The 57671-nt window shown below is 53.8% G+C and carries 49 protein-coding genes (2 of these 49 cut by a window edge); 32 read left to right on the top strand and 17 right to left on the bottom strand.

Annotation, left to right across the window (positions count from 1 at the left end; translation table 11 throughout):
- The 7 genes from iolC to AMM48_RS09955 all read left to right on the top strand — a co-directional run.
- On the top strand, positions 1–252 hold the end of the coding sequence (iolC, locus tag AMM48_RS09985) for a 5-dehydro-2-deoxygluconokinase (RefSeq protein ID WP_102783900.1). Its footprint begins 1662 nt before the window's first position; the window shows 252 of its 1914 coding nt (coding positions 1663–1914); its start codon lies beyond the left edge, outside the window; its stop codon occupies positions 250–252.
- A complete protein-coding gene (gene iolD, locus AMM48_RS09980) occupies positions 249–2078 on the top strand; it encodes a 3D-(3,5/4)-trihydroxycyclohexane-1,2-dione acylhydrolase (decyclizing) (protein ID WP_102783899.1) in 1830 nt (609 codons plus the stop codon). Before iolC ends, iolD begins: the two co-directional genes overlap by 4 nt.
- A 4-nt stretch (positions 2079–2082) precedes the next feature.
- Positions 2083–3000 carry a myo-inosose-2 dehydratase gene (gene iolE, locus AMM48_RS09975; protein WP_102783898.1) on the top strand — a complete coding sequence of 306 codons (918 nt, stop codon included), beginning with the start codon at positions 2083–2085 and terminating at the stop codon, positions 2998–3000.
- Entirely contained in the window at positions 3000–3803 is an 804-nt protein-coding gene (iolB, locus tag AMM48_RS09970) for a 5-deoxy-glucuronate isomerase (RefSeq protein WP_102783897.1), read from the top strand. The genes iolE and iolB overlap by 1 nt, the downstream gene beginning before the upstream one ends.
- A 342-nt stretch (positions 3804–4145) precedes the next feature.
- Positions 4146–4925: a protein ImuA gene (locus AMM48_RS09965; protein ID WP_102784031.1), complete on the top strand. Its 780-nt coding sequence runs from the start codon at positions 4146–4148 to the stop codon at positions 4923–4925.
- Complete coding sequence (locus AMM48_RS09960; protein ID WP_244271182.1) at positions 4912–6438, top strand: DNA polymerase Y family protein; 1527 nt, start codon at positions 4912–4914, stop codon at positions 6436–6438. Before AMM48_RS09965 ends, AMM48_RS09960 begins: the two co-directional genes overlap by 14 nt.
- Positions 6439–6441: 3 nt before the next feature.
- Positions 6442–9750, top strand: coding sequence for an error-prone DNA polymerase (locus AMM48_RS09955; protein ID WP_102783896.1), 3309 nt, complete (start codon positions 6442–6444; stop codon positions 9748–9750).
- A gap of 322 nt (positions 9751–10072) precedes the next feature.
- Here AMM48_RS09955 and AMM48_RS09950 read toward each other — a convergent pair whose 3' ends face one another.
- Entirely contained in the window at positions 10073–10903 is an 831-nt protein-coding gene (locus tag AMM48_RS09950) for an amidohydrolase (RefSeq protein WP_102783895.1), read from the bottom strand.
- A 237-nt stretch (positions 10904–11140) separates the two neighbouring features.
- Between AMM48_RS09950 and AMM48_RS09945 the strand changes: the two genes are divergently transcribed.
- The 12 genes from AMM48_RS09945 to AMM48_RS09890 all read left to right on the top strand — a co-directional run bounded on the left by AMM48_RS09945 (position 11141) and on the right by AMM48_RS09890 (position 21497).
- Entirely contained in the window at positions 11141–12469 is a 1329-nt protein-coding gene (locus AMM48_RS09945) for a sugar ABC transporter substrate-binding protein (RefSeq protein ID WP_198413517.1), read from the top strand.
- A gap of 102 nt (positions 12470–12571) precedes the next feature.
- On the top strand, positions 12572–13468 hold the full coding sequence (locus AMM48_RS09940; RefSeq protein WP_022734284.1) for a sugar ABC transporter permease: 897 nt from the start codon (positions 12572–12574) through the stop codon (positions 13466–13468).
- A gap of 3 nt (positions 13469–13471) precedes the next feature.
- The gene (locus AMM48_RS09935) at positions 13472–14338 is read left to right on the top strand and encodes a carbohydrate ABC transporter permease (protein ID WP_022734285.1); all 867 of its coding nucleotides are present in this window, start codon (positions 13472–13474) and stop codon (positions 14336–14338) included.
- A gap of 4 nt (positions 14339–14342) precedes the next feature.
- Complete coding sequence (gene ugpC / locus AMM48_RS09930) at positions 14343–15428, top strand: sn-glycerol-3-phosphate ABC transporter ATP-binding protein UgpC (RefSeq protein WP_102783894.1); 1086 nt, start codon at positions 14343–14345, stop codon at positions 15426–15428.
- 9 nt (positions 15429–15437) lie between these two features.
- Positions 15438–16556 carry a mandelate racemase/muconate lactonizing enzyme family protein gene (locus tag AMM48_RS09925; RefSeq protein WP_102783893.1) on the top strand — a complete coding sequence of 373 codons (1119 nt, stop codon included), beginning with the start codon at positions 15438–15440 and terminating at the stop codon, positions 16554–16556.
- Positions 16553–16882, top strand: a complete 330-nt coding sequence (locus AMM48_RS09920) for an L-rhamnose mutarotase (RefSeq protein ID WP_102783892.1) — start codon at positions 16553–16555, stop codon at positions 16880–16882. Before AMM48_RS09925 ends, AMM48_RS09920 begins: the two co-directional genes overlap by 4 nt.
- Positions 16875–17930 carry a Gfo/Idh/MocA family oxidoreductase gene (locus tag AMM48_RS09915; RefSeq protein ID WP_102783891.1) on the top strand — a complete coding sequence of 352 codons (1056 nt, stop codon included), beginning with the start codon at positions 16875–16877 and terminating at the stop codon, positions 17928–17930. Before AMM48_RS09920 ends, AMM48_RS09915 begins: the two co-directional genes overlap by 8 nt.
- Complete coding sequence (locus AMM48_RS09910; protein ID WP_102783890.1) at positions 17923–18369, top strand: MaoC/PaaZ C-terminal domain-containing protein; 447 nt, start codon at positions 17923–17925, stop codon at positions 18367–18369. Before AMM48_RS09915 ends, AMM48_RS09910 begins: the two co-directional genes overlap by 8 nt.
- Entirely contained in the window at positions 18366–18680 is a 315-nt protein-coding gene (locus AMM48_RS09905) for a UxaA family hydrolase (RefSeq protein WP_102783889.1), read from the top strand. The genes AMM48_RS09910 and AMM48_RS09905 overlap by 4 nt, the downstream gene beginning before the upstream one ends.
- Positions 18677–19879 (top strand): UxaA family hydrolase, encoded by a 1203-nt coding sequence (locus tag AMM48_RS09900; protein ID WP_102783888.1) that lies wholly within the window; start codon positions 18677–18679, stop codon positions 19877–19879. Before AMM48_RS09905 ends, AMM48_RS09900 begins: the two co-directional genes overlap by 4 nt.
- 9 nt (positions 19880–19888) lie before the next feature.
- A complete protein-coding gene (locus tag AMM48_RS09895) occupies positions 19889–20626 on the top strand; it encodes an SDR family oxidoreductase (RefSeq protein ID WP_102783887.1) in 738 nt (245 codons plus the stop codon).
- 31 nt (positions 20627–20657) lie between these two features.
- Complete coding sequence (locus tag AMM48_RS09890) at positions 20658–21497, top strand: fumarylacetoacetate hydrolase family protein (protein ID WP_102783886.1); 840 nt, start codon at positions 20658–20660, stop codon at positions 21495–21497.
- Between the two features lie 83 nt (positions 21498–21580).
- Here the strand turns inward: AMM48_RS09890 and AMM48_RS09885 are convergent, their stop codons facing one another.
- Both AMM48_RS09885 and AMM48_RS09880 read right to left on the bottom strand, forming a co-directional pair.
- Entirely contained in the window at positions 21581–22714 is a 1134-nt protein-coding gene (locus AMM48_RS09885; RefSeq protein ID WP_102783885.1) for a CaiB/BaiF CoA-transferase family protein, read from the bottom strand.
- The gene (locus AMM48_RS09880) at positions 22711–23850 is read right to left on the bottom strand and encodes an extracellular solute-binding protein (RefSeq protein ID WP_198413516.1); all 1140 of its coding nucleotides are present in this window, start codon (positions 23848–23850) and stop codon (positions 22711–22713) included. Before AMM48_RS09880 ends, AMM48_RS09885 begins: the two co-directional genes overlap by 4 nt.
- Positions 23851–24019: 169 nt before the next feature.
- Here AMM48_RS09880 and AMM48_RS09875 point away from each other — a divergent pair, with 169 nt between their 5' ends.
- Positions 24020–24814, top strand: coding sequence for an IclR family transcriptional regulator (locus AMM48_RS09875; RefSeq protein ID WP_102783883.1), 795 nt, complete (start codon positions 24020–24022; stop codon positions 24812–24814).
- A gap of 92 nt (positions 24815–24906) precedes the next feature.
- Positions 24907–25845, top strand: coding sequence for a 2-hydroxyacid dehydrogenase (locus tag AMM48_RS09870; protein ID WP_102783882.1), 939 nt, complete (start codon positions 24907–24909; stop codon positions 25843–25845).
- 19 nt (positions 25846–25864) lie between these two features.
- On the opposite strand, the gene modC is transcribed toward AMM48_RS09870, so the two are convergent.
- The 8 genes from modC to AMM48_RS09830 all read right to left on the bottom strand — a co-directional run bounded on the left by modC (position 25865) and on the right by AMM48_RS09830 (position 33889).
- A complete protein-coding gene (gene modC / locus AMM48_RS09865) occupies positions 25865–26995 on the bottom strand; it encodes a molybdenum ABC transporter ATP-binding protein (protein ID WP_102783881.1) in 1131 nt (376 codons plus the stop codon).
- Positions 26992–27684, bottom strand: coding sequence for a molybdate ABC transporter permease subunit (modB, locus tag AMM48_RS09860; protein ID WP_022734300.1), 693 nt, complete (start codon positions 27682–27684; stop codon positions 26992–26994). The genes modC and modB overlap by 4 nt, the downstream gene beginning before the upstream one ends.
- The gene (gene modA, locus AMM48_RS09855; protein ID WP_102783880.1) at positions 27681–28502 is read right to left on the bottom strand and encodes a molybdate ABC transporter substrate-binding protein; all 822 of its coding nucleotides are present in this window, start codon (positions 28500–28502) and stop codon (positions 27681–27683) included. Before modA ends, modB begins: the two co-directional genes overlap by 4 nt.
- 48 nt (positions 28503–28550) lie before the next feature.
- On the bottom strand, positions 28551–29069 hold the full coding sequence (locus AMM48_RS09850) for a hypothetical protein (protein ID WP_102783879.1): 519 nt from the start codon (positions 29067–29069) through the stop codon (positions 28551–28553).
- 62 nt (positions 29070–29131) lie between these two features.
- A complete protein-coding gene (locus AMM48_RS09845; RefSeq protein WP_022734303.1) occupies positions 29132–29821 on the bottom strand; it encodes an exonuclease domain-containing protein in 690 nt (229 codons plus the stop codon).
- A 5-nt stretch (positions 29822–29826) separates the two neighbouring features.
- Positions 29827–31695, bottom strand: coding sequence for a DUF294 nucleotidyltransferase-like domain-containing protein (locus tag AMM48_RS09840; RefSeq protein ID WP_102783878.1), 1869 nt, complete (start codon positions 31693–31695; stop codon positions 29827–29829).
- A 141-nt stretch (positions 31696–31836) separates the two neighbouring features.
- Positions 31837–33603: a sodium:solute symporter family protein gene (locus tag AMM48_RS09835; protein WP_102783877.1), complete on the bottom strand. Its 1767-nt coding sequence runs from the start codon at positions 33601–33603 to the stop codon at positions 31837–31839.
- Positions 33604–33628: 25 nt separating this feature from the next.
- Positions 33629–33889 carry a DUF4212 domain-containing protein gene (locus AMM48_RS09830; protein ID WP_102783876.1) on the bottom strand — a complete coding sequence of 87 codons (261 nt, stop codon included), beginning with the start codon at positions 33887–33889 and terminating at the stop codon, positions 33629–33631.
- Positions 33890–34500: 611 nt separating this feature from the next.
- Between AMM48_RS09830 and ettA the strand changes: the two genes are divergently transcribed.
- A complete protein-coding gene (ettA, locus tag AMM48_RS09825) occupies positions 34501–36180 on the top strand; it encodes an energy-dependent translational throttle protein EttA (protein WP_101299551.1) in 1680 nt (559 codons plus the stop codon).
- A 150-nt stretch (positions 36181–36330) separates the two neighbouring features.
- On the opposite strand, the gene AMM48_RS09820 is transcribed toward ettA, so the two are convergent.
- Complete coding sequence (locus AMM48_RS09820) at positions 36331–36972, bottom strand: ABC transporter substrate-binding protein (protein ID WP_102783875.1); 642 nt, start codon at positions 36970–36972, stop codon at positions 36331–36333.
- A gap of 9 nt (positions 36973–36981) precedes the next feature.
- Positions 36982–37791 (bottom strand): VacJ family lipoprotein, encoded by an 810-nt coding sequence (locus AMM48_RS09815; protein WP_244271181.1) that lies wholly within the window; start codon positions 37789–37791, stop codon positions 36982–36984.
- Between the two features lie 284 nt (positions 37792–38075).
- Here AMM48_RS09815 and AMM48_RS09810 point away from each other — a divergent pair, with 284 nt between their 5' ends.
- The 4 genes from AMM48_RS09810 (at position 38076) to metH (ending at position 43813) form a co-directional block, all read left to right on the top strand.
- On the top strand, positions 38076–39041 hold the full coding sequence (locus AMM48_RS09810; protein WP_102783873.1) for a metalloregulator ArsR/SmtB family transcription factor: 966 nt from the start codon (positions 38076–38078) through the stop codon (positions 39039–39041).
- Positions 39042–39124: 83 nt separating this feature from the next.
- A complete protein-coding gene (gene metF, locus AMM48_RS09805) occupies positions 39125–40015 on the top strand; it encodes a methylenetetrahydrofolate reductase (RefSeq protein ID WP_028791863.1) in 891 nt (296 codons plus the stop codon).
- A gap of 49 nt (positions 40016–40064) precedes the next feature.
- Entirely contained in the window at positions 40065–41129 is a 1065-nt protein-coding gene (locus AMM48_RS09800; protein WP_102783872.1) for a homocysteine S-methyltransferase family protein, read from the top strand.
- Between the two features lie 38 nt (positions 41130–41167).
- Positions 41168–43813, top strand: a complete 2646-nt coding sequence (gene metH, locus AMM48_RS09795; RefSeq protein WP_102783871.1) for a methionine synthase — start codon at positions 41168–41170, stop codon at positions 43811–43813.
- 109 nt (positions 43814–43922) lie between these two features.
- Here the strand turns inward: metH and AMM48_RS09790 are convergent, their stop codons facing one another.
- A complete protein-coding gene (locus AMM48_RS09790) occupies positions 43923–45167 on the bottom strand; it encodes a multidrug effflux MFS transporter (RefSeq protein WP_102783870.1) in 1245 nt (414 codons plus the stop codon).
- 293 nt (positions 45168–45460) lie between these two features.
- Here AMM48_RS09790 and AMM48_RS09785 point away from each other — a divergent pair, with 293 nt between their 5' ends.
- The 4 genes from AMM48_RS09785 (at position 45461) to AMM48_RS09770 (ending at position 51880) form a co-directional block, all read left to right on the top strand.
- Entirely contained in the window at positions 45461–47254 is a 1794-nt protein-coding gene (locus tag AMM48_RS09785; protein WP_102783869.1) for a chloride channel protein, read from the top strand.
- A gap of 13 nt (positions 47255–47267) precedes the next feature.
- On the top strand, positions 47268–48407 hold the full coding sequence (gene wecB, locus AMM48_RS09780) for a UDP-N-acetylglucosamine 2-epimerase (non-hydrolyzing) (RefSeq protein WP_102784028.1): 1140 nt from the start codon (positions 47268–47270) through the stop codon (positions 48405–48407).
- 165 nt (positions 48408–48572) lie between these two features.
- Entirely contained in the window at positions 48573–50924 is a 2352-nt protein-coding gene (locus AMM48_RS09775) for a UvrD-helicase domain-containing protein (RefSeq protein WP_181951567.1), read from the top strand.
- 74 nt (positions 50925–50998) lie between these two features.
- On the top strand, positions 50999–51880 hold the full coding sequence (locus AMM48_RS09770; RefSeq protein ID WP_102783867.1) for a 50S ribosomal protein L11 methyltransferase: 882 nt from the start codon (positions 50999–51001) through the stop codon (positions 51878–51880).
- Positions 51881–51918: 38 nt separating this feature from the next.
- Here AMM48_RS09770 and AMM48_RS09765 read toward each other — a convergent pair whose 3' ends face one another.
- From AMM48_RS09765 to AMM48_RS09755, 3 genes are all read right to left on the bottom strand, one after another.
- Entirely contained in the window at positions 51919–53274 is a 1356-nt protein-coding gene (locus AMM48_RS09765) for a DUF2252 family protein (RefSeq protein WP_158246450.1), read from the bottom strand.
- Positions 53275–53459: 185 nt separating this feature from the next.
- A complete protein-coding gene (locus AMM48_RS09760) occupies positions 53460–54197 on the bottom strand; it encodes an SDR family oxidoreductase (protein ID WP_102783865.1) in 738 nt (245 codons plus the stop codon).
- Between the two features lie 193 nt (positions 54198–54390).
- Positions 54391–54582: a hypothetical protein gene (locus AMM48_RS09755; protein ID WP_022734321.1), complete on the bottom strand. Its 192-nt coding sequence runs from the start codon at positions 54580–54582 to the stop codon at positions 54391–54393.
- A 242-nt stretch (positions 54583–54824) separates the two neighbouring features.
- Here AMM48_RS09755 and AMM48_RS09750 point away from each other — a divergent pair, with 242 nt between their 5' ends.
- The gene (locus tag AMM48_RS09750) at positions 54825–56849 is read left to right on the top strand and encodes an aminopeptidase P family protein (protein WP_102783864.1); all 2025 of its coding nucleotides are present in this window, start codon (positions 54825–54827) and stop codon (positions 56847–56849) included.
- A gap of 166 nt (positions 56850–57015) precedes the next feature.
- On the top strand, positions 57016–57671 hold the 5' portion of the coding sequence (gene mgrA / locus AMM48_RS09745; protein WP_102783863.1) for an L-glyceraldehyde 3-phosphate reductase. It continues 400 nt past the right edge of the window; only the first 656 of its 1056 coding nucleotides appear in the window; the start codon lies at positions 57016–57018; its stop codon lies beyond the right edge, outside the window.

Below are 57671 nucleotides of genomic sequence, written 5' to 3'. Positions count from 1 at the left end.
TATTGTCGGGGTATTGTGGTACTGGGCCTTGAAGCACCAGAGGCAGAGCTTGTCGAAAGCTTCGAAGTTGCGGCACGGTATGACATGGTCAAGGGCTTTGCCGTTGGGCGGACCATCTTTGCCGGTGTTGCACGCGAATGGTTAAGCGGTACGATCACGGACGAAGATGCCGTTGTCTCAATGGCAAATAAATATCGCGCCCTGTGTGATACCTGGGACGCAGCGCGCAAAAAATCGGGAGGAGCGGCATGAAAACCGTTCGATTAACCGCCGCCCAAGCAATGGTGCGGTACCTTAGTTGTCAGATGAACTGTGATGGCGATCCCTTCTTTGGTGGGTGCTGGGCCATTTTCGGGCATGGCAATGTCGCCGGGCTTGGCGAGGCCTTGCACGGTATTGGCGATGAGTTTCCGACATGGCGCGGTCATAACGAGCAGGGCATGGCGCATGCCGCCATTGCCTATGCCAAGGCATCCAATCGCAAACGTGCGATGACGGTGACGACCTCTATCGGGCCGGGGGCGACCAATATGGTGACCGCTGCGGCACTGGCGCATGTGAACCGTTTGCCGGTTCTTCTTGTGCCCGGTGATGTGTTTGCCAATCGCGCACCTGACCCGGTTTTGCAGCAGATAGAAGATTTTGGCGATGGTACGATTTCGGCCAATGACTGCTTTAAACCTGTCAGTCGTTACTTTGACCGGATCACCCGCCCGGAACAGCTTTTGACCGCATTGCCACGTGCGATGGCTGTACTGACTGATCCGGTGGAGTGTGGTCCGGTCACATTGGCGTTCTGTCAGGATGTTCAGGCAGAAGCCTATGATTGGCCAGAAAACTTCTTTGTGCAAAAAACATGGAAACAGGTGCGCCCGCGTGCAGATCTTGACCAGATTGACGCCGCGATTGCGGCGATCAAGGCGGCAAAAAAGCCACTGATCATTGCCGGTGGTGGCGTGCATTATGCCGATGCATGTGATGATCTGCGCGACTTTGCCCATCGTCATAATATCCCCGTGGCTGAAACTCAGGCGGGAAAATCCGCCTTGGCGTGGGATGACGCACTCAACCTTGGGTCCATCGGTGTCACCGGGGCAAGTAGTGCCAATGCCGTTGCCGAAGAGGCGGACCTGATCATTGCGTTGGGCACGCGCCTTCAGGATTTTACGACGGGAAGCTGGGCGCTGTTTAAAGGACCGAACCATCGCATTCTGTCGATTAATGTTGCGGCCTATGACGCCCGAAAACATGATGCAATTTCGGTTGTTGGCGATGCCAAGGTAACACTGGCTGAACTCAGCAACGCGCTGGGCGAGCATCAAGCACGTAGCGTTGATCCGGCGCTTAAGAAAAGCTGGATTGAGGCAGTTGATGATGTCACAGCCCTGCCAACCGGCAATGCGTTGCCAACCGATGCGCAGGTGATCGGTGCGGTTCAGCGCAGTACCGATGAAGATGCGATTGTGGTCTGTGCCGCCGGCGGGCTTCCCGGCGAGTTGCACAAGCTTTGGAAATCGGCCAAGCCGAATGGCTATCACGTTGAATATGGCTTTTCTTGCATGGGCTATGAGATTGCCGGTGGCCTTGGCGTGAAGATGGCGCGTCCGGATCGTGAAGTTGTCGTCATGGTGGGAGATGGGTCCTACATGATGATGAATTCCGAACTGGCGACCAGTGTGATGCTGGGCCACAAGATCATTACGGTAATCCTTGATAACCGCGGTTTTGGTTGTATCAACCGGTTGCAAATGGCGACCGGCGGGGAAAGCTTTAATAACCTTCTTGATACCGCGCGCCATGTTGAACCGTCCGCCATTGATTTCACCGCTCATGCCGGTGCGATGGGGGCGATTGCCGAAAAGGTTTCATCCGTTACAGAGCTTGAAGAAGCCATGGGACGTGCGCGTAAGGCCGATCGATCCTATGCGATTGTAATTGATACCGATCCATTGCCCAGCACCGAGGCCGGTGGCCATTGGTGGGATGTTGCCGTGCCAGAAGTTTCGGTGCGCCCGACGGTGAACGAAGTCCGCAAAAATTACGAAGCTGCGCTGAAAAACCAGCGCCCCGGAGACTAGAATTATGATCCTTTACGGTACCAATCCGATTGCCTGGTCCAATGATGATGACCAGACCCTTGGCGCAGAAATCAGCCTTGAGACCTGTTTGTCCGAAGCTGGAAAAATCGGCTTTGACGGCATTGAAAAAGGCCACAAAATGCCGACAGAGCCGTCTGCCTTAAAAGCGGCCCTTGAGCCCCACGGTCTTAAATTCGTGTCTGGCTGGCATTCGCTTAACCTTCTGACCCATTCGGTCGAGGATGAGAAAAAAGCCATCCAGCCGCATCTCGATTTGCTAAAAGCCATGGAGTGCGAGGTTTGCATCGTATGTGAAACGTCAAATGCTATTCATGGAAATGATAACGTTGCTCTGAACAACAGTCCGGTTCTGCACAATGATCATTGGGTAAAGTTCGGCGCGGATGTTGAGGCAATTGCGGCCTATTGTGCCGATCAGGGCATTGATCTGGTCTATCATCATCACATGGGAACCATTGTTGAAACTGCCGATGAAATTCATGCCTTTATGGCCAACACCGGCCCGAAAACCAAGTTGTTGCTAGATACCGGACACGCATGGTTTGGCGGTGCCGACCCCAAAGAATTGGCGACCCGTTATATGGATCGTGTTGGTCACATCCATTGTAAAAACGTGCGCCCGGCGATCAGCAAACAGGTCCGTGAAGAGGGCTTGAGCTTCCTTGAAGGTGTGCGCCGTGGTGTCTTTACCGTCCCAGGGGACGCCGAAGGTGCCGTTGCGTTTGAGCCGGTCCTGAAAATAGCGGGTGAACACGGTTATTCCGGCTGGCTGGTGATTGAGGCCGAACAGGACCCCAATGTGCGCAACCCGTTTGAATACCAGTCACTGGGGTTGAAATCGCTCCGCGATATGGCCGAGAAAACCGGACTGGATACCAGACTGGATAAAGGAGACATCTGATGGCAGACCTGCTTAGAAAACCAAGTGGAACACAGGGCAAGGTGCATGACATTACCGCCAAAGATGCCAGTTGGGGATATGTCGGGTTTGGTCTGTATCACCTGAAAGCGGGCGAAAGTGCTGCCGAAGCAACAGGGGATCGTGAAGTCATTCTGGTTCTGGTCGAAGGCAAGGCAAGCATCTCTGTCGATGATCAGGATTTCGGTGAACTTGGCAAACGTATGAGCGTTTTTGAGCGGATCCCGCCTGCTTGCGTCTATGCACCCAATGAGGCGAACTGGAAAGCGGTGGCCACGACCGATTGTACGCTTGCGGTTTGTACCGCACCGGGTAAGGGAAATTACCCGGCAGGGGTGATCAGTGATATCGAACTGGTTGAGCGTGGCAAAGGGGCCAATACCCGCTATATTCATCCGATTGCGATGGAAGATAAAGACATTGCCGATAGCCTGCTGGTGACCGAGGTCTTTACCCCGCAAGGCAACTGGTCAAGTTATCCGCCCCATCGTCATGATGAGGATAACTATCCTGACATGACCTATCTTGAAGAGACCTATTATCATCGCCTTAACCCTGCTCAGGGGTTTGGGTTCCAGCGGGTCTTCACCGAGGATGGTGAGTTGGATGAAACCATGGCGGTTGCAGATGGCGATGTCGTTCTGGTGCCCAAGGGACACCATCCGTGCGGCAGCCCATATGGCTATGAGATGTATTATCTTAACGTCATGGCCGGACCGATGCGCAAATGGCGTTTCCAAAACCATCCGGATCATGACTGGATATTCCAGCGCGATAGCAAGTGATTGCAGACTAATCGAGAGTTTTCCGCGAATACGGCTGAGCCATTTGAAGGCTTTTCTCGTTGGTGTGCATGCAATTAAATGTCGTCTTTTCTGGCACTAAGTAAATGCTACATGCTTCCAGTCGGTCATAATTTGGAATTATGGCCTGACAACACTTAGCTGTTTGTTCTGTATGATGTTCTCCTGAATCTTCCTATCATACGCTTCTGGCAGGAGAAGATAAATCGATAGAAGCTATTAGTGTGCAATAACTTGGAAGAAAGGAGACTCAGGAGTTTCAATTTGACTCTGGGGTATGTTCGCGCCTAGAAAAGAACAAATAGTGAACATATGTTGTGTGTGATGTTAACTGAACGGCTTGATGAGGCGCGTGCCGCTTTGGCACAGCTCGACAAACAGTGGAAAGGGCAGGCTGCTTGTCCGATCAGTGAGACGGATGGTGTGATGTCGCATGCCTTTGGGAATGTGTCGCTATCTCGGCATATTGGTCCTGTCGGTATTCGATCTGTTGGCTTGCATGAAGTGGTTTGCGGCCATGACGATGGGGCCGCATCGGTTCTGGCGTGGCATCTTGCGCAGATTGGCGAAAATAAATGTGAAACAGGACCGTGTGGCAAATCTGTCTTTTGGATCAGGCAGCGGCGGGCCATTGATCAGGGTCGGTTTTATCACTTGTCCCTGCCTGACTTGGCATCGGGTCCGCCGCCCTTGATGATGACGACGGGGCAGCAGGTTACGGCTCTTTGGGCATGTGAAGAAGTTGCCAAATCCGGGCAGGTCGCATCGGTTATTCTGGAGACAACCGACTATGGTTTGACGGCGGCCCGACGTCTGCAACTGGCGTGTGAGAAGGCCGGGACCCGTTTGATCGTGCTGAGAAGGGCGCAACAGACCAAACGTCTTGCACCATCCAGTGCGCTAACGCGCTGGAAAATCGAACCTTCCGATGACCGGAAGACAAATAGTACAGGAAATATTCATCATCTCAGCCTGATCGGGGGACGTGGGGTTCGACCGGGCGGCTGGAGAGTTGAGATCAATGCAGCAACGTTTTCTATATCTGTGGTTGACGCAATGGAAGATCGACTGCCATCGGATCACGTCGCCTGTGTGCGGAAATGAAACACGGCAAAGCCCCCAGGCCGATGTGCCACTGATCATCACGCGTGTTGATCCCAAAGGCGTTCTGGTGTGCGGATTGAATGGTGCTGCGTATCAGGCGGGGCTGCATGGTGCCATGCGCCTGTCCGATGCGCGCAGCATCCTGCCTGATCTGACGAATATTTCCGAAGAGCCCGACCGTTATCAATCGGAACTAACCCGTCTGATCCAGTTTATGGATCGCTACAGCCCATGGATAGCACCAGACCGTATGCTGCATACCCAAAGCTTGCAGGGGGACGCGGGCTTATGGCTCGACATTACGGGCGGGAGCCATTTATTTGGCGGCGAAGCTGCAATGCTGGGGCAGGTTTTGCGTGATGTGCAGGCACGTGGCATGCATGCGCGTGCTGCGATTGCCGATACCGCCGGGGCGGCTTGGGCGGCGGCGCGCTGTCATCCTGATGCGCCCGATCAGCGCATCCTGCATCTGCCGCGCGATCATACGGTTTCTGCGCGATTTCCTGTGTCCTGTCTCAGGCTAACGGATGATATTTTGACCTTGCTTTCCCGACTTGGGCTCAAACGTCTTGGCGATATTACGCCATTACCGCGTGCGAACATCACCACCCGGCTGGGGCCGGATGTTTTGCAACGCCTTGATCAGTTTTATGGCCGTCTGCCGGAACATCTGAGTTTTGAATTGCCCGAACATCGCTGGCTGATCGGACGCAATTTTGGCGAACCATTGGGGGATGCTGTCACTCTTGTGCAGGCGGTTGAAGCCATGATGGCGGAGTTGTGCGAAAGACTTCGGCGCGAAAATCTGGGTCTGCGCCGTGTCGTTTTGCGCTGTATACAGGTCGATGGGCATACCCATACGATTGCTGTGACAACCGGCAGTCCGTGCCAGATCGAGCTTCACATCCTGCGGCTTCTTGCGGAAAAAATGCCTGGTGTGGATGCCGGGTTTGGCATTGAGCAGATCGTCCTTTATGCGCCCTGGGTTGAACATGTCACCTTTCGTCAGGTCCGGCTGGATCAAAAGCAGGATGACAGTGGCGGAACCATCGCCCTTGCGCAATTGGTTGACCGGATCACGCATCATCTGGGGGCGGACGATAGCCTGTTTTACCCGGGGCATCATGCCAGCTACCTGCCTGAACGGGCGGCCGTCCGTCAGGCCGTTACGGGACCGGTCAAGCCGATGCGGCTTGATAACGTGAGCCTGCCCCGTCGGCCCGTGCGCCTGATTGATCCGCCCGAGCCTGTCGATATTCTTGCGCGCAGTGATACGGGGACCCCGATCAGACTGCGCTGGCGCAAGGTGGTTGTTGAAATTCTGCGTGCCGAGGGACCCGAACGCATTTGCCCTGAATGGTGGGAGCATCTGGACCGGCATGACTTTTCCCTAAGCCAGCAGACCCGCGATTATTTCCGGGTGTGCGATCAGAAAGGCCGGATGCTGTGGCTGTTTCGAAGTGGCTCGTTCGGGCAAGATATCTGGTCCGTTCATGGCCTGTTTGGGGGATAGACCATGACGCAAGACATCCCCCCAGCGATCCCGGATGAAACCGGCTATGCCGAGCTTCAGGTCAGCAGCAATTTTTCCTTTCTGCGTGGGGCCTCACATGCCGAAGAGTTGGTATTGAGTGCCGCAACCAAGGGGCTGCATGCGATTGCAATTACCGACCGTAATAGTTTGGCCGGTGTCGTGCGTGGCCACAGTGCTCATGCGCATTATAAGGACCGGCTGAACTATGTGGTTGGCTGCCGGATTGATCCTGTCGATGCGCCCTCCTTGCTGTGTTATCCGACGGATCGGGCCGCCTATGCCCGATTGTGCCGGCTTTTGACCGTGGGCAAGCGCCGTGCCCCCAAGGGATCGTGCGAAATTTATCTTTCTGACATTCTCGACCATGCCGAAGGTCAGCTGTTTATTGTCGTGCCGCCACAGGTGCCTGATGACGCCTTTCGTCTTGAGTTGGTGCGACTTCAAGGCTATTTCGCCGGGAAGATCTGGCTAGCGGTTGGACGTTTCATGGATGGATTTGATAGTGAAAGGCTGGCCTTTACCGAGGCCGTCGAGACCGATCTTGGTATTCCTGCCGTGGTTACCAATGATGTGCATATGCATCTGCGATCGCGTAAACCATTACAGGATGTCCTGACCTGTATTCGTCATCATTGTACAATTGAGGATGCCGGATATCGCCTGTTCCCCAATGGGGAGCGCCACATCAAATCGCCGTACGAAATGGCGCGTCTGTTTCCCGACCATCCCCAGTGGTTGGCCCGAACGGTTGAAATTGCCGATCAATGTCGCTTTAGCCTTACAGAGCTGACATATGAATATCCCGATGAAAATGATGGATCAGGTGAAGGCACGCAGGAGCGCCTTGTTCGCCTGACTTGGGAAGGGGCGCAGAAACGTTATCCTGATGGCATTCCTGACAAGGTTCGCGTTTTAATCGAAACCGAGCTGAAACTGATCGATGAGCTTGGCTTTTCGCCCTATTTTCTGACCGTGCATGACATTGTTGCTTTTGCCCGGTCGCGAAATATTCTTTGTCAGGGACGCGGATCGGCGGCCAATTCATCGGTTTGTTTTTGCCTGCATGTCACATCGGTTGATCCGGCCAGGGTTGAATTGCTGTTTTCACGCTTTATCAGCAGTGCGCGCAATGAACCGCCTGACATCGACGTTGATTTTGAACATGAACGCCGCGAAGAAGTCATTCAGCATATCTATGAACGTTATGGTCGGGACCGTGCCGGTTTGACGGCAACCGTAATTTCATATCGGTCGCGCAGTGCCATTCGTGATGTCGGCAAGGTATTTGGCCTGTCAGAAGACACGATTGTCAAACTGACCAAAACCATCTGGGGGTCGGGCAGTAAGGGGGCACATGATGACATGATGCGCCAGTCAGGCATTCATCCCGATGAACCCCGGTTGAAAGCCGTGTTGGGCCTGGCTGGCGAGTTGACCGGCTTTCCCCGCCATCTCTCGCAACATGTAGGCGGGTTTGTGATTACGCGTGGACCGCTTTGTGAGTTGTCCCCGATTGCCAATGCCGCAATGGCGGATCGCACCACCATTGAATGGGATAAGGATGACATTGATGCGTTGGGGATTCTTAAGGTCGATGTACTTGCCCTTGGCATGTTGACCTGCATACGCAAGGCGTTTGATGCGTTACGCGACCATAAGAATATCGATTACACGCTTGCCACTCTGCCCAAGGAAGACGGCAAAGTGTATGACATGCTGGCCAAGGCCGACAGCATCGGCACGTTTCAAGTGGAATCGCGTGCGCAAATGAGCATGTTGCCGCGTCTGAGACCGCGCAGTTTGTATGACCTTACGATCCAGGTCGCCATTGTTCGGCCCGGTCCGATTCAAGGCGGAATGGTGCATCCGTTTTTGCAGCGGCGGATGAAACGCGAAAAGGTTGATTACCCGTCAAGGGAGCTTGAAGCCGTTCTCAAGCGCACCTGTGGCGTGCCGCTATTTCAGGAACAGGCGATGCAGATCGCAATTGTCGCGGCGGGGTATTCCGGGGGGGAGGCCGACAATCTTAGACGGGCAATGGCAACCTTTAAACGCACCGGTACGATTGGCGAACATCGCGACAAATTTATCAATGGCATGCTCAGGAATGGCTACGATCAAGAGTTTGCCGAGCGTTGCTTTAAACAGATTGAAGGCTTTGCCGATTACGGGTTTCCCGAAAGCCATGCGGCGAGTTTTGCCATTCTGGCGTATGCGTCATCCTGGCTGAAATGCCATCACCCGGATGTGTTCCTCTGCGCGCTTCTCAATGCTCAGCCGATGGGGTTTTATGCCCCGGCACAGCTTGTTGCGGATGCCAAAAGTCACGGTGTGCGTGTGTTGGAGATCGATATCAATCACAGTTTCTGGGACAATCGGCTGGAACGGGAATTGGGGCGTCATGGCGGCTATCATTCTGTGCGGTTGGGATTTCGCCAAATCCGGGGATTTGGCGCGCTTGACGCCTTGGCCGTGATGGATAACCGACCATTGGGCGGTTATCAGGATCTGTATCTGATGGCCCGTCAAACGGGACTTTCGCCCGCCGCACTTGAAAAGCTGGCCGAGGCGGATGCGTTCGGGTCACTTGGCCTGTCCCGGCGTGAGGCCCTTTGGGCGGTGCGACGTTTTGGCAAGGGGCGCAAGGCACCGCCAGTTTTACCGCTTTTTGAAGCAGCCCAGAACTTCAATCACAATATGGGTGTTTCGGCCGAGTTCGGGGCCGAAGCGCCGGTCGATTTACCTGTCATGGGACCAGGCGAAGAGATTGTTGAGGATTACGCCAGCCTGCGCCTGTCGTTAAAGGGGCACCCGATGACCATGCTACGCGATGCGTTGGCCGCGGCGGGCATATGCAAGGCATCCGACCTGCCCAATTTGAAAGACGGAGATCGTGTGACCCATGCTGGTCTTGCCATTGTCCGTCAACGCCCGGGGACTGCATCCGGGGTGGTTTTTATCACGCTTGAGGATGAGGCGGGCATTGTTAATCTGGTGGTCTGGAGCAAGGTCATGGAAAAGTTCCGGCGCGAGATCATGACCGCCACCGTCCTTGGCGTTACCGGTAAGCTCCAGCGTGAAGATGGAGTTACCCATATCATTGCGGATAAATTGGTCGATCTGACCGGCATGCTGCAAAACATGAATGAAAACACAAAAATTGCGCGCAGCAACAACACACATCCACGCAATCTGAGATGGGCGACAGGATTGGACAGTTTAGGCTCGTCAGGCGTGTCCAAACCCCAAAAAACGCCAAGCTTGAAAGTCGACAGTCATGATTTCCACTAATGGTGGAGGCTTGACCTCGGTCGGGTTGAAGCCTTTAGAGACGCTCACCATTCCCTTCCTTCAAGTACCTCATGCGGTATCGGGTAGGTTACTGTCAGGGTTGGGCAATCCAAGTGTGATTGTCGGTGTTATTCTTTTGATCCTGTTCTTGCCGTGTCTGGCGTTCTAGATGCTTGTGGCATGAAACAGACTTGGCATTCGTTTGGTCCGGCAGATTCCGACTCAATTGACAATATGTGCAGGGCCGGGGCGCGAGACATAATTTCAGGCAGTGATCTGTGCCGGGCTTAAGTCTTGAGTATTGGCGCAGTTTATTTCCAGACTAAATATTCCAGATCCGTTTAGCATTGCCGCGGGCAAACGCGGCGCGTTCGGTTTCTGATGCGCCTGCAATCAAGACCTGTGTTGTGGCCATCCATTGGTCCAGCGACGAATTCAGCGTGCAAACCGGGCTGTCTGATCCCCAGACCACACGATCCCAGCCAAAGCTTTCAATAATATGTTCGACATAGGGGCGTAGCGTCTCAAGCGTCCAGTCGGGGGCGGCATAGGCCGAAATGCCCGAAATCTTTGCATTTACATGCGGGCGTTCAGCAAGGCGTGTGATTGATTTTTCCCAATCTTTGTACCCATCCCCGGCAATGTCAGGAACACCGCAATGGTCAAGCACAAAGACCGTATTGGGGCAGGCGTCGGCAAGATCAATGGCTAGGTCGAGCTGTCGTTGGCTGACACAGATGTCAAAGGGCAGGCCCTTTTTACCGATCAGTCCAACGTTCGCGCGAAAGCCGGTGTCTTGTGAGAGTTCATCAGGAACGACGTGTAATACGCGGCGGATGCCTTTGACCACCTTCGGATCGAGGCGATCGAGGAAGCTGGTAAAATCTTCTGCTTCGGGCCGGGCCGATGAAATGGCCCCGCGCATCAAACTCCCCGGTCGCGCCATCAGGTCGGCGACAAAGGCGTTTTCTGTTTCGATAAATTCCGGCGCGCAATCAACTTCCATGTGCAAGACACCTGCAATGCCAATGCGTTTGGCTGTGCTTTCATACTCATCATAGGTCCAGTCACGGTTGAGCGCGGGGACATCCGTCAACCAAGGGTATGTAACGTGTTCACGGGAAACCAGATGAAGATGGGTGTCGATAAACATGAAGGTTCCTCTTTGTCCTGATCTTTTTTGCGTGGCCTTATTGGGGATTTTACGTGGGATATGCAGGATATCCTGTGTTTTTTCACGGGCTAAGCGATTTCTTTGGTGAGTTCAACTTGACTCACTATCGAAGTCAAGTTTAAATATAAAAGATGCTTCCGAATATGAAATTAACAAAATAACGGCAGCGGAAGCCAAAGCCAGTTGGAGAAGACCGTTCCATTTAGGGAGGAAATAGTGAGAACGTTTTTAAAGGGCGCGTCGAGCGCCATACTTGCCACAGCGGCAGCGGTAACCGCAGTTGTCAGCGTCAGTAGTATCGGCCAGGCGGCTGAATTTGATGGGGTGACCATCGAAGCCAAACTGATCGGTGGGCAGCAATATGAAGCACTTTATGCCCGCATTCCTGAATGGGAAGCCGCGACCGGCGCAAAAGTGAACATCATATCCAAGAAGAACCACTTCGAACTGGATAAGGAATTCAAGTCCGACATCGCAGCAGGCACGACCGACTGGTGTGTTGGATCGAACCACTCGTCCTTTGCATCCCAGTATTCGGCACTTTATACCGACCTGGGCGACTTGGTGAGCAAGGATACGGTTGCCGAGTTTGTGCAGGCCAACATCAAAGCCGCCACCTTTGACGGCAAGCTGGTCATGCTGCCGCGTGCGCAGTTTGATGTTTCGGCACTTTACTATCAAAAAGACCTTTATGAAGATGCCGAGAAGGCTGCGGCATTCGAAGACAAGTACGGCTATCCGCTTGCTGTGCCCGAAACCTGGGCGCAGGTAAAAGATCAGGCGATCTTCTTTGCGGATCCGCCGAACTTCTATGGCACTCAGTATGCAGGTAAAGACGAAGCCATCGTTGGTCGTTATTACGAAATGGTCGTTGCCGAAGGTGGTAAGCTGTTTAACGACGACTTCTCGCCGGCTTTCAATTCCGAAGAAGGCAAACGCGCCTTGCAGTGGTTTGTTGATCTGTATGACGCCGGTGCGGTTCCTGCTGGTACGACCAACTATCTTTGGGATGACCTTGGAAACGGGTTCGCGTCCGGGACAATCGGATTAAACCTTGATTGGCCGGGCTGGGCCGGGTTCTTTAACGATCCGTCAGCATCGAAAGTTGCCGGTAATGTTGGTGTCGCCCCGGCACCCAAGGGTTCGGCTGGTGTGCGCACCGGTTGGTCCGGGTTCCATGGTTTCTCTGTGACCGAAGATTGTGAAAACAAAGAAGCTGCGGCGTCACTTGTTGACTTCCTGACCAACGAAGACAGTCAGAAACTTGAAAGTGCTGCTGGTCCATTGCCGTCACGAACCGCTGTTTGGGACTATGTTTCCGAACAGGCAAAAGGCGATCCGTATCGCAGCGAAGTTCTGGCTGCGTTCAAGGAAACGGCTGCAACCGCATTTGCGGTGCCGCCAACCCCGCTTTGGATTGAAACCACCAACATCATCTATCCTGAACTTCAGGCCGCCATTCTTGGTGACAAAACCGTTGATGAGGCGCTTGCCGATGCGCAAGAGTCCGTTGACGAGTTGATGCAGGAAGAAGGCGTCTACTAAGCCAGAAATACCGGACGGCATGGTTTTGTCTGTGTCGTCCGGTCCAATCTTCCATCCGCCTGAAATGCACGGGCCATCCGTGCCGCTCTACGGGACATCCTCATGAAGCGCTTGAAGCTCCCTCCGTGGTTGGTTCTTTTATTGCCAGCCATCATCATTCTATCGGCCGTCGTGCTGATCCCGCTCGTTTTCTCGCTCTATTCGAGTTTCACGTCCTATCGGCTGACCCGGCCAGACAGTATTTTTAACTGGGTCGGATTGTTTAACTACGAAAAAGCCGTGACTGATGTGAAGTTCTGGGCAGCCTTTGGGCGAACCGTTCTGTTGCTGGCCGTGGCCCTTAATCTTGAGATGCTGCTGGGCCTTGGTCTTGCGCTTATGGTGTCGAAAGTCACCAGCGGCCAACGCCTTTTGCGCACGATGATGATGTTCCCGATGATGTTCTCGCCGATCTTGGTCGGTTTCCAGTTCAAGTTCATCTTTAACGACAATGTCGGGCTTGTGAACAATGCGCTTCAGTCGCTGGGCATTACCGATCAGGCCATCCCATGGTTGGTCGATGGCAATCTTGCGATGTTTTCGATCATCTTTGCGGAAGTCTGGACGGCAACATCGGTGTTTGGGATTCTCATTCTTGCCGGGCTTTATGCCATTCCACGCGATCCCCTCGAAGCAGCCAAGGTTGACGGCTGTACGTCTTTGCAATCATTTCGTTATGTGACGTTGCCGTTTCTGATGCCGTTCATATACATCGCGATGGCGATCCGATCACTTGATGTGGCGCGCGCCTATGACATCGTTCAGATCATGACAAATGGGGGGCCTGCGCGCCGGACAGAGCTGCTGTGGACCCTGATTGGCCGGACGGGCTACGTCGATGCGCGCATGGGGTATGCTAATGCGATGGGCTATATCTCGATCTTTCTCGCGATCTTCTTCACCGTGTATTTCTTTAAGAAACTGACACAGTCCCGGCGTGAACTTGGGATGGGGGCGTAAGCAATGGCGACCAATATGAACCACCGCATCCGCCGTCATTCCCTTAAGGGATTGCATTTCTTTGGTTTGTTTTCCGCGATGATGGTCCTGTGTGTGCCGGGGCTCTGGATCGTGTTGAATTCTTTCCGTCCAACGGTCGAGATCATGGCAAAACCGCCTGTCTGGATCCCAAACGAGCTGAACCTTGACCATTACCGCGCAATGTTTGGCGGGATTGGCGAGGGGGGCGTACCTGTCCTGACCTATTTTACCAACTCGCTGATCATTTCGGTGACCTCGACCGTGATCGCGATTCTGATCGGGATGGCGGGGGGCTATGCCTTTGCCCGGTATAAATTCAAGTTCAAGGGCGGCGTGTTTGTCGCCCTGATGGTGACGCGTGCAGTGCCCGGTGTGGCGCTATCCTTGCCGCTGTTCATTATCTTTGCGCGGGTTGGCATCATCGATACACATCTGGGTATGGTGATGGCCTATGTCGCGCTGAATGTTCCCTTTACGATCTGGCTTATTGACGGCTTTTTCAGGCAGGTTCCCCCGGAACTGGCCGAAGCCGCCGAGATCGATGGCTGTACCCGGTGGCAAGCCTTCTGGCGGGTTGAATTTCCCGTCGCGCGCTCTGGCATTGCTTCTGCTGGTATCTTCGCCTTTTTGACGTCATGGAACGAATATGCGCTGGCGTCCCAGCTAACGCGTTCGACCACGTCAAAGACGATGCCGGTTGGACTTTTAGATTTCACTTCGGAATTTACCCTTAACTGGGGGGGGATGTGTGCGCTTGCGGTTTTGATGATTATCCCCGCGCTGATCCTTACTTTCCTCGTGCAGAAACACCTCATAGCCGGCCTGACCTTTGGCGGCGTGAAAGGATAAGAAAATGGCGAATGTCACCCTTCGCAATGTGGTGAAGAAATACGGCGTTCTTGAAGTCGTTCATTCCATCAACCTTGAAATCGCCGACAGCGAATTTGTCGTTCTGGTAGGGCCGTCGGGCTGTGGAAAGTCGACAACCCTGCGTATGGTCGCTGGACTTGAGGCGATTTCTGGCGGCGAGGTTCAGATTGGCGGGCGGGTGGTTAATGACCTTCCGCCGCGCGAACGCAACATCTCGATGGTGTTTCAGAACTACGCGCTCTATCCGCATATGACGGTGCGTGAAAACCTTGGCTTTTCGCTTAAGGTTGCCAAACAGGCGCAGCCGGTAATCGACGATGCGGTCGATAAGGCCGCAGAAATCCTGTCGTTGACGCCACTTCTGGATCGGAAGCCCGGTGCACTTTCTGGCGGGCAACGTCAACGTGTGGCGATGGGGCGCGCCATTGTCCGTCACCCGGAAGTCTTCCTGTTTGACGAGCCACTTTCAAACCTTGATGCAAAATTGCGCACCCAGATGCGGGTCGAGATCAAAAAATTGCATCAGAAATTAAAATCGACCATCATTTACGTCACCCATGATCAGGTCGAGGCCATGACGCTTGCTGATCGTATTGTCATCATGCGCGACGGCCATATTGAACAGGTCGGGACACCGCTTGAGGTGTTTGAAAATCCATTAAACACCTTTGTTGCAACATTCATCGGCTCGCCGCCGATGAATCTTTTGGATGCGGTTGTCAAAGACGGGAAGCTCGCGTTTTCCGATGGTACCCTTATTGCCATGCCGCCGGGCTATTCTCTGGCCGAAGGACAGCCTGTTACCTTTGGTGTACGGGCCGACAACATCATGCCGGTGGGCCACGCGCTTCCGCACGGTGAACATATGGCCGAGGTCGAGATGGAAGTTAACCTCACCGAGCCATTGGGCACGGAAACACTGCTTTTCTCGGTGCTTGCGGGCAAAGAAGTACAGGCCAAGATGTTCAACCCGCGTCCGGTCCAAACTGGCGAGCGTATGACATTCCAGATCATGCTCGACAAATGTCACCTGTTTGACGCCGAAACCGGCGCGGCACTGAAACGCTGAGGTCATCTGATGGCACGAATTACACGCGCAAACGCATTTCTGGTCGATCTTGAACCAAAGGTCGTGCGCACCGATGCGATTCAGTCGTTCAAGTCACAAGAAACGATCTTTGTCGTGCTCCATGACGCGGACGGTGCACAGGGCATGGGATACAGCTACACCATCGGGGATGGCGGCCCATCGGTTCTGGCACTGTTGCAAAAAACGTTACTGCCCCGTCTGATGGGACAGGACGCAGACCACATCGAAGCCGTCTGGCGTGATCTTTTGTTCTGTTCTCATGCGACGGCGGTTGGGCCGATCATGTCGCTTGCGCTTGCGGCGATTGATACGGCCCTTTGGGACATGCGCGGTCACAAAACCAATCTTCCGCTTCATGTTCTGGCGGGTGGGGCCAAAAGTACGGTGCCGATGTATACGACCGAAGGCGGTTGGCTTCACCTGCCGCCCAAGGCACTGGTCGAAGATGCCAAGGCCGCAAAGGCAGACGGCTTTCGCGGATCAAAGGTCAAAATCGGAACACCAACTGTTTCCGGTGATGCCGCCCGGCTCGAAGCGGTGCGCAGTGCGCTTGGCGATGAGTACGAGATCATGACCGATGCCAATCAGTCGATGACCGCTGCCGAGGCAAAGCGTCGTGTGCCGATGCTTGAGCAGCTTAACATCGCATGGTTCGAAGAACCGTTGCCATCGGACGACATTTCCGGGCACGCCCGTTTACAGGCGCAATCGCGTGTGCCGATTGCGGTGGGAGAAAGCCTGTATAGCTTGGGACAGTTTGCCGATTATGTCAGTGCCAATGCGTGCGAGATTGTTCAGGTCGATGTTGCTCGTGTCGGCGGTATTACGCCGTGGCTTAAGGTCGCGCACATGGCCGAGGCGCATAACATGTCGGTCTGTCCGCACTTTTTGATGGAACTGCATGTCAGTCTTGTCTGTGCCGTGCCCAATGCACCGTGGCTTGAATATATTCCCCAGCTTGAAGACATCGCGGCCCCTATGGCGCGCAAAGGTGGGATGGCACTTGCCCCCAATGTGCCGGGGCTTGGCATCGACTGGGATCACGAAAAACTTGCTGCCCTAACTCTTTCAGGCAGCGCATTCGAAATAAAGGAGGGGCAGCAATGACCCGCCATGGACAACTGATTGGCATTGGTGAGGATGCCATCGGGCAATACAAGCGGCTCCATGCCGATGCATGGCCCGGCGTGCTTGCCAAGATTTCCGCATGCAATATCCGCAATTATTCAATTTTCCTGAAAGAACCGGAAAACCTGCTGTTTGCCTATTTCGAATATGTAGGCACGGATTTCGATGCCGACATGGCAAAAATGGCGGCCGATCCCGAAACGCAGCGTTGGTGGTCTTTCTGTGAGCCACTACAGCGCCCCCTTGAAAGCCGCAATGAAGGCGAATGGTGGGCTGAGATGGAGGAGGTCTTTCATCATGACTGATTTACGCCAGACAATTGAAATGCCCAAAACACCGATGCCCGTCGTGATCTTTGGCGCGGGATCCATCGTGACTGATGCGCATCTTCCAGCCTATCGCGAACTGGGTATCCCGGTTGCCGGGATATTTGATCCTGATACCGCCAAGGCGCAAAAAGTCGCATCGGGTGCCGACACACAGGCATTTAACACGGTCAAAGAGGCCGCAGGACAAACCGGGGTTGTCTTTGATCTTGCCGTGCCGCCCGCGGCAATTGTCGGTGTGCTTGAAACCTTGCCGGATGGCGCCATTGCCCTGATCCAAAAACCACTGGGGTCGGACTTGGCCGAAGCCGACCGGATTATCTCTGTTTTACGGCGTAAAAAGATCAAGGCGGCGGTTAATTTCCAGCTGCGCTTTGCGCCCAACTCACTGGCGCTTAAGGATGCGGTTGCTCAAGGGTTGCTTGGCGATATCGTTGATTTTGATGCATGGCTTGCTCTTGATACGCCCTGGCATTTGTGGGAATTCCTTGCCAATCTGCCGCGCGTCGAAATTCTTTTGCATTCGATCCATTATCTTGATTTTGTGCGCGACCTTTTGGGCAATCCCAAAGGCATTCATGCGTGCACCCTTGGGCATCCGTCCTCAAGCATGTCAAACACGCGCAGTGCCATGATGCTTGATTACAGCGATCAGATCCGCTGCAACCTGTCGATCAATCACAACCATGCTTTTGGCCGGAAATTTCAGGCCTGCGAGTTTCGGATTTGCGGTACCAAAGGGGCCGCTTATATGAAGCTCGGGGTCAATCTTGACTACCCCAAGGGTGAACCGGACGAACTTTGGCTCAATACGGACGGCGAATGGCGGCAGATCGAACTGGTCGGTGACTGGTTCATCGCCGCATTCAAGGGGCGTTTCGCACAGCTTCAGCGGTTTGCGTGTGGTTTAAATGCGCACCTTGAAGGTTCCGCCGAGGATGCATGGCACACGATGGCCTTGGTCGAAGCTGCCTATGAAAGCTCCGCACAGCCGATGCATCCGATTAAGGAGGCCCCGAATGCTTGAGCAGGTTATCTATTTTGAGGATTACGCAATCGGGGACTGCCGCGACACCACGGGCCGCACGATCACGGAAACCGATTTCGTTGTTCATGCCGGGCACTCAGGCGATTTCTTTCCCCATCATCTTGATGCCGAATTTTGCAAGACACTGCCTTTTGGTCAGCGTATTGCCCATGGCACCATGGTTTTCACCATCGGGGTTGGATTGACCGCAACGGTTATAAATCCAGTCGCATTTTCATACGGCTATGACCGCCTGCGTTTTGTCAAACCGGTGTTTATTGGTGACACGATCAAATCGCGTGTCGAAATCACGGATAAAGAAGTGATGGAAAAACGGCCCGGTTATGGCCGGGTTACCGAACGCCTGACCGTGACAAACCAAAAGGACGAGACCGCCCTTGTTGCTGATCATATCTATATGGTGGAGATGCGACCGTGACAGGACCTTTCATTCTTTTACATCCGAACGACAATGTGCTGGTCGCCCGAAAACTGGCACCAGAGGGGACCAACGTGGAACTTGTCAGCGGCGTTATTACGCTGACGCAGGCGATCCCACTGGCCCACAAGATTGCCTGTCGTGACATTGCTGAGGGTGAACGTATCTTGAAATACGGCATGCCGATCGGCATTGCGACACACGCCATCGCGGCGGGTGCACATGTTCATGTTCACAACATTCGTTCGGCCTATACACCAACCTATGCATTGCAGGATGCAAACGGGCAAAGCGCAGAGGTGTCATCATGAAACAACAATTCCAGGGCTATCTTCGTGCCGATGGGCGCAAGGGCATCCGAAACACGATTGTCGTGGCTTACCTTGTTGAATGTGCCCATTTCGTTGCATCCAAAATTGTGGCCGGCTTTGATGATAATGACGTGCAGCTGATCGGGTTTCCCGGCTGTTTCCCGAACGAATATGCCGCGCGCATGATGGAACGTCTGTGTACCCATCCCAATGTCGGCGGGGTGCTGTTTGTGTCGCTTGGCTGTGAAAGTTTCGACAAGGTACGCGCATCCAAGGCCGTATCTGAGTCCAACCGTCCGGTCGAAACCTTGGTGATCCAGCGATCTGGTGGAACCGCAAAAACGGTTGCGACCGGCAAAGAATGGGTGCGTTCGGCACTGACCAAGGTGGCACAGGTTGAACGTGCTCCGATGGGTGTTGATGAGCTGATTATCGGAACGATTTGCGGCGGATCGGATGGAACGTCCGGCATTTCGGGAAATCCGGCGGCGGGCAAGGCTTTTGATCTTCTGATCGGCGAAGGCGCGGCCTGTATCTTTGAAGAAACCGGCGAGCTGATCAGTTGCGAAGACATCATGGTCGAACGCGCAGCAACGCCCGAATTGGGCAAAGAACTGCGCGCGGCTGTGGAAAAGGCTGAACGGTATTACGCAACCCTTGGATATGGATCGTTTGCGGCGGGCAATGCCGCAGGCGGGCTTTCAACGATCGAGGAAAAAAGCCTCGGCGCCTATGTCAAATCCGGTGACAGCCAGATCATGGGGCTGATCAAGCCCGGTGATGTGCCGCCTAAGGGGGGCTTGTACCTGATGGATGTGGTGCCCGATGGTGAAGTGCGGTTTGGCTTCCCGAATATTTCGGACAATGCCGAAATCGTCGAGATGATCGCAAGTGGTGCGCATATGACGCTTTTCGTCACGGGGCGCGGCTCGGTTGTCGGTTCGGCCATTTCACCCGTGATCAAAATTTGCGCCAATCCTGATACGTACCGCGCGCTTGAAGACGACATGGATGTGAACGCAGGCGCAATCATCGAAGGCCTGCGCTCGATTGAGGAGGTAGGACAGGAAATCCACGATCTGGTGATTTCGGTCGCAAAAGGCGCCCAAACCAAGTCTGAGATCCTCGGTCATCGCGAATTCATTCTGACATACAAAACGTTTGAACCAATCGGGCCTTCGTGCCTGCCGACCGTTTGAGGAGGAAACATGAAAAGAATTGAAGGAAAGCTGTGTCTGGTGACGGCCGCCGGGCAGGGGATCGGTCGCGCATCGGCAGAACGTCTGGCCGCCGAAGGCGGACGTGTGATCGCAACCGACATCAACGACAAAGCCCTTGCTGAACTGGCCGCAATTGACGGGATTGAGGCCAGAAAGCTGGATGTCACCGATAAGGCGGCAATCACGTCATTGGTGGACGAAATTGGCACCGTTGATGTTCTGTTTAACTGTGCGGGCATTGTCCATAACGGTACGATCCTTGAGGCGACCGAAGAAGAGTGGGACTTTGCTTTCGACTTGAATGTGAAGTCACAGTTCCGCATGATCCGTGCCGTGCTGCCCGGAATGATTGAAAAAGGTCACGGGTCGATCATTAATATGTCCTCGGTCGCGGGGCCGGTAACCGGCCCTGTAAACCGGCTGGTCTATTCTGCGTCTAAGGCGGCGGTTGCGGGCATGACACGGGCGATTGCCAACGATTATGTCAAACAGGGCATTCGCTGTAACGCCATAGCACCGGGAACAGTCGACAGCCCAAGCTTGCATGAACGGTTGCGTGCGACCGGGGATTATGACGGTGCGCTCAAGGCCTTTATCGGGCGTCAGCCGATGGGCCGGATTGGTAAGCCCGAAGAAATAGCAGCACTGGTAACCTATCTGGCCTCTGAAGAGAGCGGATTTACCACCGGTGTCATTCACGTTGTCGACGGCGGCTGGACTGCCTAAGCGAAAATTGAAAAGAAGGAAGTGAAGTAAGATGAAATTCGCACGTTATGGAGAACGCGGGGCAGAGAAGCCGGCACTTGTGGATGCGAACGGCAATCTGCGCGACCTGTCAGCGCATGTTGGCGATATCGCCGGTGACGTTCTGACCCGTCTTGATACGCTTAAATCGATTGATCCAGAATCGCTGCCGCTGGTTGATGGCGCGCAACGCCTGGGTGCGTGCGTCGGGCAAACCGGAAAGTTCATTTGTATTGGTCTGAACTATGCCGATCACGCTGCTGAGTCTGGTATGGAAGTACCGCCAGAACCGGTTATCTTTGCCAAATACACCTCGGCGATTTGCGGTCCGAATGATCCGATCATCATTCCGCGTGGGTCTGAAAAAACCGATTGGGAAGTAGAGCTTGGCTTTGTCATTGGCAAAACCGCAAAATACGTTTCCGAAGAAAATGCGATGGATCACGTTGCCGGTTTTTGCCTGATCAATGATGTGTCTGAACGCGCTTATCAGATCGAACGTGCGGGCCAATGGTCCAAAGGCAAATCGTCGGACAACTTTGGTCCGACCGGTCCGTGGCTCGTGACCCCGGACGAAGTTGGCGATTTTGACAAGCTTGGCATGTGGCTCGATGTGAACGGTGAGCGTGTTCAGGACGGTTCGACCGCAACCATGGTTTATCGCGTGCCGCATCTGATTGCGTATTTGTCGCAGTTCTTTACCCTGCATCCGGGCGATATCATTTCGACCGGAACACCTCCCGGTGTGGGGCTTGGCTTTAAACCGCCGCGCTATCTTAAAGAGGGCGATGTGGTGGAGCTCGGCATCGACAAGCTGGGTACGCAGCGTCAGGTTTGCGTCAAGGACGACTAAGCGTCTTTTAAGCGAAGACAAAAGTAAAGCGCGGTTCCCAACGGAGCCGCGCTTTATGAGTTTAGGGAGTAATCTTTCGTCTCTTACCAACCGCTTTCCAGCAGGTCATTTGCTTCGCCAAGTTCGGGGGCGGCCTTCGAGGATGCCGGACGGCTGCCATCAATCCGTAAGGGCAATTTTGTCGTTTTCATTTCAACATCACCCCGTCGGATGTCCTGAACCATATCAAGGTTCTGCAAGATACCGCTTTCAACCACACCATCCCAATCCATGACCGGGGCGGCCCAGATATCATTGGCGACGAATTTTTCCATCCAGTCGGCACTGCTTGATGTCTTAAGGCGTGCAGCCAAGCGGGCCTTTATTTCATCGCGTTGTTTGAAGGCATCCATCGTGGTGATGTCCGTGCCAATACCGGTGATTTGCGCAACAATTTCAAGTTTCCCCATGGCAATGGCGATATAGCCATCGGCGGTTTCATACACGCCATATGGTGCGGCCAGATAAGCATGGGCCGGATTGTTCTTGGAGCGTTTCGGGGTTCGCTTGCCATCATTGAACCATGTCGTCAGAAGTTCGAACTGCAAATCGGCAAGAACCTCGATCAAGGACGTTTCGACATACCCACCGATCCCCTTGGTCGCCCGGCGATAAAGCAGGGCCAAAACACCATGTGCCAGTGCGGAACCGGCAAGCACATCGGCCACCGGCAGTCCCATTGCCACCGGGCCGTCATCCTGCCCACCCGAAAGCCACATAACGCCAGATCGGGCTTGGGCCAAAAGATCCTGTCCGGGCAGGTTCACCCACGGGCCGTCCGAGCCATAGCCAGTAACCGTGCCGTAAACGACGGTGGGATTGATTTTTTTGACGTCTTCGTAGCCAAACCCAAGCCGTTCCATCACACCCGGGCGAAAATTCTGCAAAATCACATCGGCGTCGGCCACAAGCTTTCGAAGCCGGGCTTTGTCTTCGTCTGATTTAAGGTCAACCGCAATCGACCGCTTGTTACGGTTGATCGCGTGAAAGATCGTGCTTTCGCCGCCGATCTTGGTGTCTGTCAGATACAGATACCGCGACAGGTCACCAAGCCCGGTGCGTTCAACCTTGACCACATCCGCGCCAAGGTCAGCCAGTTTTAAGGCGCAGTAGGGCCCGGCCAGGAATTGCGAGAAATCAAGGACCTTAAGGCCATCAAGGGGCAACAGTTCAGTCATGCGCAGAAGCTTTCGTCAAATCGGTTCTGAAGGGCGGGAAGGGCTGCATCCGGGGTGGTTTTTTCGCGAAGAAGATCCAGCAGGATTTCGGATGCGTCTTCCTGAAAAGCCATATATCCGGCGTGGCGCGGACGCAGCCATGCCGCCTCGTGGGTCATGCGGGTATTGTTATAAAGTCCGCCAACCGGGGCATTCACCGATTTGTCGCCCCAGGCAACCGCATTTCCCGGTTGACCATTGTTCTGGGAATACAGTCCGCGCTGGATGTCAGACGATGCCACCCAAAGCGCGAAGTCGGTGCAAATTTCGGGGTGTTTGGTGCCAGATGAAACTGCAATGCCGGTTCCCCCAAGTGCCGATCCAAGGGGCCCCGACGCGCCAAGTGACGGCATGTCGTGAAAAGCAATGCGATGGGAACGATACCCCACCCGGCCATAAGGGGCGTACAGGTAAACAAACGGGCACAGGGCAAATTGATCACCGTCTGCAAGCGCATCAAGGGCAGCAATCGGATCCATGTCAAAACAGGCCGGATCGACAAGGCTAACCAATGCCTGCATGGCGGCAATGACGTCGCGTGCGGCGGTACTGTCAATCTGTGTGTGACGCGTCACCGGGAAAGGTGCGCCATGGTTTGCCAGTAACGTGAAAAACGACATCAGCACGTGGGGCGCGCGCAGTGGCCAGACCACACGACCCTTTTTTGCCTCGGCAAGGACATCGTCAAAACGTGGGGCGGGGGCGGTTAAAAGGTCCGGGCGCAATGCCTGCACCTGACAGGCGGCATCAACGGGTAAGGCCCATTGATGGCCATCGTAGAAATAGCTTTGAAAACTTTTGCCGACTGTCTCGGCAAATAGCTGCTCCAACTTGTCTTGGTCGCCAAAGTGATTGATTGGAAGAAGGCAGTTTTTTTCAACCACGGCACCGACATGGGGATGATCAATGATGATCAGGTCATAGGCGCTTGCCAGTTCCTCAACCGGGGTACTTTCAAACCCCTGAAGGGATCGTTTGTCCCAAACGATATCAACATTGGGATGGCGTTCACGAAACGCAGAACTCGCAGCAACCAATGGATCGTAGCCACGCGGATCAGACCACGTCATTCCCCTAAGGCGTATTGTGTCGGGCATAGAAATATTTCCTCCTGCCGTCACTTTAAGGGTGATCATTTATAAATGAAAGAGTATTTTATATTTGATATTGTGTTTATGCTAACGCAGGTTCGGTTGCCAGAAAGCAGCCCGCGCGCATATACTCCGCCTAATGTAAAAAGCGGTTCGCAAACCCCTGAGAGGACCTATGAACGGCAAAGCCGAAGTACCAACGGAAGAAGAAAAATACCGCGCCCCGGCATTGTCAAAAGGGCTTGATATTCTTGAGCTTCTTGCCTCTGAGGCGGATGGGTTGTCGCAGATCGCCATTGCCAAGGAACTGGGGCGCAATACCTCGGAAATTTTCCGTATGCTCATGGTGCTGTGCCAGCGCGGATATGTCGAACAGCGCGAAGATGATGACCGGTATCTGCTGACGACCAAGATGTTCGAAGTCGCACACCGTCATCCGCCAATCCGTCGCCTGACCTCCATCGCGGGGGAGGCGATGCAACGCCTTGCCAATGATGTGAACCAGTCGATGCATCTGGCGATCATTCATTCGGGCATGGTGCTTGTCATCGCGCAAGTTGACTGCCCGGATAACAACATTACCGCCGTACGCCTTGGCGCGCAGATCAACATCTATGACACGGCATCAGGCCGAGTTCTGGCGGCATGGATGGCACCAGACGCGCGTGACATGTTGCTTCAGGAAGCCGGTGGAGAAGGTAAAGAGGAACACCAGGCCTTCCTTGCCGATTTGCGTGACGTGCGAGAAGCCGGATATTGTGAATCCCAATCTTTGACCATCGGAGGCGTTTTGAACCTGTCCGCCCCGATCTTTGATTTCTCGGGCAAGGTTGTCGCCGCCCTGACAATCCCGTTCATCCATCGCCTGTCGGGAACCTCCATCGTTACCGTCGATGAATGTCGGGAACGTCTGGTCGCGCTATGTGCGGATATCTCGCGCCGGCTCGGTGCCGGGGCTGGCAACAGTTAAGATGAAACTGCGATGTAAGCAATTTTAACAACTTGTTTTACAAGTTGGCGTTGGCTACTCTGTGGGTCCTTGCCCCATCGGAGTAACCCCTCATGTCGCGATCCGTTCTTGCCCTTTTGGATGTCCGTCCGGCCTATACGGCAATGCTTTCCCAAAAATACGATCTGCATCGCTGGGATCAAATGAATGACAAGCAAGCGTTTCTGAACCAGACCGGCAAAGACATCACCGCCCTTGTGACATCTGCTGGTTTTGGGCTGCCCGATGGATTGATTGACGATTTGCCGAACCTTGAGGTGATTACAAGTTTTGGTGTTGGGTATGACTCGATTGATATCGAGGCTTGCCGCGCACGGGGTATCCATGTGTCAAACACACCCGATGTTTTGACCGATGATGTTGCCGATACCGGCATCATGCTAATGCATGCCACCTTGCGCCGTATCGTGGTTGGGGATCATTGGGCACGTAGTGGTCAATGGGCACAAAAAGGTGCAATGGCGCTTACGCGGTCCGTGCGGGGTAAAAAGCTTGGCATTGTCGGGCTTGGCCGGATCGGGCAGGGAATTGCATCGCGCGCCGAACCAAGTGGGGTTGAAATCGGCTATTTCGGGCGCAGCCCCAAACAGGTCGATTATCGTTACTTCGATGATCTGGTTGCCCTGGCGCAATGGACTGACATTCTGATGGTGGCCTGTCCCGGCGGGGACGCGACCAAGGGGATTGTCAATGCGCCGGTATTATCTGCATTGGGCAAAGATGGCTATGTGGTCAATATTGCCCGTGGGTCGGTGATCGATGAGCCGGCTCTGATCGATGCCCTTCGTAACGGCGTGATTGCCGGTGCCGGGTTGGATGTGTTTCACAATGAACCCAATATGGACCGTGCATTTGCCGATTTCGACAATGTGGTTCTGTATCCCCATAGTGCCAGCGGCACGATTGAAACCCGCGATGCCATGGCGCAGTTGGTTGTTGATAATCTTGATGCGTGGGACCAACGTGGCGAACTTGTAACACCGGTCGTCTAATGGCGGATTGCGCTGCGGTCTATTGCTCGCGCAGATGCCCATTGACCGTGACCGATTTGATCACGGCAAAGACCTTTTGATGTAATCCAAGGTTCAATCGGTTTGCCGACCAACTGGTAATCCGGGCATGGATGCTTGGCCGGTCTGATGCCGGGCCGGTGTGAATGGCGTCCAAGTCATGGCCAAAGGCCAGACTGATATCAAGGGTGTCGTTGTTGCTTCCGGCCATTCGGGTGATGGTGACGGGGATGACATTGTTGGCACTTATCCCGGCTGGCGGGGTGCGGGCAATCATCACGTCACGCGCACGTATATGCAGACGCACTGGTGTATTTATCGCATGACCAAGGTATGGCACGACGATGCGTTGCCCGGCACAATCAAGAAAACTGACCTGTGCCTTGGGGTCGCGGCTGGCGACCCGTGCCGGAAGAACCGTACCGGTATCAAACTGCCCGGCAAGCGGGGCAAGGTCGGTTCGGCCCAGAATGTCAAATACGGATCCGTTTGCCAGCGTTTTGCCGTTATCAATCACCACCATCTGATCAGCCAAACGCGCGACTTCATCAATCGCGTGGCTGACGTACAGGATCGGCAGTTTGCGTTGATCGCGCAGGCTTTCAAAATACGGCAGTATTTCTTCCTTACGCGCCTGATCAAGGGCCGATAACGGCTCGTCAAGCAACAAGACATCCGGATTGGCCAAAAGCGCACGGCCAAGTGCAACACGTTGCTTTTCACCGCCAGACAGGTTGTTCGGCTGACGATGCAGCAATTTATGAATGCCCAGCATCTCGATGATGTCTTGCTGATCAGATGCAGGCAGTTTCAACCGGTTACGTTTGGCACCGTAATAAAGGTTGTCGTGTACGGACATGTGCGGAAACAGGCGGGCATCCTGAAACACATATCCAACACGGCGTTTACGAATGGCAAGGTTGATGCTGCGCGCGTGATCAAACAAAACCCGATCACCAAGCTGCACGCGTCCGCGCCGTGGCCGGGTTAGTCCGGCAATGATGTTAATGATCGTTGTCTTGCCACTGCCCGACGGTCCAAACAGGGCGGTGATCCCCGGTTCTTCGATGCTGAAATCAGCTTCGAGTGCGAATTTCCCGATTTGATGCGAGATGCTGACAGAAATGCTCATGATGCGTTCCTTTTGCGGATACGCCGCATGGCAAGTTCAGACAGCAGCAACCCGGTAAAGGCCAACCCGATGGACAGTGCAGCCAACCGGGCCGCAGCCAACTCACCGCCGGGTGTTTGAATGGCGGTATAGATCGCAAGCGGCAGCGTGCGCGTTTCGCCCGGAATGTTCGAGACAAAGGTAATGATCGCGCCAAATTCGCCAAGGCTTGCGGCAAAGGCGGTAATCGCACCGGCAATGATGCCCGGCCATGCCAGCGGTAAGGTCAGCGAAAAGAACCGGTCAATTGGCCCCGCGCCAAGGCTTTCAGCCGCCTGATACAGCCCGTGATTGACGTTTTCCAAGCTCAGCCGGATGGCGCGCACCTGAAACGGAAAGCTGACGATTGCTGATGCCAGTGCCGCCCCGGTCCAGCTAAAGACAAACCGGATATCAAACGTTTCATAGAGCCACGCGCCAAGCGGGGCGCGCGTGCCAAATCCGATCAACAGCAAATAGCCCATCACCACCGGCGGCAGGATCAGCGGCAGATGGACGCAGGCATCAAGAATAAAACGCCCGGGAAACCGTCCAAGGGCCAAGGCCGTCGCGGTTAAGACCGCAAGCGGAAGCGCACAGGCAACCGCAACACCCGAGATGCGCAGGCTGAGCAACAATGCGTCGATTTCGGCAGGCGTCAAAGTGATCATTGTGCCGCTGTATCCGGGGTAATGGTTACACTGGTTGCGATGGCGTCAAAGCCATAGTCGGCAAAAATCGTCGCCGCGTCATCCCCCAAAAGCCAAACGAGGAATTTTAAGGCTGCGTCGCCGTCTTGCGGATCAATAAGTGCAATCGGGTAGGTGATTGACGGATGACTGTCTGCGGGGAAGGTGCCAATAATTTTAACCCTATCGGAAATCATCGCATCCGTGCGGTAAACAATACCAAGTGGCGCCTCGCCACGTTCAACAAGTGCAAGTGCAGAACGGACGTTATCTGCGCGCGCCAGCCGGGGATTGACCGCATCCCATTGACCAAGTGTTGTCAGGGCCTGTTTGGCGTAAATGCCTGCGGGCACATGATCGGGATCACCAACGGCGATGCGTTCGTCATGACCAATCAGGTCGGCGATTTCAGTGTTTTTGGTGATATCGGTCGGCAGTGTTGTACTGTTGGTAGGTGCAATCAGAACAAGGCTGTTGGCCAAAATATCCTGACGGCTGTTGGCTTGGATGACGCCCTGATCATTGAGCCAGTCCATCCATTTCTCATTGGCCGAGATGTATATGTCTGCTGGTGCGCCTGCGGCAATTTGGCGTGCGAGTGTCGACGAGCTGGCAAGAGAAAGCCGAACATGGGTGCCGGTTTTTTCCTCATATTGTTGTGCGGCGGTTTCAATTGCATTGGTCAGGCTAGCCGCGGCAAAGACGGTGATGTCCTCTGACCACGCAGGTGCTGCAATGCTTCCCAGACCAAGCAACAGCAACGACAGGGGCACTACCAGTAATCGACGCAGGTGAGGCATTCTGAACTCTTTTACATGACAAAACAAAAGACAACTGGTGGTAAGTGATCAACCACAAACGGCTGCGCGCAATGGATCGTCGGGTTTAAGATCAAACCATTCATCAATGGCGGTTGGAAAGCCACTTTGATCAAGGCTGGTCTGATCGGTGATGTAACCACGTTTGCCGGTAGTGCAATTGACCAGATGGGTCAGAGCCAATGTGGTGCTGCCTTTTTTAAGCAACAAGGTCGTGACGCGCTTTTCATTCGGGGCTTGTGGGTTGATGATAACTTTTTCCCGGTCAACAGCGGTAAAGCGATTGATCGGAGCCGTGATCAAAGTCCAGGGCGCAAAGACGTTTTCATCGGCAAATGTCTGGGTGATGATCACGGTATCTGGCAGGCGGGATGCATATCGATCAAACCAGCTATATTCATCCCATATCATATAGCAGAACATGGCGATTGCTGCGGTGAAGGGAATGACATACTTCGGCACCTTTCGGCCCAAAAGACGAAACAGCAGCATGATGACACCTGCTGCGGCAAAGCCGATAACAACTGTCGTAAAAATAAAGACATACATCCGACCGTGCCTCCCTAAATTCTATTTTGGTTTAAAGACACTTGATATGTCTTGTCGTCGAGTTATCGCAGGACACGGCGCAGCTCAAGTACGCCTTTGGGATCACGTTTTGATACCTGCGCCAGAAACAATCCGGATGCCGCAATCGCATCAGAAAGGGCATTATGCGCGCGAAAGGGCGGCAGGTTGTGTGACCGTCGCAGATTATCAAGTTTCAGGGCCCCTGATTTAAACGGCTGTCCTTGACGGTGAAGGTCTCGCAACCCCAGAACAAGAGTGTCAACGGTGGGGATTTGCAGCGGCGCGCCAAAGCATCGTTTGCAGGCATGGCCCAGAAAACCAAGCTCAATCGGGGCATGATGGGAAATCAAAACACGACCGGCCATCTGCGGTAAAAGCAGTTCGAGGGCCGCTTTGATGTTCGGGGCATTTGCGACGTCACTGTCAAAAATCCGGTGCACCACCACCGAACTTTCCGTGAGTTCCTTGGTCGGGCGCACCAGAATATGTTCGCAACTGGAAAAATCAACGCCAAGCTGCCGAATGATCACCCAGCCCAGACTGACGATTTCGTCGCGTTTGGGATCAAGACCGGTGGTCTCAAGATCAAGGGCGATAAACTCCGTATCCATGATCGGTCGCGTTGGGTCCGCCGCTGGAACGTCATAATACGTGCGCAGTGCCCCGGTGGCACGACGTTGAACCAAGTCGCGGTAGAACTGGCTGTCGGTAATTTTCTGGCGCAGGCCCATAATGATCAGGTCCCGCTTTTGCCAAAGGCGGTTTCAAGCGCACTTTGAAGGTTTTTGATAACGGAGAATGCATCCTTGAGGTGGGTGCGTTCAAACGCCGACAGGCTTTCGGGGTGTAAAAAGTTATCTGGTGCGTGGCCCTGACGAATTTGGCGGACCTGATGTTTAAGGCGGGTGATGCTGATGAATTCAAATGCATCCAAAAGGTCAGACGCCCCTTGTGTACTGATGGACGGGAATGCCTTCACCGCACGCAGGCGATCAAACGTATTTACCTCGTCGACGCCGTTGGCCAAGGCGTGAATACGGGTTAGATCGACAATCGGCACTACCCCGTTATGTTTTAAATCAAGCGTGCTGTCATGTTCGCCGCCCCGGATCATCACAAAGTTTTTGAAAAAGCCGAGTGGCACGTGATGGGTCATCGCATTGCCAACCAGATAGGCCTGGAAAATCCGGTTGTCCTTGGCTCTGGAAACAATGACGCGATGCAGGTCATCAAACAGGGATTTGGTCCCGTGAATGGGGCGCAAATCAAACCAGACAGAACACAGCATCAAGGCCTTGGGTTCGGGCTGTTCGATCCATTTGTTGAAATAGTTCTGCCAGACTTTTGCCGGTTGTCGCCACTCGGCGGTTTTGGCCATCATGTCACCGGGGCAGAAAACATACCCGACGTCGTTTAAGCCATCGCAGACGAATTCAGCGAGTGCCTCGAAGTATGCCCCGTGGGTTTCTTCAAGGTAGGCATCATCAAGGATCAGGCAGTTGTCCTGATCTGAAATGGCGGTTTGTTCCTGACGGCCCTGTGATCCACCAGCCATCCAGACATAGGGCACGGGCGGTGGGCCAAGCTTTTCCTCGGCCAGTTGAAGAAGCCGCACGGTCGCCGCATCCGACAATGTTGTTACGATATGTCCGGCATTCTGTGACGTCGCCCCGGCTTCGATCAAATGGCTAAGCAGTTCGGGCACCTGTGCTATGACCTTTGCCATATCGGCCGGGTCGTTAAGCTTGCTGATTTTTCCGGCCATATAGACCGCCGAAAGCGATTGGCGCGCGAGCAGGTTGTTGGTCGTGATCATGCCGACCGCCTTGCCATCCTTAAGGACGGGCAGGTGGCGGATGTTGTTGCGCGTCATGGTCAAAAGCGCATCGAAGGCGTAATCGTCGGGATGGATTGAAATCGGCTTGTCGGTCATGATCGCCGTAACCGGTTCGTCAAAGCTGCGTGCTTGCGCAATGACGCGATTACGCAAATCGCGGTCGGTTATGATACCGGCAATTTCATCACCGTTTTGCGTGATCAGCAGGCACGATACCTGTTCATCGCACATTAGTTTGCCTGCATCGAGAATGGTTGCACTGCGATCAATGCTGACCAGATCGCGTGCAATCAAATCGGCGACCTTGACGCTCATGAGTTTGAGTTGGTCATCATCGCGGCTTTCAATCATCTGCATGCCGCGGCGAAGGCGATCCCCGCCCATCTGGGCGAAAAAGTAGTTAAACTGCGGATATTTTCCTGCCAGATCGTGGAAGTCTTTTTCCGGTAGCAAATAACACAGGCTGTCTTCAAGCGTGGTGATGTTGTTCGCCGCCCGTCCTTTGCGAAACATCGCGCGGACGCCAAAGCATTCGCCCTCAGACAGACGCGCAAGCAATTGACCGTTCGGGTCGCGGGTTTCGGTGCCGCCGGTGCGAATAATATAAAGGTGCAAGCATTGCTGTTCTGGCGACAGAACCTTGGTTCCGGCCCGGAAGTAGCGTGCGGTCAGACGCTTGGGCAGGCTTTCAATCACGTCATCAGGCAACAGATCAAACGGATGATGCTGTTTGAGGAATTCTGCGATTTCTTCAAGTTCGATGCTCATGGTCGACCGGTCCCCTGTCGCGCAAGAAGTGCTCGGATTTATTGTTGCCTGACAAAGCGGTAAAAGAAAAGCCCCCGGACCGATCAGAACGATGATCCGGGGGCCTGCAACAGATTTTAATTTAGCAAACCTGCCGACCGATTAATGGTCGACGGCACCGCTGGCCCCTTTGGGAACACGGATATCTTCGATCATGTGCTGGATATGCTCTGGCGGTTCTGCGGTAACTTTCGATACCCCAAACGCCACCGCAAAGTTCAGCAACATGCCAACCACACCAATGCCTTCCGGCGAAATACCGAACAGCCAGTTGGCCTCAACGTTTTCGATCATGACCGGGATAAAGATCCCTTTATAGGCCATGATATAGCCCATGGTGAAGATCAGGCCGACCAGCATCCCGGCAATGGCACCTTCGCGGTTCACCTTCTTGGAGAAAATCCCCATGATGATAACCGGGAAAAGCGATGCTGCCGCAAGACCAAAGGCAAATGCTACAACCTGTGCCACAAAGCCCGGCGGGTTGTAGCCAAGATAACCCGCGATCACGATGGCTGCCGCCGCGGCAACACGCCCGGCCATAAGCTCTTGGCCTTCCGTCATGTCAGGCGTGAATGTCCCCTTAAGAAGGTCATGGGACACACCAGACGAAATCACCAGCAACAAACCTGCAGCCGTCGACAGTGCAGCTGCAATGCCGCCGGCTGCAACCAGTGCAATCACCCAGTTTGGCAACTGTGCGATTTCCGGATTGGCCAGAACCATGATGTCACGGTCAACGGTCAACTCGTTCCCGGCCCAGCCATATTCGGCTGCTTTGGTCGCGAAGTCTGCGTTGGCATCATTGTAGTACTGGATACGGCCATCACCGTTTTTGTCTTCAAACGATAAAAGACCGGTGGTTTCCCAGCGTTTCATCCAGTCCGGGCGTTCTTCGTAGGACAGATTGCCGTCTTCTGCACCAACTTCGCCAGGCTGGATGGTTTCGGTCAGGTTCAGACGTGCCATTGCACCAACTGCCGGTGCAGTGGTGTAAAGCAGTGCGATGAAAACCAACGCCCAACCTGCCGACGAACGTGCATCACGTACTTTTGGGACAGTGAAGAAACGCACGATAACGTGTGGCAAACCGGCAGTACCGACCATCAATGCAAGTGTGATGGCAAAGATGTCGATCGTCGATTTGTTGGTTGTTGTGTATTCAAGGAAACCAAGTTCGGTCACGACGCTGTTGAGGCGTTCAAGCATAAACTCGCCCGTGCCATTGATCGTGGAGCCGAAGGCCAGTTGGGGCAACGGATTGCCAGTCAACTGGAATGCGATAAAGATTGCCGGAATGGTATAGGCAACAATCAGGACGCAATACTGAGCAACCTGAGTATAGGTAATACCCTTCATGCCGCCAAGAACGGCATAGATGAAGACGATACCCATACCGACAACCAGACCGGTAATAAGTTCGACTTCAAGGAAGCGCGAAAATACGATCCCAACGCCACGCATCTGGCCTGCCACATAGGTAAACGAAATAAAGATCAGGCAGATCACAGCAACGATACGGGCTGTTTTGGAATAGTAACGGTCACCGATGAATTCCGGCACGGTAAACTTGCCATATTTGCGCAAGTACGGTGCCAGCAGCATCGCCAGCAGGCAGTAGCCGCCGGTCCAGCCCATCAGATAGACCGAGCCGCCATAGCCAAGAAAGGCAATCAGGCCGGCCATTGAGATGAAGGAAGCAGCAGACATCCAGTCTGCTGCGGTCGCCATGCCATTGACGACCGGGTTAACGCCCTTGCCAGCGACATAAAATTCGCCGGTGGTGCTTGCCTTGGCCCAGATCGCGATGCCGATATACAGCGCGAAACTCAGACCAACGGCGATGTAGGTAAGGGTGGTAAGATCCATCTTGTCTGTCTCCCCAGATCAAGCGTCAATCGTCGTCTTCATGAACGCCGAATTCACGGTCCAGTTTGTTCATCTTGGCCACATAGACGAAAATCAATGCGACAAAGACATAGATGGACCCCTGTTGGGCAAACCAGAAACCAAGCTGGAAGCCCGCTATTTCGATCGTATTAAGGGCGTCGACAAACAAAATGCCGAAACCGTAGGAAACGATGAACCAGATCGCCAATAAGGTTGCGACCAGTTTCACGTTTCTCTTCCAGTAGGCTGCGCTTTGGTCATTCATCGCGCGTCTCCTTCCTAGAAATGACAACTTCCTCTGCCGACGTCTTGGTTATGTTGTTTTCGGTCGGCGGCCTGTAATCGGTGCCGTCATGGCGCAATCATCCAATTAGGGCACCAAAATCCGATACCAGTTTTCGATAACGGCCATAAGCTAATCATTAGTCGTATGAGAATGGGGGAATCGGACTGCAAGATGCTGAGAAGAATGAAAAACATGAACAAAATCACAGCGCTCTGCCATTTACATTGCGGCGCATCATGACGTGCATTTTTCTGGTCTAATAAACGCATAAAGTTTGTTTTGCGAGGTGTAAGTGCACGATTTCATCACCAAAGTTGATGCTGTGCGACGTTAAAAGACATCGAATGCCCTCGCGTCGTGGGGCGTTTTTGCTGATCTGGCGTGCGTTTGTAGGCGGGATTGGGGGACGTGTTTTACCCCTTCTGGCATTGCCACTGCTGTTTGCTTTGTATCTTGCGCGGTTTGAAGTTGTTTGTAGAAGGCCGGTCGGTTACAAACGGGCAAAGTATTTCAGGTGCGTGCAGATTGCGTACCGTAGTTTTCCGATCCGGTGTGGTCGGACCCAACGACATTTTTGGATGGGGAATTTAATGGCATCCTACCAGTATATCTACGTCATGAAGGACCTGACCAAGATCCTTCCGGGCGGTCGCGAACTTTTCAAGGGTATTACACTGTCCTTCCTGCCCGGCGTAAAAATCGGTGTTCTCGGGAACAACGGTGCGGGTAAATCGACCCTGCTTAAAATCATGGCGGGCATCGAAAAGGATTACGGCGGCGAAGCATGGCCAGCCGAAGGTGTTCGTGTTGGCTATCTTGAACAGGAACCGCACCTTAATCCTGAGAAGGATGTGCTTGGCAACGTGATGGAAGGCTGTGGTCAGATTGTTGATGATCTGGCACGCTTTAACGAAATCAGCATGTCGTTCGGCGAGCCGATGACCGACGACGAGATGACGAACCTTCTCACAGAGCAGGGCGAACTTCAGGAACGCATCGATGCCGCCAATGGCTGGGATCTCGAGCGGACGCTTGATATCGCCATGGACGCATTGCGCTGCCCACCGAAAGACGCAGACGTTAACAAGCTTTCGGGTGGTGAACGCCGCCGTGTTGCGCTTTGCCGTCTTCTGTTGGACAAGCCTGATATTCTGCTGCTTGACGAACCGACCAACCACTTGGATGCGGAATCTGTTGCGTGGCTTGAACGTCATCTGGAAGACTATCAGGGCACCGTCGTTCTGGTGACCCACGATCGTTACTTCCTCGATAACGTTACCGGCTGGATCCTTGAACTCGACCGTGGTCAGGGCATCCCGTACGAAGGCAACTATTCGTCCTGGCTGGAACAGAAACAGAAACGTCTTGCACAGGAAGCCCGTCAGGAAGGTAGCCGTCAGAAACAGCTTGCGACCGAACTTGACTGGATACGTCAGAACCCGAAAGGCCGTCAGGCAAAATCCAAGGCCCGTGTGCGTGCTTATGACGATCTCGTCGCCGAAGCCGCCAAGGCGGTGCCGGATTCAACCAAGATCGTTATTCCGATTGCCGAACGTCTTGGTACCGAAGTTATCACCGCCGAGGGCCTGACCAAGGCATTTGGCGACAAACTTCTGTTTGATGATTTGCACTTCCGTCTGCCACCGGGTGGCATTGTTGGTGTGATCGGCCCGAACGGTGCGGGTAAAACCACCCTGTTCCAGATGCTGACCGGTAACGACACCCCGGATTCCGGGACGTTGAAGATCGGTGAAACAGTCAAGATGGGCTATGTCGATCAGTCGCGTGACTCGCTCGATCCGAACAAGACCGTCTGGCAGGAAGTGTCCGATGGCCTTGATGAGATCCTTCTGGCGAAACGCCCGATGAGCTCGCGTGCCTATGTGTCGCAGTTTGCGTTCAAAGGCAGCGACCAGCAGAAAAAAGTCGGTCAGCTTTCGGGTGGTGAACGTAACCGTGTTCACCTTGCCAAGATGCTGAAATCGGGCTCGAACGTACTGTTGCTCGATGAGCCGACCAACGATCTTGACGTTGATACGCTCCGTGCGCTTGAAGAAGGCTTGCTGGAATTTGCCGGTTGTGCCGTGGTTATCTCGCACGATCGTTTCTTCCTTGACCGTATTGCCACCCACATTCTGGCCTACGAAGGCAATTCGCATGTCGAATGGTTCGAAGGCAACTATCAGGAATATGAAGCGGATTATAAACGCCGCTATGGTGATCAGGCCGACCGCCCGCACCGCATCAAATACAAACCGTTGACCCGCTAATTCGCGCGCAACTGGTTTGAATGACAAAAGGCCACCTTCGGGTGGCCTTTTTCTTATGTACTTGGGGGCGTGTGATTTCAGCAGAGAAAAAGCCACCAACCCGAAGGTGGTGGCTTTGCCTGTATATCTGGTTTGCAAAGAGAATGTCGATTAGAGGCCGGTTTTTGCCTTAAGCGCCTTGGTCAGTGCGCTGACATCATCGCCATTCTGTTGAATGACAGATGTAAACTCGTCGCGCTGGGTGATCCCCATGCTTAAGCCTTCAATCGACACATCAATGATTTTGAATTCATTGTCAAATTCGCGCATGCGCCAGACAATGCTCACCGGAGGACCATCTGGGCGGACAAACTGCGAATTAACGAACGTGTCTTTGTTGTTTTGTGTCTCGTTGCCGACGACAAACTGCTCACCATTAAGTTCCTTGAACTGGTTGGCATAGTTCAAGGCCAGATAGTTTTGCAGAAGGGTGGCAAACTCGCTGATTTCTTCTTGGGAAATTGACCGCCAATAGCGGCCAAGAACAAAGCGCGACACCACATCCATTTCAAAGTAACGATCCATAAGAGCAACAAATTTCTTACGGCGTACGTCATCAGAAAGGGTCTGATCGGTCAGGTCGGCAAGTGCCTGATCGGCAAGTGCTTGAATAACTGCTGATGCACTTTGTTCTGCCGCGATCTCAACAACCTCGACAGATGTGTTATTTGCAGCATTCACTGTCAAAGGCCACGCCGCCGCCAAAGCAAGAACTGCTGTGGCGGCGGGAATGGCGAATTTGTTTTTCAGCATGGCTATCATTTATTCGCTGGCTGCTTCTACCGCTTCATCGAAATCAAAAGATGCGCTTTCATCTTCGACTTCCGAGATCGGCGATGGTGTGCCGTTGCGGATGGCCGTGTTTCGCTGCTGGCGATACAGGCTGCGCAAAGCTGCATAATAGTCGATTGACGATTTCTGCAATTCATTGAGCTGATTAATCGTGCTGTAGCGTGAATGCAACGCGGTCGCGCCCAACCCACCCCAATAAAGGGCATTGATTGTGTCGCTGTTTTCAGCGCCCCAGGTCAGCGGGTTGGCGACGTAGTCAACCGCAATGCCGGTGGTGTCACGCAGGTTGGATGGGCCAAGCAGCGGCAATACAATATACGGACCACCACCGATGCCGTAATGGGCAAGGGTCTGGCCGAAATCTTCGCGGCGATATTCAATGCCGAAATCTGCAGCAACATCATTGAAGCCCAAGAAACCAAGTGTGGAGTTCATGATGAAACGCTGCAGAGAAGCTGCACCCTGATCCGGATCACCTTGCAAAAATGCGTTCAAGGAGTTCAACGGTTCATTCAGGTTGCGGACGAAACTTCCGACAGCTGTTTTAACGGGTTGCGGTGCAATGTCGCGGTACCACATTGCAGCAGGATACAGAACCATGAAGTCAACTGCACCGTTCACGCCATGAACAACACGGTTTACTGGTTCGATCGGATCGTAATCACTCATGTCCTGCGCTGGTTGAGTTGAGGCACAAGCTGCCAAAAACGACAGAGACCCGACAGCACAAAGTGAAAGAAGATTTCGAAACTTCATTATTTTTAGCCAACCGATGTTCAATACGTAAACTGTCCCCAATTCGCCGACGTTTTTGTGTCAGAAACCACAAAAAACGCAACCCGACCAACTTCCTGCTCAAGAAGGGCGTCGTGTCGTGCCTTCGCCTCGAATATCCATGTGGGTAGCATAGGGTGAATTTAAACGCTAGCGAACAAAAAATTGAAAAGGATCAACGTCTTTTTTTGTGTGGCTTTTTTGCCATACCCCTTTTGGACAGGAAAATAAGGCTTGAGTAGATATAAATATATCTTTATATCTGTCTTTCGTGAACGGGAGGCGTTGCTATGGAACAGGTTCTGGCAAGATTGCGCGCGGCGGCAGAAGCAACAAGGCTTCGTCTGTTAGCGATTTGTGCCGAGTGCGAGTTGACCGTGAGCGAAATCACTCAGATCATCGGTCAAAGCCAGCCACGCGTGTCCCGGCATCTAAAATTGCTGTGTGAAGCTGGGCTGCTTGTCCGATTCCGTGAAGGAACCTGGGTCTTTTATCGTACCCCGCATAATAGTGCCGGGGCAGATCTGGTCCGGCCGATACTTGATCTCCTTCCTATGGATGATGAAACGCTGTCACTTGATCGGGCCCGCCTTGATCAGGTTAAGGTCCAACGCGAACAGATCGCGACCGAGTATTTTCGGGCCAATGCGAAAGACTGGGATCGTATCCGGTCGCTCCACGTTGACGAGGCTGTGGTCGAAAAGGCATTGCTTGATGCCGTCGGTAACCTCGCGGGTGGACGGATTCTTGATGTCGGTACTGGTACTGGCCGCATTCTTGAACTGCTGGGACGCACTGCCGAAGAAGGCGTTGGCGTTGACATGTCGCGTGAGATGTTGGCGGTTGCGCGTGCGCGTTTGCAACGTGCTGACCTTTCAAATTGTCTGGTCCGTCAGGCCGACATGTATCAATTGCCCTATCCCGGCGGCATGTTTGACATCGTGATCTTGCATCAAGTTCTGCATTTTGCAGAAAAACCCGAAGCCGCAATTGACGAAGCATCACGTGTTCTGGCCCCCGGCGGGCGTCTGGTTGTGGTCGATTTCGCATCCCACGACCGCGAAGAACTGCGCGAAGAACACGCACACCGCCGTTTGGGGTTTGACGATACTGCAATCAGTACGTGGTTTCGCGCATGTGAACTTGCCCCTGACGATGTCATAAGCCTGCCGGGCAAGCCGCTAACCGTGCGGATCTGGTCTGCCAGGGCAGATATGGAAACAGCAAAACAAAAAACACATAAGGCGGCGGAATGATCCGCAGCCTGCCCCGAAATAGTAAAGGCCCAGTCCTATAATTAAAGGCCTGGCCAAGGGAACGTGAAGACAGGATTGATATGATGACGGCACAAAACAATACGGCAGCAAAAAATGACCTGCGGGTTTCATTCGAATTCTTCCCCCCGAAGACGGAGAAGATGGAAGAAACCATGTGGCGGTCCATCCATCGGCTTGCGCCATTAAGCCCGTCATTCGTGTCCGTGACCTATGGGGCAGGTGGAACCACCCGTGATCGCACACACAGCAGTGTGACGCGTATTCAGGGCGAAACCGGTATTCCGGCCGCCGCCCATCTGACCTGTGTGGGACACACCAAACAGGAAATCGAACAGATTGCGCGCAAATACTGGGACGAAGGCATTCGATCCATCGTGGCCCTTCGTGGTGATTTGCCCGATGCCGGTGATACATATGTACCAACACCGGGGGGCTATGACTATGCGGCCGATCTAGTTGCCGGGTTAAAGGAAATTGCGGATTTCGATATTTCGGTTTCGGCTTATCCTGAAATGCATCCCGATGCGCCCAGCGCGGATTTTGAAATTGATTATCTGAAGCGCAAACTTGATGCCGGGGCCAACCGGGCGATTACACAGTTTTTCTTTGATAACGAAACGTATCTTCGGTTCCGTGATAAATGTCAGGCAGCGGGGATTACCGCGCCGATCGTTCCGGGTATTTTGCCGGTGACCAATTTCGGGTCGCTTTTGAGATTTGCCAAGATGTGTGGTGCGGATGTACCAAAACGCTTCCATTGGCGGTTTGATGGACTTGATGATGATCCCGACACGCGCCGTATGGTTGCATTCCACGAAGCCATTTCACAGGTTGAAGGGTTGATGAAAGAGGGCGTGACCGATTTCCACTTCTATACCCTGAACCGAGCCGAGTTGACCTATGCCATCTGTCATGCGCTGGGCATTCGCGGAACAGAACAGGCTGTTGCCTGAACTCTGCACGCCAATTGCAACGCATGATAAAAATGACTGGATAAAGATGATGAATGACCGCAAGGAACGCATTGCCCTGCTGCGCAAACGGGCTGAAAACAAGATTTTGATCCTTGATGGCGCCATGGGCACCATGATCCAGAAGCACACCCTGACCGAGGATGATTATCGCGGTGAACGGTTTGCTGATTGGAAACAGGACGTCAAAGGCAATAACGATCTGTTGTCACTGACCCAGCCTGACATCATCAAGGATATTCATCTGCAATATATCGCGGCCGGTGCCGATCTGAACGGGACCAACACATTCAGTGCGACGACGATTGCCCAGGCCGATTATGCCATGGAAGATCTCGCCTACGAGATCAATTTCGAAAGTGCCAAGATTGCGCGCGCGGCCTGCGATGAATGGGAAGCCGCCCATCCCGGTGATGTGCGGTTTGTAAATGGTGCCATTGGCCCGACCAATCGGACCGCATCCATGTCGCCGGATGTAAATAACCCGGGGTTCCGCGCGATCAGTTTCGATCAACTGCGCACAGCCTATAAAGAAGCGGTAAACGGTCTTTTGGACGGTGGGGCGGATACGCTTTTGGTGGAAACCATTTTCGATACGCTGAACGCCAAGGCGGCTTTGTTTGCAATTGACGAAGTTCTGGAAGAACGCGGCGAAGACGTTCCGATCATGATTTCGGGAACGATTACCGATGCATCTGGCCGCACCCTGTCGGGGCAGACGACAGAGGCATTCTATAACTCTGTTCGTCATGCCAGGCCGTTCTCGATCGGTCTTAACTGCGCACTGGGTGCCGCACAGCTGCGTCCCTACGTTCAGGAACTATCGCGCATTGCTGAATGCCGCGTTTCGGTTTATCCCAATGCAGGGCTTCCCAACGAGTTTGGTGAATATGACCAGACCGATTCGGAAATGGCCGAGCTGGTCAAAGAATGGGCCGATAGTGGCATGATCAACCTGTTGGGCGGTTGCTGTGGCACGACCCCGCCGCATATCAAGGCGATTGCCGATGCGGTTGGTCAGTCCAAACCGCGCCAGTTGCCAAAGATCGAACCGAAAATGCGCTTGTCCGGCCTTGAGCCGTTCGACGCTGCATAAACCTGATATTGAGTGCGAAAAAGAGATCGAACAGACCCATGAGTGACATTTCAAGATTCATCAATATCGGCGAACGTACCAACGTTGCGGGCTCGATTAAGTTCAAGAAGCTGATTGTCGACGAAGACTATGATGCAGCCCTTGAAGTCGCCCGCCAGCAGGTCGAGAACGGTGCACAGATCATCGACATCAACATGGATGATGCCATGCTTGATGCTGAAACGGCGATGGTCAAATTCATCAATTTGATCGCTGCCGAGCCAGACATCTCACGTGTGCCGATCATGGTCGACAGTTCGAAATGGAATGTTATTGAGGCCGGGCTTAAATGTCTTCAGGGCAAGGGGATCGTTAACTCGATCAGCCTGAAAGAAGGCGATGAACCCTTTATCGCACAGGCCAAAATGTTGCGCCGTTATGGTGCGGCTGTGGTTGTCATGGCGTTTGATGAAAAAGGTCAGGCCGACACGGTTGATCGTAAGATCGAGATTTGCGAACGCAGCTACCGGGTGCTGGTCGATCAAGTCGGTTTCCCGCCAGAGGATATCATTTTCGATCCCAACATCTTTGCGGTCGCAACCGGCATCGAAGAACACGACAACTATGCCGTTGATTTCATCGAAGCTTGTAAGCTGATCAAGGCGCGCTTGCCCTATGCCAAGATTTCCGGCGGTGTGTCGAACGTATCGTTCTCCTTCCGCGGCAACAACCCGGTCCGCGAAGCCATGCATTCGGTGTTCCTGTATTATGCCACCCAGGCGGGCATGGATATGGGCATCGTTAATGCCGGTCAGCTTGTGGTCTATGAACAAATCCCCGAAGAACTGCGTGAACGTGTCGAAGACGTCATCCTGAACCGTCGTTCGGATGCGACCGACCGTTTGCTGGAAGTCGCGGACAAATACAAAGGTACGGGCGGGCCAGAAAAAAAGGCCGATCTTGAATGGCGCAAAAAACCGGTTAATGAGCGGTTGGCCCATGCCTTGATCAACGGCATTGCCGAGTTCGCCGAAGAAGATGCCGAAGAAGCCCGCCAGCAGGCCGAGCGCCCCCTTCACGTCATCGAAGGCCCCTTGATGGATGGCATGAACATCGTTGGTGACCTGTTTGGCGCCGGTAAGATGTTCTTGCCGCAGGTCGTGAAATCGGCCCGTGTGATGAAAAAGGCAGTGGCCTATCTGATCCCGTTCATCGAAGAAGAAAAAGACGGGGTGCGCGAAACCAACGGTAAAATTCTGCTCGCCACGGTAAAGGGCGATGTCCATGACATCGGCAAAAACATCGTTGGTGTGGTCCTGCAATGTAACAACTTCGAGGTCCTTGACCTTGGTGTGATGGTCCCAACCCAGAAAATCATCGAAACGGCCAAGGCCGAAAAGGTTGATATGATCGGGTTGTCGGGTCTGATTACGCCGTCACTCGAAGAAATGACCTATGTCGCAGCCGAGATGGAACGCGAAGGTCTTGATATCCCGCTTTTGATTGGCGGGGCGACAACGTCCAAGGTTCATACTGCGGTTAAGATCGCACCGAACTACAACAAATCGGTGGTTTACGTCATTGATGCGTCGCGCGCGGTCGGTGTTGCCAGCAAGCTGGTGTCTGAAACACATCGTGAAAAGTTCGCGTCCGAAATCCATGCTGAATATGTCGCGATGGCGGAAAAACACGCGGCCCAGCAGTTGCAGAAAAAGCGTTTTGCGATTGGCCATGCACGTGCGAACAAGGTGCAACTTGATTGGGACGCCTATGATGTTCCCGCTCCGGCAAAACCCGGCATTACCGTGTTTGAAGATTTCGATCTGGCTGAACTGGTGTCGCGCTTTGACTGGAAGCCGTTCTTTGAAACCTGGGAATTGCATGGCCGGTTCCCTGATATTCTCAAGGACGAAAAAGTCGGTGAAACCGCGCGCAGTCTTTATGAAGACGCGCAGGCGATGCTCAAACGCATTGTTGATGAAAAATGGTTCAAGCCGCGCGCCGTTGTTGGCATCTGGCCGGCCAACTCGGTCGATGACGATATCGAGGTAACCCCGGCACCCGATCATAATGAACCGGTGATGCTGCGCACCTTGCGTCAACAGATGTTCCGCGAGAACAACAAACGTCCGAACCGCGCACTTGCCGATTACATCGCACCAAAAGACAGCGGTAAAACCGATTATATCGGTGGCTTTGTCGTCACCGCCGGTCCGCAGGTTGAAGAAATCGCTTCCAAGCTTGAAGCCGAGCATGACGATTACAATGCGATCTTGGTTAAGGCATTGGGGGACCGTTTCGCCGAAGCCTTTGCCGAACGCATGCACGAACATGTGCGTAAGGAACTTTGGGGCTATGCATCAGATGAAACGCTGGCCAACGACGATCTGATTTCGGAAAAATATCGCGGTATCCGTCCGGCGCCGGGCTATCCGGCCTGCCCGGAACATACCGAAAAACGCACATTGTGGCAGCTGCTTGATGCCAATAAAAATGTCGGCGTTGAATTGACCGAAAGTTGTGCGATGACCCCGGCATCGTCGGTAAGCGGTTTCTATTTCGCCCACCCCGAAGCCAAATATTTTGGCCTTGGCAAGATTGAACGCGATCAGGTCGAAAGTTATGCCGAACGTAAAGGCATGACCATGACCGAGGCCGAACGTTGGTTGGCACCGAACCTGAATTACGATCCGCGTCGGGCGTAAAGCCCAACCGGTCGCAATGAAAAAACCCGCAGACTGCACTCTGCGGGTTTTTTTACGTTCTCAGGGACCGGATGAAAAGGGTGCCAGTATTAGTTTATCCAGTCTCAGTTTATCTTGTCGTTTCCATGAAACGACCCCGTTCTGTGATGCCAACAATCAAAATACCAATCAGCGCAAGAGACAGGTAGCCGCCGACAAGCGGGGTAACTGTCCCGTTAAATTGCTGACCGATGATGCCACCGGCAACCACACCAATGACCGTGCTGTAAACACCAATCATCGAAGACGCGGTTCCTGCAATCGCACCAACTGGCTCCATCGCCAGCGAATTGAAGTTGGGCATGGTTAGCGAGAAGCAGAACAATGTCACCGTCAAACCAATGCCAAACACCGGAAGAGGCGGTTGGCCATCAAAGGCAATCGCAATCAAAACATTGATCAGGCTGCTAAGCGCCATGACAAAGAGTGCGACGTGCGAGATTTTGCGCATACCAAGCTTACGCACCATTCGTGCATTAACGAACGACGAAAAACTCATGCAGGCTGCGATCATGCCAAACGCCAGCGGGAACCAAACGCCAAGACCATAAACTTCCGTCTCAAAGATCTGCTGGGCGGAACCGATATAGGCCATCAGGCAGGCGAACATCATTCCCATTGCGGTTGAATACCCAAGTGTCTGACGATTGGTGACCGTGGTTTTAATGTCGCGTGCAATCCGGCGGACGGATAATTTGTGACGGTATTCCGGATGCAGGGTTTCTGGCATACGCAGCATGTACCAGCAGGCAATAGCAATCGCCAGAACCAGCGTGCTGACAAAAATCATATGCCAGTTGGCAAGCGCAAGGATCAGGCTGCCTGAGGCGGGTGCAAATACCGGAAGGATAATAAACACCATCATGACAAACGACATGACACGGGCCATTTCCCGACCTTCAAAACAGTCACGCGTGATTGCCATGGTCAGAACGCGTGGTGCCGCGGCTCCAAGCCCCTGAACAAAACGGGCGATCAGCAAATGGTCGTAGCTGTCAGCAAAGATCGCCATGATCGTGCCAACGCAATATATGCCCAGTCCGACAATCAGGGTCGGACGGCGACCAAAACTGTCGGCAAGCGGGCCATACACGATCTGCATCAGGCCAAAGGCGATCATAAAGACATAAATCAGCAACTGCATGCGATTGCCGTCTTCAATGCCAAAATCGTCGGCGATCGGACCAAAGGCAGGCAAAAGGTTATCAATTGAAAGGGCGACAAGCCCGATGGTGATCGCCATCAGGCAGACAAATTCAGCAAATCCGGGCAGCGGCCGCGCCGCAGGGGCACCCGTTGGTTGAGGTTCATTCATAATTCGAAATTCCGTAGAAACGGTTTGGGGTGGCGCAGTTATATCTGCGTTTGCAGGCCACAGCATGGCGTATTTCACTTATAGATGGCAATGATCGTTTTTTGAAACACGCGATGTGGCCATGCGTGTTTTCCTGCCAAATAGCGCGACGCCATAAAACGCAAAATATATGCTGCCGGTGATGCCATAACGCTAAATTAGACATGGTGTTTACGGTCTTTACCCTTTATTCGCAGCAATCACCGATCCTATGATCCTTGTTCTTTCAATATTTGCTCGCCGGTGTTGCGGAAATGGCTGAAAAACTTATCAAATCAAATATCTTGCTCAGCCGCATGCGCCGTTTGGCTAAAAGCGAGCAATTGGTTTTGTCGATACTGGCCTTGGCGGTTGGTGCCTTGGCTGGCGGCGGGACAATCCTGTTTCGCGACGGGATTTTACTTGTGCAGTCATTTGTCTATGGCTGGGGGGAAGAATCCCTTCATGAGCATATGAAGGGACTGAGCAACTGGCATCTGATCCTTGGCCCGACGGCGGGTGGGCTTTTGGTCGGTATTTTCATTTACAAGTTTCTACCCGAACGGCGGGCGCATGGTGTGGCCGATGTGATTGATGCGGCGTCCTTTCACGATGCGCGCATGTCGACGCGCTGCGGTATCAAAAGTGCGCTTGCCAGTGCGGTGTCACTGGGCAGCGGGGCGTCGCTTGGTCGTGAAGGACCGGTTGTCCATATGGGGGCATCCTTTGGCGCATGGCTTGCCCGCATCCTGCATCTACGCCGAAGTGCGGCGCGAACGCTTTTGGGATGTGGTGTAGCATCGGCGGTGGCGGCCTCTTTTAATGCGCCATTGGCCGGGGTGTTCTTTGCCCATGAAGTCGCCCTTGGTCACTATGCCCGGACCTCATTTGCACCGATTGTCATGTCGTCGGTGATGGGAACTGTGATTACGCGTCTTTATTATGGTTCCGACGTTGCCTTTTTAATTCCGTCCCATGAAATCCAGTCATTCTGGGAATTCCCGGCCTTCGCCCTGTTGGGCCTTTTGGCCGGGGTTGCGGCAATGCTGACTGTGCGCGCTATCGCCGTTGTGCAGAAAGTTGCTGATCGGGGTCGCGCACCACTTTGGCTGCGTCCGGCAATTGCCGGCTTGATTGTTGGCGTTGTTGGCCTTGGCTTTCCACAGGTCTTTGGTGTCGGCTATGGTGCGATGAATGATGCGCTGTATGAAGCCTATAGCTTGGCTTTCCTGATCGGTTTGTTGTTTGCCAAGGCTTTTGTCGTTGCGATCTGTATGGGGCTTGGTTTTGCCGGCGGCATGTTTAGCCCGTCCTTGTTCCTTGGGGCGATGTTGGGCGGCGCGTTTGGTATTTTTGCGACCCATGTGTTTCCTGATCTGTCGTCCGGGCATGGGGCCTATACCCTTGTCGGGATGGGGGCGGTGGCGGCCGCCGTTCTGGGTGCGCCAATTTCGACAACCCTGATCATCTTTGAGCTGACCGGCGATTATGAATTAACGGTCGCGGTGATGTTGGCGTCCGTTCTGGCATCGGTGATCATGGATCAGTTCAATGGCGGTTCGTTCTTTCAGTGGCAGCTTAAATGTCGCGGCCTTTCGACCCGCTGGGGCCGGGAGGTCAACCTTCTGCGCATGATGAAGGTCGCTGACATCATGAAACGCGAATACGAAACAGTTCCCCTGACGGACGGCCTGCCAGCCGTGCGCGAAAAGCTGATTAATGCGCCTTATTCCGAACTGTTTGTCGTTGACGAAAACGGAAAGCTGCACGGCACGATCACACTGACCGATTTGCGCCACGCGGCGTTTGATCTCAATCTGGGCGATGAAGTGACGGCGGGCCAGGTTGCGCGTTCCAAGCCACCAGTGCTTTATCGTACCGACAGCATCGAAAAAGCCGTTCGTTTGATGGAAGAAACCGGCGAAGAACATTTGCCGGTTCTCGATAATGATCAAGAACGCCAAATGATCGGTTTCGTCCACGAAAAGGATGCGATGATGGCCTACAACAACGCGCTTTTGGAATTGCAAAGCGAAGAACGCGGGGATGCCCCGCCGAAGTTGTTTTGATCTGGGTGCGCTTATGAGGACGGTTCATAGACCCGCAAAGCTTCATCTGATTGCCGGTGCGCGCCCGAACTTCATGAAAATAGCCCCACTTTGGCATGCGCTAAAAGATGCGCCAGATATTACGCCGGTCTTTGTTCATACGGGCCAGCACACAAATTCTGTCATGTCGTCCGAGGTCTGGCGTGACCTTGGTCTGCCTGCACCGGACCATCATCTGATGCCCTTGGACGCAGGCCAGATAGCCGAACGTCCATCTTTCCCAAACGATGCAATGCGGGCAGCCTATAAGGCGCTGTGTCAGGCGGATCGACCTGACGCCGTTTTGGTCGTCGGGGATGTTAGCTCCGCTCTTGCCTGTGCGACGGTTGCCCATGAACTGGCAATTCCCCTGATCCACCTCGAAGCAGGCTTGCGCAGTTTTGATGCGCGCATGACCGAAGAAACCAACCGCATTGAAATAGACCATTTGTCGGACCTGTTGCTGACACCATCCCCGGATGCAGATCAAAACCTGATCCGCGAAGGGATTGCGACGGACCGCATCGTGCGTGTCGGGAACATCATGATGGACAGTCTGGAACGCCAACGCCCGGCCATCGAAGCCGCCCGGATATGTCAAGCATTGGCTTTAGAACGCTATGACTACGGACTGGTGACCTTACATCGCCCGGAAAACGTCGATGATCCCAAACGCCTGATTGCGATCATGGCTGAACTTGAAAAACTGGCTGAAACACAACCACTCTGTTTTCCGGTTCATCCGCGCACGCAAAAACTGTTGGACCAGATCGGCTGGCGCCCCTCTGAACCCCGGACGGCTTTGCAATTGCTGGGGCCGCTGTCCTATATAAATTTCATGAGCCTGCTTCTGACTGCAAAATTCGTGGTGACCGATTCCGGCGGCCTACAGGAAGAAACCAGTTATCTCGGCATCGATTGTTTTACGCTGCGCGATACAACGGAACGTCCGGTGACTGTCACCCATGGGACAAATAAACTGGTGACGTTGAACAATATGATTTCCACCATTCAACAGCGTGACCCATATGACTTAAGGCGGGGTGCACCCCCGATTGACCTATGGGATGGCAGAGCCGCAACTCGGGTTGTTGCGGCTCTGCGTACATTTATTGCGGGTATGCCTCGTTCCTGAATGGGGTGTCACGGGGGACACGATCAAAACGGGCGCAAAAAGTGTCATTTGGCCGCGAAAGAGTTGGTCGGTGTTCCTGATTTGTTACAATATATAAAAATTCAGTCGCCCGATTGGGATGCAAGACTGGCCCTGTGACCACAGCGTGATATATATGCCGTCATGATGGATGATCCCTTCGAAATTGATGAATTCGCCGCCAGCCCGGAAATGCGCTTATCAGACGCTCCGGCCCCGGCATATCTTGACAACCTGAATGCCGAGCAGCGCGACGCTGTCGAAACGCTGGATGGGCCGTTGCTGGTTCTGGCTGGTGCGGGAACCGGGAAAACCCGTGTTTTGACAACCCGGCTTGCGCATTTGCTCGAAACCAAGGCGCAAAGCGAACGCCTGCATCCCCATCAAATCCTTGCGGTGACCTTTACCAACCGTGCGGCAAAGGAAATGCAGGAACGTGTTGCACAGGCCCTTGGCCGTCCGGTTGAAGGATGGTGGCTGGGAACGTTCCACTCGTTATCGGCCCGTTTGTTGCGCCGCCATGCCGATTTGATTGGGTTGCAATCAAATTTCACCATCCTTGATAGCGACGATCAGGTCCGTCTGCTCAAGCAGATCATGGACGCCGAACAGATCGATCCAAAAAAATGGCCTGCCAAGCAGCTGATGGGTATCATTCAGCGCTGGAAGGACAAGGGCCTGACACCTGAGCGCGTCAATGAAAGTGTCGAGTTCGCCAATGGCGGGGCCAAGCACCTGTATCAGATTTATCAAGATCGCCTGAAGGTTTTGAATGCCTGCGATTTTGGTGATCTCTTGCTGCATTGCCTGACCCTGTTTCAAAAGCACCCCGACGTGCTCAAGCAGTATCAAAACACCTTCCGCTATATTCTTGTTGATGAGTACCAAGATACCAACGTCGCGCAGTACCTTTGGCTGCGCGCCATGGCGATGGTTCATCGCAATATTTGCTGCGTCGGGGATGATGATCAGGCGATTTATAGCTGGCGCGGGGCCGAGGTGGGCAACATCCTGCGGTTCGAGTCTGATTTCCCCGGGGCCAAGGTCGTCAAGCTGGAGCAAAACTATCGTTCAACCCCGCATATTCTGGCGGCCGCATCCAAACTGATTACATTCAATGATGGTCGTCTGGGTAAACAGCTTTGGACTGAACTTGATACCGGCGAAAAGGTCTTTGTCAAAGGTGTCTGGGACGGGGAAGCAGAGGCACGCTTGGTCGGGGAAGACATCGAAGCGCTTCAGCGCAAGGGCATTGGGGCCGCACAGATGGCGATCCTTGTGCGCGCCGGTTTCCAAACCCGCGAGTTCGAAGAACGTCTGATCACCCTTGGCATTCCGTACCGGGTTGTTGGCGGACCACGTTTCTACGAACGCCAGGAAATCCGCGATGCGCTGGCCTATATCCGTATGGTCGCACAGCCCAATGACAGTCTGGCGTTTGAACGCATCGTCAATGTGCCCAAGCGCGGCGTTGGCAAGGCGACACTTCAAACCCTGCATCAATATTCGCGCGATCAGGCGATCCCGCTGCCGGCCGCCGCCCGCGATTTGATTGATACCGAAGAACTCAAACCCAAGATGCGTCAAAGCATCGGCGGGTTGCTTGGCGATTTTAAACGCTGGGGCGACATGCTGGCCGACAAGTCGCATGTTGAGGTGGTTCAGGCCGTTCTGGATGAAAGCGGCTATACCGATATGTGGCGCACCTCCAAGGAAATTGACGCACCGGGTCGGTTGGAAAACCTAAGTGCGCTTGTGTCGGCCATTGGTGAGTTTGAAAACCTGACCAGCTTCCTTGAACATGTCTCGCTGGTCATGGAAAACGTCCAAAACGATGCGGACGAAAAAGTCACGATCATGACCTTGCATGCGGCCAAGGGACTGGAATTTGACTATGTTTTCCTGCCCGGCTGGGAAGAAGGCGTCTTCCCCCATCAACGTGCGATGGATGAAAGTGGCGTTAAGGGCCTTGAGGAAGAACGCCGTCTGGCCTATGTCGGGATCACCCGCGCGCGCAAACGTGCCACGGTGCTTTATGCCGCCAACCGTCGGATTTATAACCAGTGGCAATCGGCGCTGCCATCGCGGTTTGTCGATGAGCTGCCCGATGAACATATTGACCGGATCAGTGATACCGGCCTTGGCGGGCATGGGGGCAATCATTCGCCCGGTGCCTGGGGGTCGGATGACTGGATGAAGATGCCAAGCTGGGCCGATGAAAGTTCAAACCGCAATCAGGTCTTGGGTGCGGGGGAACGTAAATTTGCCTCAAGCGGCTGGCAGGACCGGATGCGCAAAAACGTCATTGACGTTAAGCCCGACGGCGACGTCAGCTTTAGCAGCAATTCGAAATCGTCGAAATACAAGGTTGGGGACGCTGTGCGCCACCGTAAATTCGGACCGGGCACGGTAAGCGCAGTTGAAGGCAACAAGCTTGAAATCCATTTCGAAGGTGTCGGGACAAAGAAAGTGGTCGACAGCTTTATCCTGCCGGGGTAAGCCCCGGATCAAATTTCAGGAAGACTGATTAACCGGGCGGCGATTGCGCGCGGCCCTGACAAGCGAGAAGCAATATGACCGAACCCGTCCTAAGCTATAACTTCCAGTTCGAAGTTAATGGCGCCTATGCCGCGGCCTTTGCCGATGCGCTGTTTGATTATTGTGATGCGCTGTCACACTTTGAACGCGACGGTGATCCAGACGGCCCGTGGCGCATCGAAGGTTTCGCAGGTCAACCGTTTGATAAGGGCGAAATCGAAACCGCGGTATCGATCATGGCATCCGCCATGGGGATTGATACGCCTGCGGTAAGCTTTGGCACCTATGAGCCCAAAGACTGGGTCAGTGAAAACCTGCGCAGCTTCAAGCCGATTTCGGTTGGACGTTTTTATGTCCATGGATCGCATTGGGGCGAAGGCGTTCCGGTGGCCAAAACCGGGCTTCAGGTCGATGCCGGACTGGCATTTGGCTCGGGCGAGCACCAGACCACGAAGGGATGTCTGGCCGCGATTGACTGGATGGCGAAAAAAGGTCCGCGTCTGAACGCGCTTGATATGGGCTGTGGGTCGGGCATTCTGGGCATGGCCTGTGCCAAAACATGGCGTTGCCCGGTTGTGATGGCCGATATTGATCCGGCATCTGTGCGTGTGGCGCGTGAAAACGCCAAAATCAACAAGATTGCTGATCTGGTCACCGCCATTCATTCCAACGGTTTTCAGGATACCCGCATTCGGGGGGCTGGGCATTACGACATTGTTTGTGCCAACATTCTTGCCCGGCCGTTGCGGGCCATGGCACGTGATTTGACCAGCACCCTGTCTGACGACGGTGTTGTGATCTTGTCGGGCCTGCTATCGCATCAGGAACAGTTTGTCCTGTCGGCCTACCGCGAAGTTGGCCTGTCGCTGATTAAGCGGTTCAAGGTCGAAAACTGGACGACCCTTCTGGTCGGGTAATCGTGTCCTTTGGCGGCTGCTTGGGTGGCTTTCCCGCGTTAACTTAAAACAGGCGGAAAAACCATCTTTTGCAGGGTCAGACAATCGACCATTGACTGATCGGCATAATCCTCGGCCGCATCAATAAGGGCGTCTGCGTCCTTGGCAATGGCATCGGCCATATGTCTTTCAAACCGGGTAGACCGCAAATCGCCGCGTGCATGCGCCAGTGCGAGTGCTGTGCCACAGGCCTTGGCATATTGTTTAAGCTGCTTGCCGGGTTTCTTTTGCGCCAGACAGATATCTTCGGGATCAAGGCCGACACGGGTATGATGGCGTGACCGGATCAGCCAATGGGCACCGCGCCATACGGCTTCGTCCAGAACCATATCGGGGCGGCGTTGCATGACCCGCTGACAATCCACGCTCAGATGTGCGGGATTAAGCGCGTTGTTCGGGCTGATATCGGGGAAATGATGGATCGGGGCGGCTTCGCGCTGTTGTTTGACTTCGACAATGTGACAAAGCGCAAAATCATCGACCGTCTGAACCGCGTCAGGCCCGACCAGCAGGTAATAGCGATCCATATTGACCGATCCCGTTCCCGCATCGAGCCGCAAGACAATATCAAGGACACTGTCATCGACATAGGGGCGAAACATCTTTTTCACCTCGCTATAGGTTGCGGCATCAAGGCGCTTGAACCGTTCGGGCCGGTCACGAAAACGCGGGCCTTCGGCGGTGCGTTCCACCGCCTTGCCAAGGGAACTTTTAGTTTCAAAGTTCTTGCCGCCTGCGGCACGCTTTAGCGCCTTTTTCCGGGCATCGGCCAGAATATCGTCATCCTCAAATGTATCGACAGCCATGCGGCGCGCGTCCGGGTCGGAGATGATGGTTTTTAACGCCTTGCGATAGGATTTAAGGAACGCCTTGGCGGCGGCGCGTGCATCCTTCTGGTTGGTTGCTTTCAGGCCGTCGGTCTTTGTGATTTCATCACTGTCATAATCGTCATGAATGATCCCGTCGGCATAATCAGCCGCCAGAAACAGGCTGCTGCAAAACCGGGTTAAATCCCAACCGGCCAACCCGATACAGGCATCATCAAAATCATTCGGACAGAAAATGATAGTGTCGCCATGTGATCCTTCTTCGGTCAGAAGGCCAAAATTGGCAACATGACAATCGCCCATAACGGTGGTGATGCCGCAACGGTCATTAAAAGAGTCAGGCAACGTCAAAGCACCCGATTTCAAGTCGGCATAAAAAAGCTGTGCAGCACCACGCAAAAAACGAAAAGGGTTGGCCGCCATTTTCAAATGTTTGCCTGTCTTGATTTTGCCGCGTGGGGTGTGGCCGTCAATGCGTTTCAGCTCACGCGCAATAAGGTTGTTTCGGGCGGGAGTTGAAAGGCTCATGTCGGCTCCGTTCTTGATTGTTGCTGATTTCTTGTGGTGCGCTGGATGGGCAAGGCCCATGCGCCTCAATGGTTTACCCTATGTGGGGTGTGATTACCGCAACGTCAAAGAATTCGCGATAATCAGGCAATAAGCCGGGGCTCACCCCAAATGGTTTATGTCGAGCAAATCCGAAATTCGGCACATTATCGCCCGCCGGAAACATCAAGAATACTGCCTGTGACATAGGACGCATCATCCGATATCAGCCAATAGATGCTGTTGGCGATTTCTTCTGCCTCGCCCGGACGGCCAAGCGAACAGGCGGGGCCAAGTTCGGTAACCCGTTCGGGGCGGCCAACACTTGCGTGAATTTCGGTATTGATAATGCCCGGCCGGACGGCATTGACCCGAATGCCTTTGGGGCCAAGTTCCTTGGACAGGCCGATGGTCAGGGTGTCAATCGCCCCCTTTGATCCGGCATAATCGACATATTCACCCGGTGATCCGAGTTTTGCCGCGATGGAGGACACATTGACAATCGCCCCACCATGTTTGAGCATCCGTGCCGCCTCGCGGGCCACCAGATAGGCACCAAGAATATTGGTGTCAAAGACCGACTTCATGCGATCGAGATCCATATCGGCAAGCGAGCTTTTTGGCGCAACAATCCCGGCATTATTGACCACCCCGTCAAGCGGGCCAAACCGTTCGTGGGCGGCGGCGAAAAAATCGGCAACGCTATTTTCGTCGCGCACATCACATTTGCGCGCAAAGGCATTGCCGGTAAATCCGGCCCGTTCACACATTGCACAGGTTTGATCGGCACTTTCCTGATTGCCGACAAAACTGATGGCAACGTTCCATCCCTTGCGGGCAAAAAGAACGGCCGTTGCGCGACCGATGCCGCGTGATCCACCGGTGATAAGGATTGTCTTGGTCATAGCCACCCCAAAAATGGTCTTTGTTTTGTGCACTATGGCGCGGCGGGGCGTGCTTGGTCAAAAAGAAACGGCCCTGCTGTGGAGAAGCAGGGCCGTTTCAGAGGGAAGAGACAAAAATTACCGCTAGGACCATGAACCTTGATCCTGCGTTGCGTCTTTTGGCATCCGACCAGTCCGGGCGGGATTGATCCGGTTAATCCTTGTCCTGTGTGTCGATTTTACCGATTGGCGACCGGTAGTTTTCATCGTCTGCCAGATGGGCAGGGCCAGTATCAAGGCCGAGCGCTGTTTTTTGACCGAGGGCCAGGCGCTCAAGACCGTCATAGGCCGTCTGTCGACGACGAGATTGTACGATACTCAGGGCAGTAATAGGAAAACGGATCACCGTTCTTGGTCTCCTGCAAATTGACGTCCCGACAGGGCATCTTTTTGTCACGGACATGTAATAAGTTAATCTTTAGCTAATTTGTATTGCGAAGCTTGCAGGGCATTCATACCCCTGACGCATGTGAGGGTATAGGTCGCGGGTAAATGATATAAAATATGCGGAAAATCTTTGATGCTTGCGCGGGGTCGGTAACAACCCTTACATAGGGTGTCTGCCCCACGTACCGAAAGAGGATGTTCATGACGATTTCCGGCGATGCCCAACTTGCAACTCTGCTTGAACGCGACAAGGTCCGTAAGGATGTTAGCGCTATCATTGACCTGATTGATGGTGTGCTTGCAGCAGCCGATGGTGATACGCGTACCGACTGGATTGACCTGATTGCGCCCTCGCCAAGTAATGAACTTACCTCGGCGTTACTCACCCTGCGCGATGAACGCAAAGGGTTGTTTAAGGAAGCAAAGGACGATTTTGATCCGGCAGAACGCGTTGCGGCCTTGCGCACCTATTTGGCCGCCAAGGGCGTTGACGGTTTTATTGTCCCGCGCGCGGATGAACATCAGGGCGAAAATGTCCCGGCACGCGCTGAACGTCTGGCGTGGCTGACCGGCTTTACCGGCTCGGCCGGGGCGGCGGTGGTCCTTGCCGATAAGGCCGCCGTGTTTATCGATGGTCGCTATACCATTCAGGTGCGTCAACAGGTTAACCGTGATCTGTTTGAATACCGCCATCTGGTCGATGAACCTGTTGTTGGCTGGTTGCATGATAATCTGAAAACCGGCCAGAAAATGGCCTATGACCCGTGGCTGCATACGGTCCAGCAGGCGGCACATTTACGCTCTGCCTGTGAGGGTGTCGGTGCGGAACTGGTGGCAATTGATACCAACCCGGTTGATGCACTTTGGCACGCGCAACCGGCCATGCCGCTTGGCCCGGTGCGCCCGCATCCGATTGAATATGCCGGAAAGTCCACAGCCGATAAACGTGTTCAAATTGCCGATGCACTTTCGCGTATTTCCTGTGACAGTGCCATTTTGTCGGCACCAGACAGCATTGCATGGCTTTTGAATATTCGTGGTGCCGATGTGCCGCAAACACCACTGGCACTTGGCTATGCCATCATCAACGGTGATGCCTCGGTGGAACTGTTCATCGATGACCGCAAAGTCGCACCTGAAACGGTTAACTGGCTGAAGGGCGAAGCAACCTTGCGTGCCCCCGGTGAGTTGTCTGCCGCGCTGAAAGCAATGGGCAATCAGTCCGTACGACTGGATGAGGCAACCGCATCAGATTGGCTGCGCATGCAACTAAGTACTGCGGGGGCGACCGTTCGGGTTGGTCGTGATCCGATTGCCCTTCCCAAGGCATGCAAGAATGATGTCGAACTTGAAGGATCACGCAAAGCCCACAAACGGGACGGCGAAAAAATTATCCGCTACTTCAAGTGGCTTGACGAAGCAGCCGCCGACGGCAGCATTGATGAACGCGTTGCCGCCGATAAACTTTTGTCGCTGCGTGCCGAGGACCCGCTGTTTCGTGATTCCAGTTTTGAAACCATTCCGGGCAGCGGCCCAAACGGCGCATTGTGCCATTACCGCAATACGCCCGAAAGCAATCGCAACCTGACACCGGGGGAAATTTTCCTGATTGATTCCGGCGGTCAGTATGTTGATGGCACCACCGACATTACCCGGACCACGGTGATTGGCGACCCCAGTCAGGAACACCGGGATCGCTTTACCCGGGTTCTCAAAGGCCACATCGCACTGGCCCGCGCGATCTTTCCGGTTGGTACCACCGGTCAGCAGCTTGATACACTGGCGCGCATGCCGTTATGGGAAGTCGGTCTTGATTTTGATCATGGCACCGGGCACGGCGTTGGCAGTTACCTTGGTGTGCACGAAGGCCCGCAACGTATTTCCAAGGCGGCCAACAAGATTGCCCTGAAACCGGGGATGATCCTGTCGAACGAGCCGGGTTTCTATAAAGAAGGCGAATACGGCATTCGCATCGAAAATCTGATTGCGGTGACCGAGATCGATGGTCCGGTTGGCGCAGATCGTAAGATGCTTGGCTTTGAAACGCTGACCTTCTCGCCGATTGAGCGAAAATTGATCGATCCGGAATTGATGAATGCCGATGAACTGCAGTGGCTTAATGATTACCATGCGCAGGTCTATGCCCTTTATGCCGATGATCTTGACGAAGATCATCTTGAATGGCTGCAAAAGGCAACCGCACCGATCAAGAAAAAACGTGCATGATTGCGCAACGTTTTACCGCGATGTGAAAAACAGAAGCCGCTCCGATCTTTGGGGCGGCTTTTCGTCTGCTGGGAACTGACAATCACGTTCTGATCGTGTTAAGAATGGTCCATTGGATCGATTCAAATAAAGGCGGTTAACCGCTTGTTGATAACTGGAGGAAGACATGGCTGAAGTCGAAGAACAGTGGCTGGCAAATCCCAACCGCTATGACGCCGAAACCTATAAGCGTTGCGGCAAAAGTGGTTTGATCCTGCCGAAGATCACCCTTGGCCTCTGGCAGAATTTTGGCGGCGTCGATGTCTATGAAACCCAGCGCGCCATGATGCGCCGCGCCTTTGATCGTGGGGTGTTTCATTTTGATCTGGCCAACAACTATGGTCCGCCCCCGGGATCGGCCGAAGAAAACTTTGGCAAAGCACTTTCGCAGGATTTGAAAAAACACCGTGACGAGTTGGTGATTTCGACCAAGGCGGGCTATCGCATGTGGCCGGGGCCGTTTGGCGAATGGGGTTCGCGCAAATACCTGATTTCCAGCCTTGATCAAAGCCTGAAACGCATGGGCCTTGAGTATGTTGATATCTTCTATTCGCACCGTGTTGATCCCGATACCCCGTTGGCCGAAACCATGGGCGCACTTGATCAGATCGTGCGTTCTGGCAAGGCACTTTATGTCGGGATTTCGTCCTACTCACCGCAAATGACGCGCGAGGCGCATGCGATCCTTAAGGATCTTGGCACTCCTTGCGTCATTCATCAGCCATCCTATTCGATGCTGAACCGCTGGGTCGAGGAAGACGGTCTGCTTGATACGCTGTCTGA

The sequence above is a fragment of the Thalassospira sp. GB04J01 genome (assembly GCF_000751115.1).
Lineage (GTDB): Bacteria > Pseudomonadota > Alphaproteobacteria > Rhodospirillales > Thalassospiraceae > Thalassospira > Thalassospira lucentensis.
The sequence above is the reverse complement of the archived record's forward strand: the minus strand, read 5'-3'. Positions and strand labels throughout refer to the sequence as shown.

Bases quoted from the DNA above. Each gene is read 5' to 3' on its own strand.
- AMM48_RS09760 (WP_102783865.1), bottom strand. From the start codon at position 54,197: ATGACCAAGACAATCCTTATCACCGGTGGATCACGCGGCATCGGTCGC.
- modC (WP_102783881.1), bottom strand. From the start codon at position 26,995: ATGAGCATTTCTGTCAGCATCTCGCATCAAATCGGGAAATTCGCACTC.
- ugpC (WP_102783894.1), top strand. From the start codon at position 14,343: ATGGCGAATGTCACCCTTCGCAATGTGGTGAAGAAATACGGCGTTCTT.
- modB (WP_022734300.1), bottom strand. From the start codon at position 27,684: ATGATCACTTTGACGCCTGCCGAAATCGACGCATTGTTGCTCAGCCTG.
- AMM48_RS09925 (WP_102783893.1), top strand. From the start codon at position 15,438: ATGGCACGAATTACACGCGCAAACGCATTTCTGGTCGATCTTGAACCA.
- AMM48_RS09800 (WP_102783872.1), top strand. From the start codon at position 40,065: ATGAATGACCGCAAGGAACGCATTGCCCTGCTGCGCAAACGGGCTGAA.
- AMM48_RS09840 (WP_102783878.1), bottom strand. From the start codon at position 31,695: ATGAGCATCGAACTTGAAGAAATCGCAGAATTCCTCAAACAGCATCAT.
- metF (WP_028791863.1), top strand. From the start codon at position 39,125: ATGACGGCACAAAACAATACGGCAGCAAAAAATGACCTGCGGGTTTCA.
- AMM48_RS09850 (WP_102783879.1), bottom strand. From the start codon at position 29,069: ATGTATGTCTTTATTTTTACGACAGTTGTTATCGGCTTTGCCGCAGCA.
- iolE (WP_102783898.1), top strand. From the start codon at position 2,083: ATGATCCTTTACGGTACCAATCCGATTGCCTGGTCCAATGATGATGAC.
- AMM48_RS09900 (WP_102783888.1), top strand. From the start codon at position 18,677: ATGAAACAACAATTCCAGGGCTATCTTCGTGCCGATGGGCGCAAGGGC.
- AMM48_RS09870 (WP_102783882.1), top strand. From the start codon at position 24,907: ATGTCGCGATCCGTTCTTGCCCTTTTGGATGTCCGTCCGGCCTATACG.
- AMM48_RS09915 (WP_102783891.1), top strand. From the start codon at position 16,875: ATGACTGATTTACGCCAGACAATTGAAATGCCCAAAACACCGATGCCC.
- AMM48_RS09885 (WP_102783885.1), bottom strand. From the start codon at position 22,714: ATGACTGAACTGTTGCCCCTTGATGGCCTTAAGGTCCTTGATTTCTCG.
- AMM48_RS09785 (WP_102783869.1), top strand. From the start codon at position 45,461: ATGGCTGAAAAACTTATCAAATCAAATATCTTGCTCAGCCGCATGCGC.
- AMM48_RS09965 (WP_102784031.1), top strand. From the start codon at position 4,146: ATGTTAACTGAACGGCTTGATGAGGCGCGTGCCGCTTTGGCACAGCTC.
- AMM48_RS09830 (WP_102783876.1), bottom strand. From the start codon at position 33,889: ATGAATGACCAAAGCGCAGCCTACTGGAAGAGAAACGTGAAACTGGTC.
- AMM48_RS09955 (WP_102783896.1), top strand. From the start codon at position 6,442: ATGACGCAAGACATCCCCCCAGCGATCCCGGATGAAACCGGCTATGCC.
- AMM48_RS09790 (WP_102783870.1), bottom strand. From the start codon at position 45,167: ATGAATGAACCTCAACCAACGGGTGCCCCTGCGGCGCGGCCGCTGCCC.
- AMM48_RS09880 (WP_198413516.1), bottom strand. From the start codon at position 23,850: ATGCCCGACACAATACGCCTTAGGGGAATGACGTGGTCTGATCCGCGT.
- AMM48_RS09890 (WP_102783886.1), top strand. From the start codon at position 20,658: ATGAAATTCGCACGTTATGGAGAACGCGGGGCAGAGAAGCCGGCACTT.
- AMM48_RS09775 (WP_181951567.1), top strand. From the start codon at position 48,573: ATGGATGATCCCTTCGAAATTGATGAATTCGCCGCCAGCCCGGAAATG.
- AMM48_RS09950 (WP_102783895.1), bottom strand. From the start codon at position 10,903: ATGTTTATCGACACCCATCTTCATCTGGTTTCCCGTGAACACGTTACA.
- AMM48_RS09940 (WP_022734284.1), top strand. From the start codon at position 12,572: ATGAAGCGCTTGAAGCTCCCTCCGTGGTTGGTTCTTTTATTGCCAGCC.
- AMM48_RS09750 (WP_102783864.1), top strand. From the start codon at position 54,825: ATGACGATTTCCGGCGATGCCCAACTTGCAACTCTGCTTGAACGCGAC.
- modA (WP_102783880.1), bottom strand. From the start codon at position 28,502: ATGCCTCACCTGCGTCGATTACTGGTAGTGCCCCTGTCGTTGCTGTTG.
- AMM48_RS09835 (WP_102783877.1), bottom strand. From the start codon at position 33,603: ATGGATCTTACCACCCTTACCTACATCGCCGTTGGTCTGAGTTTCGCG.
- AMM48_RS09910 (WP_102783890.1), top strand. From the start codon at position 17,923: ATGCTTGAGCAGGTTATCTATTTTGAGGATTACGCAATCGGGGACTGC.
- AMM48_RS09765 (WP_158246450.1), bottom strand. From the start codon at position 53,274: ATGAGCCTTTCAACTCCCGCCCGAAACAACCTTATTGCGCGTGAGCTG.
- AMM48_RS09845 (WP_022734303.1), bottom strand. From the start codon at position 29,821: ATGGGCCTGCGCCAGAAAATTACCGACAGCCAGTTCTACCGCGACTTG.
- iolD (WP_102783899.1), top strand. From the start codon at position 249: ATGAAAACCGTTCGATTAACCGCCGCCCAAGCAATGGTGCGGTACCTT.
- iolB (WP_102783897.1), top strand. From the start codon at position 3,000: ATGGCAGACCTGCTTAGAAAACCAAGTGGAACACAGGGCAAGGTGCAT.
- wecB (WP_102784028.1), top strand. From the start codon at position 47,268: ATGAGGACGGTTCATAGACCCGCAAAGCTTCATCTGATTGCCGGTGCG.
- AMM48_RS09875 (WP_102783883.1), top strand. From the start codon at position 24,020: ATGAACGGCAAAGCCGAAGTACCAACGGAAGAAGAAAAATACCGCGCC.
- AMM48_RS09770 (WP_102783867.1), top strand. From the start codon at position 50,999: ATGACCGAACCCGTCCTAAGCTATAACTTCCAGTTCGAAGTTAATGGC.
- AMM48_RS09895 (WP_102783887.1), top strand. From the start codon at position 19,889: ATGAAAAGAATTGAAGGAAAGCTGTGTCTGGTGACGGCCGCCGGGCAG.
- AMM48_RS09810 (WP_102783873.1), top strand. From the start codon at position 38,076: ATGGAACAGGTTCTGGCAAGATTGCGCGCGGCGGCAGAAGCAACAAGG.
- AMM48_RS09935 (WP_022734285.1), top strand. From the start codon at position 13,472: ATGGCGACCAATATGAACCACCGCATCCGCCGTCATTCCCTTAAGGGA.
- ettA (WP_101299551.1), top strand. From the start codon at position 34,501: ATGGCATCCTACCAGTATATCTACGTCATGAAGGACCTGACCAAGATC.
- metH (WP_102783871.1), top strand. From the start codon at position 41,168: ATGAGTGACATTTCAAGATTCATCAATATCGGCGAACGTACCAACGTT.
- AMM48_RS09820 (WP_102783875.1), bottom strand. From the start codon at position 36,972: ATGCTGAAAAACAAATTCGCCATTCCCGCCGCCACAGCAGTTCTTGCT.
- AMM48_RS09920 (WP_102783892.1), top strand. From the start codon at position 16,553: ATGACCCGCCATGGACAACTGATTGGCATTGGTGAGGATGCCATCGGG.